Raw genomic sequence first — 55072 nt, forward strand, 5'->3', positions numbered from 1 at the left:
CGGGCTACCTGGACATGGTCGCCGCCGAGCTCAACGACCGGCCCCGCAAACGCCTCGGCTGGCGCACCCCCGCCGAAGCCCTCGACCAACTACTGTCGGAACAGTCAGATCCACACGGTGTTGCACCCACCGCTTGAATCCGCCCGGTCAATCATGGTCATTTGCGGTTCATCGAACCGGCCTTGCACCACGAATCATCCCACGTCAGAGGGCATTACGGCTATCGGCAGAGACTCGGAGAATGGGCAACCATGTTAACCGAAGGGTTGCTGGTTCGAGTCCAGCCGGGGGAGCAAACCCGCAGGTCACAGGCCTGCGGCTTCTTGGTGTCTGGGGCTTCTCACGCTTTGTCCCCATTTCATTCTGTGGCCGGAGTCACCTCAGGAGGCGCTGCGCGACGCCGATGAGCAGTGGCCTTTTCCCGTCGGCCAACCGGAGCCGGCCGAGCGCGTGCGATCCACACCTCTCCGCACGTCTGTCAGGTCGGTCTGGATGGCGACCAAGGTCCGCCCGCGGCGTGGGGGAGGGAGGCGGCAGTGACCCGACCTGCGCGCACGGTCCGGAACAGGTGGGTGCTGGAGCTCGTGGTTCTGGTGGCATCGTGCACTCCTGCCGACGAGCTCTCTCCTGTTCCGGGATCAGACGGTCCAGGACGTCGAGGCCGGCGAGCTGGCGGGCTCAACCGGACCCAACGTCCTGGACGCTCAGGTGGTGGCGGGGACCTTGTCGAGGAACCCGAGCACTGTCTGGATTCGGCCGGCTTGGTCGGTGACGGCGACGTCGAACCCCACGATCGGTGCCGGCGCGCCAGCGGGGCCAAGTTCCCACCCGAACCGCGCTTGGTCATGGTGGGCGTCGACCGGTCCGGTGAGGCGGAACACGAAACCGGGGAACTGGTCCTGCACCGCGCCGATGGTGGCGGCGATCGCCTCCCGACCCTCGGCGACTGCCATCGGGTCGACGTAGCGGGCGTCCTCGCTGTACAGGGCGTCCACCGCCGCGCGGCGGACGGCCGGGTCGGTCTCGTTCCAGGCGTCGATGTAGCGCTGCGCCACGTCTTCGAACGTGCTCATGTGTGTCTCCCTCGGGTTGGCGGGCCGGACGGTCCGGCACCGGCAGTGCTCACCCTGACCGGCCATGGGCCGTGCGTCGATTACCTGTCAGGTCAGGTAGCGAAGCGCATCGAGTGCCCCTGGCGGGCTCAGGTGCCCGACCAGGCACGCACGCCGGCGCCGTGCTCATCCAAGGGCCCGGCCAGCCGCCAATCGACCCGATCGGCGTACTGCTCCGCGACCTGGTCCGGGCTGCTCGCCGCGAGCCTGCCCAGCAGCTGGATCGAAACTCGCGCTGGCGTTACCTCCCGACACGCCGCACGACACGCCGGCTCGGCGCGTTCTCACCCGAGTAACGCCAGCGCCAGTTGCGAAATCGCCCGGCAACGAGGTTGCCTGCCCGCACCTCGAGAATGGGGCAGGCACGTGGGGTGATCACCCCAGTGATCGTCCCCGGCGACAATCCCGCGCCAGGATCCGCTTGCGGTGCACGATAACTGTGCTCAACGTCCTCTCCTCGGCGAGCGTGACCGAGCCGCCACGGATAGCTAGCGTCGAGCGGATGCCTGGCCCGCACGGTGTCCACTGATACAGCAAGGGTCGTCGACGTGTTACATCTGCGCGGTACGGCCCGCGGCCGGGGAGCCGGACGGTGACACACAGCCCTCCGCCGGGCCGTGGCGCGAGGGTGAGGGTGCCTTCGTGCGCTTCGGTGATCCGCTTGGCGATCGCCAGGCCGAGCCCGACGCCCGCCTGATCGCTGTGGGCGCGTTGGGTGCCACGTTGGAACGGCTCGACCAGCGTGGCGACCAGGCCCGGAGCCAGCGGTGGCCCCGTGTTCTCGACGCGGAGGATCACCGTGGCGGAGTAGCGCATGGAGTGCACCCATACGGTGCCGTGGCCACTGGTGTTGTGGACGATCGCGTTGTGCAGCAGGTTCGTCGTCAACTGTGTCAACAGCGCCCGTGAGCCCAGTGTGGTGGCTGGATCCCCGGACACGTCGACATGGGTGCCGTGCTTCTCTGCGAGGGGTAGCAGGGTCTCGGCAGCTTCCTCAGCGATCAGGGACAGGTCGACGACCTCGCGCGTGAAGGATCGTTGGTCGGCGCGGCTGAGCGCGAGGAGCGCTTCGGTGAGGTTGATCGCTCGGGTGTTGACGCTCTGCAGGCGGTCGACGAGGGCAGCGGTGTCGGTGTGCGAGTCCTTGCGTGCGACGTCCAGGAGAGTCTGGGTGATCGCGAGCGGGGTCCGCAGCTCGTGGGAGGCGTTGGCGGCGAAGCGCCGCTGCTCGGCGACGTGGGCCTCCAGTCGTTCGAGCATGGTGTCGAAGCTGTCTGCGAGCTCTCGGAACTCGTCCTTGGCGCCGTCCATCGCGATCCGGTGCGAGAGGGATCCTCGTGCGGCGATGCGGGTGGCGTCGGTGATCTGCGAGAGCGGCGCGAGCATCCGGCCGGCGAGGATCCAACCTCCGATGAGACCGAAGATCAGGCAGAAGCCCAAGGTCACGGCCGCTATCTCTCCGAAGGCACGTTGGGTGTAGCTGCGGCCGGGTGCGAACGCGCCTCCGATGCCCGACCGGGCGTCCCGGACGATCACTGCGTGCGGGAAGTAGTGCACCAGCAGCAGCCAGAGAGCAAGCAGTACCGCGCCCGCGAGGACAAGGAATCCGGCGTAGCTGAGCGTCAGCTTGAGCCGGACGCTCAAGCCGGCCGGCCTATCCACCGTCGGCTCCCGTCGTGATGCGGTACCCGACACCGGGGACGGTGCCGATCAGCCAAGGTTCGCCGAGGCGCTTGCGCAGGGCCGACACGGTGATGCGGACGGCGTTGGTGAAGGGGTCGGCGTTCTCGTCCCACGCCCGCTCCAGCAGTTCCTCGGCGCTGACCACGCCGCCGTCCGCGGCGACGAGGACCTCGAGCACGGCGAACTGTTTGCGGGTGAGCGCGACGTACCGGCCGTCGCGGTAGACCTCGCGACGGAACGGGTCGAGCCGTAGCCCCGCGATTTCGCGCACCGGGGGCCGGAGGTGGGCACGGCGCCGGTCGAGTGCCCTGAGCCGGAGCACGAGCTCGCGCAGCGCGAACGGTTTGGTGAGGTAGTCGTCGGCGCCGAGCTCGAATCCGCTGACCTTGTCGTCGAGCCGGTCGGCGGCCGTGAGCATCAGGATCGGCATCCTGCGGCCGGACGCGACGATGCCGCGTGCGATCTCGTCGCCCGACGGTCCCGGGATGTCGCGGTCGAGGACGGCGATGTCGTAGGTGTTGATGCTCAACAGCTCCTGCGCGGTGTCGCCGTCCAGGGCGAGGTCTGCCGCGATCGCCTCCAGCCGCAGTCCGTCACGGATCGCTTCCGCCATGAGGGGCTCATCCTCGACCACCAGCACTCGCATTCCCCGATGCTAGTGAGCCGGTACGTATCGTCGGCATATCGAAAACGCCATACACTCTCGCAACGCTGGCTTGCCTTGACTGGGTGGCATGTTCATCAGCCAGCCAGCCCAGCAGGAAGCGACCCGCATCCGATCGCTGGCCGCGGGACTCGCTCTCGCGGCGCTGCTCACCGGCCTCACGGCATGCACGCCACCGCCGCGGTTCGTAGACCTGTCACCGCGCCCGCCGACCACGAGCTCCGCCGACCCGCACCTCGCCGACCCACACCCTGCCCTCGCAACTTCTGACGGGCCCCCGATGGCACCACCTGCGCGTCCTGAGCGCCGGCACCAGGCGGGAGTCGGTACCGCGGGCGATGAGTTGCCCGACGGCGTGACCGTCTTCAACAACACCTATCCCGCGATCACCCGGCTGAACCCCGCCCTTCGGTTTGCGCTGCGCGCCGCCGCCAAGGACGCGGCAGCTGACGGGGTCCAGTTCCACGTCAGCAGCGGATGGCGTTCGAAGAAGTTTCAGGAGCGGCTGTTCGACCAAGCGGTCGCGAAGTACGGGTCGGTGGATGTCGCGGCCCGGTGGGTGGCCCGCCCCGGCACCTCGGTCCATGAGTCCGGCGACGCCGTCGACCTCGGACCTGGCGGCGCCGACGCCTGGCTGTCCCGGCATGGCGCCGCCCATGGGCTGTGCCAGATCTACCAGAACGAGCCATGGCACTACGAGCTGCGCCCGAAGGCTCCCAAGGACGGGTGCCCGGCGATGTATGCCAACCCCTCCGACGATCCGAGGCTGAAGTGATGCCAGGGCCTGTACAGGGCCGGCGCCTGCGACCTCCCGGTCACCTGTCCATGGACATGGGGATCGGTTGGATCGGCACCTACCGCGTGGTGGAGCTCGTCGTGCTCGCCGCCGTGCCGTTCGCGGTGCTCATGGCGTGCGCACTGACCGGACATCGGCGCCGGCACGGGATGGCTTCCTCGGTGGCACGGCGACGCTCACTGGCAGAGGTCGGCATGGTCTACGGGACTGTGCCTTTCGTCTGGCTCGCCATGCTGCCCGGGCCGCACACTGGCACGACGGCCGGAGTGAGCCTGGTCCCCTTTCGAGACCTCGCGACGATGCCGGTCTACCAGATCGTCGGCAACCTGCTGGGTCTTGCGGCCCTTGGGCTCTTCGCGCCCTGCGCTTCCCGGCACTGGCGTCCCTGCTCCGCGTCCTCGCGCTCGCTTGCGTCGCCTCCGTCCTCATCGAGACTGCGCAGTACGTTCTGCAGCTGGACCGCGTCTTCTCCATCGACGATGTGCTCCTGAACACGGTCGGTGCGGGGCTCGCCGCACTCGCGTCACGACCCTGGGGGCATGGCCAGCCGGCCGGAGGTGCGCAGCGCCTCGCGCATCCCGTGCTGCTGGTTGCCGAGCTGGTCGGCGATGTCCCGCGCGGAGAGCCCGGCCTCGTCCAGCAGGGTGGCGAAACTAGGTTGTGCCCTCGGCGGTGTCGCTCCACCCGGACAGGTCCTGACGCAGTCGGTCGAAGAGTTCGGCATCGACCTCGACGCCGAGGTTGCGTAGCCCCAGCACTGCGGCGCCGAGCACGCCACCGGTCACGGAGACCACCTCGGCGTCGCCCAATGTCGTTGCCAGCGCCCGGGACAGGTATGTCGTGTGGTCGCCACCCGGCGAGCCCGGCCGCACGAGCAACCCACCACCGAGCACGACGGGGCCGTCGAGGCCGGGCTGGTGAACTGCCGCCAGCGTGTTCGTGAGAGCGGCCGCGGCATCGGAGAGGATCTCGTGGGCCACGTCGTCATCGGCCAGCTGGAACGCCAGGGGGGCGAAGCGGGAGAGCTGGACCGGGCGCAGGGCATACAGCTCGTCCATCAGGTCGAGGAGCACCTGCGGGCGTCCGTCGGCACGCACCGGTGACCGGGTCAGGCCCAGGGAGTCGAGGACTGCGCCGGTCAGGGCGGTCTCGGGGCCTCGGCCGTCCAGCGCCGCGGCGACGGCCGTCGCCACGCGGTGACCGACCCAGTAGCCTGAGCCGGCATCGCCGAGCAGCCACCCGGTGCCGTCCGCGACGGCGTCGAGCCGGCCGGCCCTGACCCGGGCGGCGACCGAACCCGTGCCGGCGACCAGGGCATACCCCTCGCGACGGATGGTGCCGGAGCAGAAGGCGCCGAGCAGGTCCGACTCGACCCGCACCGGGCCGCGCACGCCGATCCCGGCCAGTCGCTCCGGGATCTGCTCGCCCGGCATCCGTGAGCTGGCGCCGGCCATGACGATCAGCGCGCTGGCGAGGGACACCGGCTGAGCGCAGGCTTCCAGCGCGCGGGAGGCGGCCTCGACCAGTGAGCTCATCGCGGCGTCGAGGCCGGCGGAGACCGGGTTGCCGCTGCCGGCCAGACCGTAGCCGTGCACGCGACCGGTCCGGTCGGCGACGAGCGCGCGCGTCGTCGTGCCGCCGGCGTCCATGGCGAGGATCGTGTCCATCGTTACCGATTCGTAGTCGTGGTGGTCTCCGTCGCACTGTACGGTAAGAATAAGTTTCAGCTCCCTGGAGGCAGAGGAGAAACGGATTCCCGTGAATGCGTCTCGCCCTGCCCCGGGCCCCGCACCGGCCAACGGAGCGGTCAACCGCATCCGCGCCCGGCTCCCGGAGATGTCCAGTGCCATGCGCAAGGTGGCCGCGCTGCTCATCGAGGACCCGAACGCCCCGTTGGAGGGGTCGATCGGCGACCTCGCGGAGCGCGCCGGGACCTCCGCCGCGACCGTCACCCGATTCTGCCGGCTGATCGGATACCCCGGCTATGCCGCGTTCCGGATGAGCATCGCGACCGACCTCGGCCGCACCGACGCGCGCGAGACCTGGACGACCGACATCGGCCGGGCGTTCGGGCCCGATGACTCACCCTCAGCGGTGCTGAGCACCCTCCTGAACGCGCACGGCAGGTCGCTCAAGGAGACGGCGGCCGTGATGGACCTGGAGCTGATGCAACAGATCTCGGAGCGGATCGCCGGCAGCCGGCACGTCGACATCTACGGCGTCGGCGGTAGCGCCGTCCTGGCCGAAGAGCTGCAGGCGCGCCTCTACCGCATCGGCATCAACGCCCACCACTGGGCCGAGGTGCACGCGGGACTGACGAGCGCGTCGATCCAGGACGACGACTGCGTCGCGCTGGGCATCTCCAACACAGGACGCACCCTGGAAACCCTCCAGATGCTCAGGGAGGCGCGCCAAGCCGGCGCCCTGACCATCGCGCTCAGCAACAACCCGAGATCGCCCCTGGTCGAGTCGGCGGACCTGGCCATCATCACCTCCGTCTACGAACACTTCCTGCAGCCAGACGACCTCTCCGCCAAACACGTACAGCTGCTGGTCCTGGACCTGCTCTACCTGTTGGTGGCGCAACAGAACTTCCAACGCTCGACCACCAACCTCGCGACCACGGCCGTCGCGGTTGCCGCGCACCGCCAGCCACACGCCTCCGGACGCGCCCACCAGGGCCGGTCCGCCGCGACGACCTCCGTGAAGGGAGGCTGAAGGCGATGTCCGGTGACCACGACCAGCCCGGGCGGTCCGAGCTCGTCGACCGCTACCTCGGGGAGGTGAGCTCTCGGCTCGAGGCGCTCGCCGCCGACGCGCGAGACGGCGCGCTGGACCCGGCGATCGCCCTGATGGTGCGAGCGATCGACGCCGGCGGGGTGGTCCAGGCCTTCGGCACCGGTCACTCGGAGGCCTTCGCCATGGAGATCGCGGGGCGGGCCGGAGGCCTCGTGCCGACCAACAAGATCGCGCTGCGAGACCTCGTCCTGCACGGCGGTCGAGGCGTGGAACTGCTCGGTGGATCCGGGCTCGAGCGGGACGACTCCCTGGTCGAGGAGCTCTTTGACCTCTCGCCGGTCGGCCGCGACGACGTGTTCATGATCGCGTCCAACTCCGGGGTCAACGGCTCGATCGTCGGGCTCGCGCTCCTGGCACAGGCCAGGGGGCACCAGGTGATCGCGGTGACCAGTCTCGAACACACCAGTCAGGTCGAGCCGAAGCACCCGAGCGGCCGGCGTCTGTGCGACGTGGCCGACGTCGTGCTCGACAACCGGGCTCCGTTCGGCGACGCCACCGTGCAGCTGTCGGGCGGAGTGGCCGTCGGCGCGGTCTCCTCCCTCACGGCCGCCTTCCTCGCGCAACTGTTGACGATAGGGGTCGTCCAACAACTCGCCGATCGCGGTGCGAAGCCGCCGGTCTACCTCTCGGCTAACATCCCCGAAGGCGACGAGCACAACAGGAAACTCGAAGATCTCTACCGCGACAAGATCAGACGGGAAGCATGAACACCCGCGTCGTGCAAGGCTGGCGCCCCCGTTCAGGGTCGCGGCCACAGTTCCCACCAATGAAGGGCAGTACACCATGACGATTCAGGACAAGCCGCTGGTGCGTCGCGACTTCCTTCGCGGAGCGCTGGCCACCGCCTTCGCGGTGCCGCTCGCCGGCACGATCGCCTCATGCGCCGGGTCGGGCACCGCCAAGAGCACGGCTCCCACCGGCAGCAGGTCGGCCGCCTCATCGGCGAAGAACCCGTTCGGTATGCCGGCCAGCTCCACCGTCGATGCGGTCATCTTCAACGGTGGTTACGGCATCGACTACGCCAAGTTCGCCGGCAAGATGGTGGAGAAGGAGCAGTCCGGGGCGACCGTGAAGGTCTCTCCCGCGACCAAGATCGCGCAGGAGCTGCAGCCGCGCTTCGTCGGCGGCAATCCGCCTGACGTGATCGACAACTCCGGCGCCGGCAGCATCGGGATCGCCACGGTCCTGTCGCAGCTGGAGGATCTGAAGGACGTCGTCGACGCGAAGAACTACGAGGGCAAGGTCATCAAGGACACGCTCTACCCGGGCGTGCTGAAACCGGGCACCTTCGGTGACAAGCTCGCGGCCATCAACTACGTGCTCACCGTCTTCGGCGTCTGGTACTCCGCATCGCTGTTCGAGCAGCACGGGTGGACCGTGCCCAAGACCTGGGACGAGATGATGGACCTCGGCGCGAAGGCGAAGAAGGAGGACAAGTACCTCTTCTGCTGGGGCAAGGAGGCGGCCACGTACTACCTCACCCTCGCGATCGGCTCGGCCATCAAGGAGGGCGGCGACGAGGTGCGTCTGGCCCTGGACAACCTGAAGGAGGGCTGCTGGTCGCTGCCGGCCGTGCAGGACGTGCTGAAGGCCATGGAGAAGATCATCAAGGCCGGCTATGTCAAGCCCGGTGGCTCAGGTACCCAGTTCACCGCCGCGCAGGCCCAGTGGAGCAACGCGGAGGAGGCCATCCTGTACCCCTCGGGCTCGTGGATCGAGAACGAGATGAAGAAGGAGACCAAGAAGGGCTTCAAGATGACGGGCGCACCGGCGCCGACCGTCACGACCAACTCGAAGATGCCGTACGAGGCGCTGCACAGCGCCGCTGCGGAGGCCTACATCGTGCCGACCAAGGCCAAGAACGCCGCCGGCGGCAAGGAGTTCCTGCGCGCGATGTTGTCCAAGGACGCAGCCACCAACTTCGCCAAGAACATCCTGTCGTCGACCATCGTCAAGGACACGGTGCCGGCCGACGGCTTCGGATCCACCGCGTTGGTCTCGCAGACCAAGATGCTCGAGGCAGCCGGTGACAAGGTGTTCACTTGGGGTTTCGTCGACTTCTACGGGATGAACACCGACCTGCTGGTCCTGTGGAACACCTTCCTGGACGGCAAGTCCGACGTCGCGACGTTGACCAAGGGCATGCAGCAGCTCACCGACAAGATCCGCAACGACGACTCGATCAAGAAGGTCGAGGTGTCGTGACGGCACTCGGCACCGGGGTTGCGCCGGGCAGCACCAAGCCTGCCCGGACACGTCGGCGCCCTGGGAAGAAGCTGACGTTCGACAAGGTCAGCTTCTTCCTGGTATTCCTCGGCGTGCCGGTCGTGTTCTACCTCGCCTTCGTCGTGTCCCCGTTCGTCCAGGCGGTCTACTATTCGCTGACCGACTGGTCGGGGTTCTCGCCGGAGATGAACTTCGTGGGAATCAGCAACTACCGCACGCTGCTCGGCGACGGCACGTTCATGAAGTCGGTGGGCAACAGCATCACCCTGGTCATCGTGCTGCCGGTGGTGACCATCGTGCTCAGCCTGGTGCTGGCGTCGTTCGTGACCGTGGGTGGCAGCAGCCACGGCAGGATCAAGGGGTTGCGCAACTCCAGCTTCTACCGCGTCATCTCCTTCTTTCCGTACGTCGTGCCCGCCATCATCATCGGCATCATGTGGCAGCAGATCTACGACCCGAGCGCCGGACTGCTCAACGGGGTCCTGACCAGACTCGGGTTCCAGCAGTTCTCCTCCTTCCCCTGGCTGGGGGACGAGCGCACCGCCATGGTCGCCACCATGTTCGTCATCGTCTGGGGCTTCGTGGGCTTCTACATGGTGCTGTTCGTTGCAGGCATCAAGGGGATTCCCGCGGAGCTCTACGAGGCGGCGCGGATCGACGGGGCGGGCAGGTTCCGGACGATGACCCGGATCACCATCCCGATGATCCGCGACAACATCCAGACGGCCTACATCTACATGGGCATCCTCTCGCTGGACGCCTTCGTCTACATGGTGGCCATGAACCCGGGTGGCGGACCCAACAACTCGACCCTGGTCATGGCGCAGCAACTGTTCAGCACCGCCTTCACCCAGGGCAAGTTCGGTCTGGCCTGCGCCATGGGTGTTGTCCTGGCCGCCATCACCCTGACCTTCGCCGGGCTGGTCTTCGTGGTGAACTGGCTGACCGGCGGGCACGAGGACATCACGGAATGACCATGACCGAGACGTCCCGCAACCCCACCGGGACGACCGACCACGGCGGCGGCAGGGCCGGTCGCGGCGACAAGGTGGTCGCCACCACCGCCCACACGGCACTGACGATCTGGAGCCTCATCGTCATTCTGCCGATGCTGTGGACGGTGCTGTCGTCCTTCAAGACCTCGGAGGAGATCCACTCTTCACCGTTCTCGTTGCCGAAGCACTGGAACTTCCAGAACTACGTGAACGCCTGGACCACCGCGGGGATCGGGGACTACTTCCTCAACTCCATCATCGTGGTGGCAGGCGCGCTGATCGTGACGATGACACTCGGTTCGATGTGCGCCTACGTGCTGGCCCGGTTCCCCTTCCCCGGGAGCCGGATCATCTACTACCTCATGCTGGCCGGTCTCACCTTCCCGATCTTCCTGGCCATCGTGCCGCTGTTCTTCCTGCTGCAGCAGATGGGTCTGCTCAACACGCTGCCGGGGCTGATCTTCACGTATGCTGCGTTCGCCCTGCCCTTCACGGTGTTCTTCCTCTTCTCGTTCTTCAAGGCGCTGCCCAGCACCATCGCCGAGGCCGCTGCCATCGACGGTGCGGGGGAGTGGCGGACGTTCTTCCAGGTGATGCTGCCGATGGCCCGGCCGGGTCTCGCGACGGTGCTCATCCTCAACTTCGTCGGACTGTGGAACCAGTTCTTGTTGCCCATCGCCTTGAACTCGGACGAGAGCAACTACGTCCTCACCCAGGGCATGGCGAAGTTTGCCTCGCAGGCCGGCTACTCGGTCGACTTCGGAGCGCTGTTCGCCGCCGTCGTCATCACGGTGGTGCCGGTCCTGATCGTCTACATGATCTTCCAACGGCAGTTGCAGGGGTCGGTCTCGCAGGGCACCAGCAAGTAGCTGCGGTCGGTGCGGCGGTGTGCCTCAGGCTTGTTGGGCCTCCCTGTAGGCGGCGGCGACCGTCTCGGAGATGGGTCCCCGGTCACTGACCTCGTGGCCGTTGTCCCTGGCCCAGGTGCGCAGCTGGGCGGTGGTGACCGAAGGGCGCTTGGCCGCCGCCTTGCGCGGGGCGCGCCTGGACCGCGAGGCCGTCTTGGCCGCCCGCCCCGTGCGGCGTCCGCGACGGTTGCCGCGGCTCGTGGTTGGAGTTGCCTCGGAGAGCGTGGTCTGCTCCCGCGGTGCCGAGGAAGCGGCAGTGAGCGTGACGTCATACAGTGCGCCGATGACCCGCAGAGCGTCGTCGAGCGGTTCGCTGGAGTCGATGGTGACCTTCAAGGCAATGCCCTCCAAATCAGGGTTTGATTTCTCGAACTGTCGATGAACGCTACACGGATGTGACCGTTTTGACACATTTCGAGTAACAACTCGGTCGGCTTCGACAGCCGACTTCTCCGTCGAGAAGCTGTTGGGCGGCGCAAAGTGTCGCGAGATCGACGCCCAAGGTGGAGTTTTCAGCGAGTGTCCAGGAGGAGCGGAAACTGTCCCGGACTAGAGCCCGGTCTGGGTGTTGTAGCGCATGTCAGGGCCCGTGACCTCGGCGCCGAGCCCGGTCCCCTCCGCGTCGACGCCCTTGGAGGCGCCGCGCCGGCGCAACCGCCTCTCCAGCCGCCCGGCCACCTTGGTGAGCGCGTAGTTGAGCAGGATGAAGATGACGGCCACCACGATCAGCACCGGCACGGTGTTGGCCTGTGCCGAACCGAGGGTCTGGCCCCAGTTGAGCAGCTCGTCGTAGAGGATCGCCGAGCCGAGCGCGGTGTCCTTGAGCACGATGACCAGCTGGCTGACCAGAATCGGCATCATCGCGGTGAGAGCCTGGGGGACCAGGATCGCGCGCAACACCTGTGGTGGACGCAGGCCTATGGACAGCCCTGCCTCACGTTGGCCGGCCGGCAGCGACGCGACACCGGCGCGCAGCACCTCGCCCATGACGGACGCGTTGTAGAAGGTGAGCCCCGTGACCACCGCGGCGAGCGCCCGCAGGTCGTCGGAGAACAACCCGTACTGGTTGTAGAGGCGGAACGTGAAGTACATCATCAGCAGCACCGGCACGGCGCGGAAGAACTCCACGAACACGGCACAGGGCCACCGGATCAGCCGGATCTGGGACATCCGGCCCAGACCCAGCAGGAGGCCGAGGACCGCCGCGAAGACGATCGAGATGACCGCGGCGATCAACGTCTGCCGCAGGCCGATGAGCAGGTACTCCTTCCAGGTGACCCAATCGAGGAACGGTGACCACTTGGCCGCCTCCAGCTGGTTCTTGTCGGCGAACTTGGTCAGCACCCACCACAGGACCAGCAGGGCGACGACGATGCTGGCCGCGCCGTAGAGGCGGTGACGCACCCGCGCCTTGGCGCCCGGCACGTCATACAGGACGGTCTGGTCACTGCTCATCGCTTCACCGCCAGGCGCTCGGAGACGGCACTGATCAGCAGGCCGACGGGGAGGGTCAGGATCACGAAGCCGATCGCGAAGATGATGAAGATCAGGAAGAGCACGTCAGCCCGTGCGTCGAGCATGTCCGCCATGACGAACGACGCCTCCGCCACCCCGATGACCGAGGCCACGGTGGTGTTCTTGATCAGTGCGATCAGCGTGTTGCCGAGCGGGGTGACCGCGCCCCGGAAGGCTTGCGGCAGCACCACGTAGCGGATGTTCTGCAAGAAGGTCAGGCCGATCGACCGGGCCGCCTCCGCCTGACCGGGCTGGACGGTGTTGATTCCGCTGCGCAGCGACTCGCAGACGAAGGAGGCGTGGTAGACGGCGAGCGCCACGATCGCGAGACGGAAGTTGTTGTCCTTGAAGAAGTGCTGGCTCTGCTCGTCGGCCAGCACCAGTCCGAGGGTCTGCCACAGCCCCAGGCTGGTGAAGACCATGATCACCGTCAGCGGTGTGTTGCGGAAGACGTTGACGTAGCTGGTGCCGAAGCCCCGCAGGATCGGCACAGGCGACACCCGCATCACCGCCACCACCGTCCCGATGACCAGGGCCCCGATGGCCGCGAAGAAGGTCAGCTGGATGGTCACCCAGAAGGCGCCGAGGATGTTGAACTGGCTGAAAAGCTCGCCCATCAGCTCTCCTTGTGGTGACGGGACGGGGAGCGGACGACATACTCGTCACAGGTATGTCGTCCGCTCACCCTGCGGTTCGGACGGATCAGCAGCTGCCGCCTGGCTTGGGCGGGTTGACCTTGGTGTCGACCTTGAATCCGGCCGGACCGAAGTTGGCGTCGACCGCCTTCTGCCACGCGCCGTCGTCGATCATCTTCTTGAGGGCGTCGTTGATCTTCGTGCAGCGGTCCTTGTCGCCCTTCTTGATGCCGACGCCGTAGATCTCCTCGCTGAAGGTCTTGCCGACAACCTTGAGCTTGCCCTTGTAGGCCGGCTGTGCCGCGTAGCCAGCGAGGATGGTGTTGTCGGTCGTCAGGGCGTCGACGGCACCGTTGGCCAGGGCCTCGGCGCACTTGGAGTAGGTGTCGTACTCCTGCAGGTTCACGCCGGGGACGTCCTCCTTCACGTTGCGTGCCGACGTGGAGCCCTTGACCGAGCAGAGCTTCTTGCCCTTGAGCGAATCCACACCCGTGATGGAGCTGTCGTCGGAGCGCACCAGCAGGTCCTGACCGGCGATGAAGTAGGGACCGGCGAAGTCGACCTTCTGCTTGCGCTCGTCGGTGATCGAGTAGGTCGCGAAGATCATGTCGACCTGACCCGCCTGGAGCATCTGCTCACGCTGCGGCGACGGCGTCTGCTTCCAGGTGATCTGGTCCTCGTCGTAGCCCATCTGCTTGGCGACGTACGTGGCGACGTCGACGTCGAAACCGGTGTACTTCGAGCCCTCCTTCAGGCCGAGGCCCGGCTGGTCGAACTTGATGCCGACGGTGATGCCGTCGCCCCCGTCGCCGCTGCCGCTGTCCGAGCCGCAGGCGGCAAGGGCGGTGCTGCCGAGGACGGCGATCGAGGCGGTGGCGACGAGGGCGGTGGTGCGGCGCGCGTTCATGATGACTCCTGGGTCGAGAGATGGGTGGGGTCAGGTGAGGGGTGTTGCGAGGGGGTCAGTGGGTCAGGATCTTGCCGAGGAAGTCCTTGGCTCGGTCGGACCGGGGGTGCAGGAAGAACTCCTCCGGGGTGTTCTCCTCGACGATCTGGCCATCGGCCATGAACACGACGCGGTCACCCGCCTTGCGGGCGAATCCCATCTCGTGGGTCACCACGACCATGGTCATGCCGGACCTGGCCAGCTTGGTCATGACGTCGAGGACCTCGTTGATCATCTCGGGGTCGAGCGCCGAGGTCGGCTCGTCGAACAACATGACCTTGGGGTCCATGGCCAGGGAGCGGGCGATGGCCACCCGCTGCTGCTGACCTCCGGACAGCTGGGCGGGGTACTTGTCCGCCTGCGCCTGCACGCCGACCCGCTCGAGCAGCTCGCGGGCGCGCTGCTCGGCCTCTGCCTTCTTGACGCCGCGCACCTTGATCGGCCCGAGCGTGACGTTCTCCAGGATCGTCTTGTGCGCGAACAGGTTGAACGACTGGAACACCATGCCGACATCGGCACGTAGCCTGGCCAGGTCCTTGCCCTCGTCGGGCAGCGGTTTGCCGTCGATGCTGATCGAGCCGCTCTCGAAGGTCTCCAGACGGTTGATGGTGCGGCACAGGGTGGACTTGCCCGACCCGGAGGGTCCGACGACGACGACCACCTCACCGTGGTGCACGGTCAGGTCGATGTCCTTGAGCACGTGCAGCTCGCCGAAGTGCTTGTTGACGTGATCCAGCACGACCAGCGGCTCGCCGGTGTGCGGCCTTCCGGAGGTCGAGGCGGCGCCGTCGGGATCGACGTGCGCGGCGGGTAGGGCGTCTGTCATCCGTGCACCCTAACCAGAGGCCGCACGCAGACGGAACCCACGCGCGCTCGGTAGCGGCAGAGGTAACCAAATCGATGCCAACCGGTGATCTTGGCGGCGAGGGATATTGGGATGCCGGCGGGTCGGGGCGCCCAGTACGCTCGGCGTCGCCATGCGCGATTTCCCTCCCCGCATCGACACCTTCTGGTCTGGCCGGGAGGCGTCGAGCGAGAACCCCGACACGGCCAGCCCGGCGCGATTCCTGCGCTGGATGCTGCGCCGGCAGCCCGACGTGCTCGCGGCCAGCCTCCTGCTCGGCGTGTTCTGGCAGCTCCCGCTGATGCTCGGGCCGTGGATCTTCGGTCGAGCCATCGACGACGGTGTGCTGACGGGGGAGCCGGCGCAGATTGCCGGATGGTCGGGTGTGTTGTTGGTCGTCACGCTGGTCGGCGCGGTCTGCGGCATCCTCGTCCACACCCTGGTCGTGCGGGGCTGGCTGATCGCGCTCTACGGGACCACCGAGATGGTCACCCGCAAGACCGCACAGCTCGGACACGTCCTACCCCGGCGGCTGCCGACCGGCGAGGTGCTATCCGTGGCCTCCAGCGACTCCGACGAGTTCGGCGCGATGGCCGAGATCCTGACCCGGGCGGGCGCGCAGCTGCTGGCCTTCCTGGGTGTCGCCGCGATCGTGCTGAGCACGTCGACGAAACTCGGCATCATGGTGCTGGTCGCGGCGCCCCTGCTGGCCGGGGCCGCTGGACCCCTGCTCATGCCGCTGCACCGCAGGCAGGCCCTGGAGCGCTCGCGCAACTCCGAGCTGACCTCCATGGCGACCGACATCGTCGCCGGGTTGCGGATCCTGCGGGGGATCGGCGGTGAGCGCACCTTCGGCCAGAACTATGCGCGACAGTCCCGCAGCGCCATGCAGGCCGGCGTCTCGGCCGGCATCTGGCAGGCGGTCGTGGAGGGGCTCGGCGTGCTCTTCTCGGGAGTCTTCATCGTGCTGCTGATGTGGGCGGGTGCGCACGAGGTGTTCGCCGGCCGGCTCAGCATCGGCCAGCTCGTCAGCTTCCTCGGTTACGCGCTGTTCATGGTGGGGCCGATCCGCACGTTCTTGGAGGCGGCGCAGAAGGTCACCCGTGCCCTGGTCTCCGCCCGCAAGGCCGTCGCCATCTTCGAACAGCGCCCGCCGTGGACCCGCCGGGCGGTGCCCGTCCCGCTGGACCCGTCGTGTGAGCTGGTCGACGAGGCGACCGGGTTCGTGGCCCACCCGCGCCGACTGACCATCGTGGTCGACGCCGTGCCGGAGCGTTCGGCCGCGCTGGCCGACCGGCTGGGCCGCTACCTGCCGCCCGGGACCGACCCTGTGGCCCACGAGTTGGAGGAGTCGCTCAAGGGCCGTGCTGCCCGACAGGAGCGTCGGGCGCGAGCCGCCCGACGAGAGCAGGCCGCCCTGTTGGACCTCGCCCGTGCCTCCGGGCCGTGGAACGTGACCCTGGGCGGCGTCGACCTGTCCGAAGCCGACCTGCGCACCGTCCGCGAGACGATCCACGTCTCGGACACCGGCAGCAGCCTGTTCGCCGGCACCCTGCAGGAGGCCGTCGACCCGCACCAGCGGTTGACCCAGCAGCAGGCTGAGCAGGTGCTGGCGGCCGCGAACGCCGAGGACGTCTACGACGCGTTGCCCGGAGGCTGGCAGGGCCGGCTCGACGAACGCGGTCGCGGCCTGTCGGGTGGCCAGCGCCAGCGCGTCGTCCTGGCGCGGGCGCTGGCCCTCGACCCGCCGCTGCTGGTGCTCGTCGAGCCGACCTCGGCGGTGGACGCGCACACCGAGGCGCGGGTCGCCGAGCGCGTCACCGCGTTGCGCCGGGGCCGCACCACCGTGGTGTGCACGGCCTCGCCACTGTGGCTGCACCACGCCGATGAGGTCGTGCTGATGAGCGAGCACGGCGTGCTGGCCCGGGGCAGCCACGAGGAGCTGCTCGCCACCTGCCCCGACTACGGGGCGGTCGTCAACCGTGCGATGGACGAGGAGGAGGTGCCGTCGTGATCGCCGACCCGCTGCGCACCTCCGCCGCCACCTGGCGCGAGCCCCAACAGGCCGTGCCCGCCGTCGACCCACGCCTCGAGCCACCGGCGAGCGCTCCCGTGCGGGAACGCCTGGCCGCCTGGCGGATGCGCCACCACCTGCGCAGGCAGGCGGCGGAGCAGGTGTATGCCGACTCGCGCCGCCCGGAGCACGGGTGGCCCGTCGCCGACGACCACGCCGTGTTGAGCTTCTTCCGTCGCCTCATCACCGAGCGCAAGGGACAGACGATCGCGCTCGTGGCATTCAACGCCTTGGCCGCCGCCGCCGCGCTGGTCGTGCCCCGGCTGCTCGGATCCCTGGTGGACCGCACCACCGCGCGGGACCTGTCCGGCGTCCACGGACTCGTCCTGGCGGTGGTCGTGGTCGTCGTGGCCCAGGCGTTGCTGACCTTCCTGGCACAGCGCACCTCGACCCTGTTCGGGCAGGACCTGCTGGCCTCGGCCCGCGAATACATCGTGGAGACGATCCTGCGACTACCCCTCGGCCGGGTGGAGTCGGCCAGCACCGGCGACCTGGTCACGCGAGTGACCCGCGACGTCGGCACGATGAGCCGCTCGGTGCAGTTCGGGCTGCCGATGGCGATCATCTCGCTGCTCACGGTGCTCCTGTCGGTCGTGGCGATGCTGCTCAACTCCTTGCTGCTTGCCGTGCCCTGCCTGCTGGTCATCTCGACGAGCTGGTTCGCGGTGCGCAGCTACCTGCGAGCCGCACCGAAGGGCTACATCAACGAGGGCTCGACCTACTCGCGGATCAACACGACCCTGACCGAGACCGTGGAGGGCGCCCGCACCGTCGAGGCGCTGGGTCTCGCGCCGCGACGGGTCCAGCGGGGCAGCGACGACATCGCCGTGTCCTCCCAGGCGGAGCGCTACACGATGAGCCTGCGCAACCTGCTCTTCGGCGTCATCGACGTCGCGTTCAACTCCCCGCGGGTGGTCACGCTCGCGGTCGGCGCCTGGGGGTATGCGCAGGGCCTGCTCTCGCTCGGCCAGATCACGGCGGCGGTGCTCTATGTCGAGTCCCTGAGCGGACCGCTCGACCGGCTGGTCGGCGAGCTCGACCGGCTGCAGGTCGGGGTCGCGTCCACCGCCCGGCTGTTGGGGATCGCCGAGGTGCCGGCCGACCGCGCTCCCGGCGACGCACTGCCGGAGGGCCGGCACCTGCTGGGCACCGACCTGCGGTTTGCCTACCGCCCGGATCACGACGTGCTGCACGGGGTCGACCTGGAGCTCGTGGACGGTGAACGGCTGGCCGTGGTCGGGCCGTCGGGGTCGGGGAAGTCGACCCTGGCCCGGTTGCTGTCCGGCATCAACGGCCCCCGCACGGGGTCGGTGACGGTCGGTGGTGTGGAGCTGGTGGATCTGCCGCTGCCGACCCTGCGCACCCAGGTGGCCCTGGTCACCCAGGAGCACCACGTCTTCATCGGCAGCGTGCGCGACAACGTCGTGCTGGCCCGGGAGGACTCCGGCGACGACCGGGTCTGGTCGGCCCTCGCCGCGGTGGGCGCCGACCAGTGGGTCCGGCGACTGCCCCGAGGTCTGGACACCCGCATCGGGTCGGGCCAGACGTCGCTGACCCCCGCCCAGGCCCAGCAGGTCGCCCTGGCCCGGCTCATCATCGCCGACCCGCACACGCTGGTGCTCGACGAGGCCACCTCCCTGATCGACCCGCGGACGGCGCGATCCCTCGAGGGCTCGATGAACGCACTGCTCCAGGGCCGCACCGTGGTGGCGATCGCGCACAGGTTGCACACCGCGCACGACGCCGAGCGGATCGCCGTCATGATCGACGGCCGGATCGCCGAGATCGGCAGCCACGACGAGCTGGTCGACCGCCCCGATGGCGAGTACGCGGCGTTGTGGCGAGCCTGGACCTCCTGACCTCGACGAGTGAGAACGCGGAGCCGCGGGTAGTGGTTGAAAGTGTGAAAACCTGCCGCGGCCAGCCGGCATCTTGGCGGCCGGGCGCAGCGGTCCGCCTCGACAAAGGAGTGGTCATGTCGACGACCGAGCAACACCAGCCAGCATTCCCGGCCCGCGTGCCGGGCGCCCACATCGCCGATCCCACGGCTCTGGGCATCGGAGGCTTCGCCCTGACGACCTTCGTCCTGAGCGTCGTGAACGCCGGGATCGTGCCGACCACCGTCGAACCTGCGGTGTTCGGTCTGGCGCTCGCCTACGGAGGTCTCGCGCAGCTGCTCGCAGGGATGTGGGAGTTCGCCAAGGGCAACACCTTCGGCGCGACCGCATTCAGCTCATACGGCGCGTTCTGGATCTCGTTCTGGTGGTTGACCGGCCACACCGACATGAGCGCTGCCGGCAAGGACGCGGCCAAGGGTGTCGGCCTCTACCTGCTGGCCTGGGGCATCTTCACGCTCTACATGACGGTGGCGGCACTGCGCGTCAACGTGGCCGTCCTGACGGTGTTCGTGCTGTTGACCATCACCTACTTCCTGCTCGCCTGCGGTGAGTTCCTCGGTTCGGGCGGGCTGGGCAAGGCCGGTGGTTACGCGGGGATCCTGACCGCGATCGCCGCCTGGTACACCTCGATGGCCGTGGTCACCGCCTTCACGTTCAAGAGGCAGGTGCTGCCCGTCGGGCCACTCAACCTCGGCTGCTGCCCCTTGCCCGGTGACGTCTTGACTGGTGGAGTGGGGTAGGACTTGACCCAGGAAGCGAGTGTTCTGCCCCACGCCCGTCCGTAGGAGGAGAGAAAATGAGCAATCCGGAACTGTCGAACCTGTTGCACGAGACCAGAAGGTTCGATCCCCCGGCCGAGTTGGCAGAGCACGCCAACCTCAAGGCCGACGCCTACGCGGAGGCCAAGGAGGACCGACTGGCCTTCTGGGCCAAGCAGGCCGAGCGCATCACGTGGGCCGAGCCGTTCACCGAGGTGCTCGACTGGAGCAACCCGCCGTTCTCCAAGTGGTACGTCGGCGGCAAGCTCAACGCGGCATACAACTGTCTTGACCGGCACGTCGAGGCCGGCCTGGGCGACCGGGTCGCCTACCACTTCGAGGCGGAGAACGGCGACCGGCGGGACATCACGTATGCCGAGCTGCTGGCCGAGGTGTGCCAGGCCGCCAACGGCCTGACCGAGCTGGGCGTCAAGACCGGTGACCGCGTCGCGATCTACATGCCGATGATCCCCGAGACCGTCGTCGCGATGCTGGCGTGTGCGCGGATCGGCGCCCCCCACACCGTGATCTTCGCCGGGTTCTCGGCCCAGTCGATCGAGGACCGGGTCAAGGACTGCGGCGTGGAGGTCGTCATCACCGCCGACGGCGCCAACCGTCGCGGCAAGCCGTCGGCGCTGAAGCCGACGGTGGACGAGGCGGTCGCCAAGTGCCCGACGGTGCGCAAGGTGGTCGTGGTCAAGCGCACCGGCCAGGACGTCGCCTGGAACGACGACCTGGACGTGTGGTGGAGCGACGTGGTCGACCACCAGAGCACGGAGCACACCTGCGAGTTCTTCGACGCCGAACACCCGCTGTACATCATGTACTCCAGCGGCACGACGGGTAAGCCCAAGGGTGTCCTGCACACGACCGGTGGTTACATGGTGGGCGTCTCCTACACCCACTGGGCGGTCTTCGACCTCAAGCCGGACACGGACGTCTTCTGGACCGCCGCAGACATCGGCTGGGTGACCGGCCACTCCTACATCGTCTACGGCCCGCTCGCCAACGCGACGACCTCCGTGTTCTACGAGGGCACCCCGGACACACCGCACCAGGGCCGCTGGTGGGAGATCGTCGCGAAGTACAAGGTCAACATCCTCTACTGCGCGCCGACCGCGATCCGCACCTTCATGAAGTGGGGCCGCGAGATCCCGGAGAAGTTCGACCTGTCGTCGCTGCGCCTGATCGGGTCGGTCGGCGAGCCGATCAACCCCGAGGCCTACATGTGGTACCGCGAGGTCATCGGCGGCAACCGGTGCCCCGTCGTGGACACCTGGTGGCAGACCGAGAACGGCATGATCCTGATCAGTCCGTTGCCGGGCGTGACCTCCGGCAAGCCGGGCTCGGCGATGACCCCCTTGCCCGGAGTGACCGCCGCCGTCTACGACGAGTCGGGCAAGCCCGTCGAGCCGGGTGGCGCCGGTTACCTGGTGGTCACCGAGCCGTGGCCCGCCATGCTGCGCACCCTGTGGGGTGACGACGACCGGTTCAAGGAGACCTACTGGGCGCGGTTCCCGGGGGTCTACTTCAGCGGCGACGGGGCCAAGCTCGACGAGGACGGCGACTTCTGGCTGCTCGGTCGGGTCGACGACGTCATGAACGTGTCCGGCCACCGCATGTCGACCACCGAGATCGAGTCGGCGCTGGTGTCGCACCCGATGGTCGCCGAGGCCGCTGTCGTCGGAGCCGCGGACGCCACCACCGGTCAGTCGATCGAGGCGTTCGTCATCCTGCGTGAGAGCGCCAAGGGGGGTGGCGACGACCTGGTCGCCGAGTTGCGCAACCACGTGGCCAAGGAGATCGGCGCCATCGCCAAACCACGTTCGATCATGGTGGTGCCCGACCTGCCCAAGACGCGCTCAGGCAAGATCATGCGCCGCCTGCTCAAGGACGTGGCCGAGAACCGCGAACCCGGCGACAGCACCACGCTGGCCGACTCCTCGGTGATGGACCTCATCCAGGAGAACCTGTCCAAGCAGTCGACCGACGAGGGCTGACCGGCCGGCGACCGGCTCGGCGAAGCAACGGCCGGGGACACGGCATACGAGCTCGTATGTCGTGTCCCCAGTCTTTCGTGCCTGCCTTTCGGCGCCGTTCGCCGTGGTGCCACACTCGCAGCGTGACCGCGAACCCGGACCTGTCACCTTCCGAGGAAGTGGCGTTGGTGGACCGCGACGGCACGGTCGTCGGGTCGGCGCCCCGCTCGGTGGTGCGCCGCGACAACCTCCTGCACGCGTCGACGGCAGTGCTGGTGCGGGACAGCGAGGGCCGCATCTACGTCCATCGCCGAGCGGACGACAAGGACTGGGCGCCGAGCCACCACGACTGTTGCGCCGGAGGAGTGTTGCGGGTGGGGGAGGAGCCGGAGCCGTCGGCCCGCCGTGAGCTGGTCGAGGAGCTCGGGATCACAGGTGGGTTCGCGTTGCTGCCACTGGGTCACAACCTCTACGAGGACGACCAGACACGCTGCCTGGAGAGCGTCTACGAAGTGGTCTGGGACGGGCCGGTCCGCCACGCCGATCACGAGGTGGTCTGGGGGCGCTGGATGACCCTGGCCGAGCTCGCCGGGTTGCTGGCGGACCCGACGTGGCCGTTCGTGCCCGACACCCGCCAGCTGCTGGGCCACCTGGCAGCCAGTGGCGCGAGGGACTACGCGGGCCTCGGATTCTGAGCGCGCGTGCGTGGAACCCAGGACCGGATCGGTGAGGGTTCGGGCAGCCGCGGTGCCATGCTGGGCTCATGGCCCGCACTGACGAAGGCGTGGAACCCGACCGGCCGGGAGCCCAGGAGTGGCTGCCGACCGTGCGGCGCATTGAGTCCCTGAGAGACGCCGCGCAGGACTGCCGCGGTTGCGAGCTGTGGGAACCGGCGACCCAGGTGGTGTTCTCCTCAGGTAGCAGTGACGCGCGCGTGGTCATGGTGGGTGAGCAGCCCGGTGACGTCGAGGACAAGGAGGGGGAGCCGTTCGTCGGGCCTGCGGGAAAGCTGCTGCGGCGGGCGATCGAGGACGCCGGCCTCGCCCTGGAGGACGTCTACCTGACCAACGCCGTGAAGCACTTCCGGTTCACCCCGCGCGGCAAACGGCGTATCCACGAGAAGCCGAACCTCGCTCAACTGGTGGCCTGTCGGCCCTGGCTGGAGGCGGAGGTGGAGACGGTGGACCCCGACCTTGTCGTCGTCCTGGGGGCCACGGCGGCCCGTTCGATCCTCGGACCCGGCGTCAAGGTCACCAAGCAGAGGGGCCAGCTGCTGCACCGAGAGGCGGCGGACGGCGGGCGGGTCTTCCTGCCGACAGTGCATCCGTCGTCGGTGCTGCGCGCTCGCGAGAAGCGGAATCAGGCGTATGACGCCTTCGTCGCCGACCTGCGCGTCGCCGGATCGGTCCTTTGAGAGCGTCAGGGGAGTCAGCCAAGCGTGGATGCGGCCTTGACCGTGAGGACAGGGCAGGGCGCGTCGAGCAGGACGTGCTGGGCGGTGCTCCCGGCGATGAGTTTGCCGACCGGGCTTCGTCGACGAATTCCGATGACTATGAGCTCGGCACCGAATTCAACTGCGGCACCGAGGATCTCGAGGGCCGCTGGCTGGCCGTTGGTTGGCTGCTGGATGTCGTGGTCGATACCCGCGTCCGTCAACTCCTGCTCGAGGGCGTCGAGGTCCTCAGCGGTCGCGAAGTTGGGGTGCGAGTAGTCGCCGTTGCGCCCGGTGTTGATCACGATGAGCCGTGCTCCCGTCTCCCGGGCGCGGGCCATGGCGTGGTCCACGGCAGCCGACCCCTCGGGCGTGGGCAGGTAACCGACGACGATGGTCGCCGTCACCGCCGCACCGCCGGTCTCGACGTCATCGCAGGCTCTGCTCGGACTCGGGCACGGTCATCGCGCCGGTCATGATGGCCACCGCGTCCTGCATCGAGTGGGTCTGTGGACTGATCACCCCGGCACAACCACCGAGCCGCTGGATGTGGACGCGGTCGGCTGTCTCGAAGACGTTGGGCATGTTGTGGCTGATGAGGATCACACCCAGGCCCCGATCGCGCAGGTCACGTACCAGCCTGAGCACCTGCGCGGTCTCGCGCACGCCGAGCGCCGCGGTCGGCTCGTCGAGGATCGCGATCTTGCTGCCGAAGGCACCCGTGCGGGCCACAGCGACGACCTGGCGCTGCCCTCCCGAGAGGGTCTCCACCGACTGGTTGATGTTCTGGAGGGTGCTGATGCCCAGCTCTTTGATGTGACGGCTGGCGTGCTCCCTCATCGCCTTGGTGTCCAGCATCCGCAGCACTGACCCTGCGAATCCCTTGCGTCGGATCTCCCGGGCGAGGTAAAGGTTGCTGGCGATGTCGAGGGCGGGCGCGACCGCAAGGGTCTGATAGACCGTCTCGATTCCTGCCTCCCGCGCCTCCTGGGTCGACCTGAGCTTCACCGGCTTCCCGTCGATGGCGATGCTTCCCTGGTCGGGAGCCATGGCACCGGAGAGGCACTTGATCAGCGTCGACTTGCCTGCTCCGTTGTCGCCGATGACGGCGAGGACCTCCCCGGGGAAGAGGCGCAGGTCGACGCCGCGTAGACCCACGACGCGCCCGAAGAGCTTGACCAGCCCCTTGGCCTCGAGCACCGGTTTCTCGTCGGTGCCATGCTCGGACGTCGGGCGTCTCGCCGGCCGCTCTGCCGCAGTCGTGCCGGATGTGGGCGTGCTCATGCTTTGACCCTCCTGATCCACTGGTCGACGGACACCGCGAGGATGACGAGGATGCCGGTGGCCAGGACCTGGTAGTTCGGATCCACGCCCGCCAGGGCGAGTCCGCTGTTGAAGACCTGCACGATCAGGGCGCCGATGAGCGTGCCGACCACGAGCCCGCGTCCGCCGAACAGGCTCGTGCCACCGATCACCACGGCTGTGATGCTGAGAAGGTTGTAGTTGAGGCCGGCGTTGGGGTCGGCACCGCCGACGCGACCGCACACGATCCAGGCCGCGGCGGCCACGGCCAGTCCTGCCACGACATACGCACTCAGCAGCACCCGACTCGTCTGGATGCCGGCGAGCTCCGCGGCGTCTCGGTCATCGCCCGTGGCGTAGAGGTGACGGCCCCAGGCGGTGTTGCGCAGTGCGAAGGCGACCACGGCATACAGGATGAGCATCAGGATCACGCCCCAGGTGATGCTGACGCTGCCGACCGAGATGGTGCGTCCCGTCCACAGCAGGAACGCGCCGGGGTCGAGCGCCACCGTCTGCCCTTGCGCGTAGAGCAGGGAGATCGCCGTGAAGATCGAGAAGGTGCCGAGGGTGACGATGAAGGGGGGCAGGTGGATGCGGGTCACCAGGAAGCCGTTGAACGCCCCGGTGGCCACCGCCACGACCACGCCGATGAGCAGGGCGATCACGCCCGGCACGCCGTGGTCGTGGTTGAGCTTGACCATGACCAGCGACGCCAGCACCATCGCCATGCCGATCGACAGGTCGATACCGGCCGTCAGGATGATCACCGTCTGACCGACGGCGAGGGCGCCGACAACGGCCATCTGTTGGACGAGTAGCGACAGCGCCTGGGGTCGCAGGAAACCCTGCGAGATGATCCCGAAGACGATGATCGCGAGGATCAACACGATCAGTGGGCTGAGAGCCGGGTTTCGGTGCAGGACGTGTTGGATCCGCTCGGCCGGGCCATGCTTGCGACTCAGCAGATCCTCGGCCGACGCCGGCGCGTCACTGGCGGTTTGGGTCACGGCCTTCTCCTCTCGGAGGGGTGCGGGGAGAGCATCAGTCGCCTGCCTGTCCCCAGCACGCCTTGAGCCCCTGGGTGGGGGTCTGGCTCTTGATTCCCGGGACGGGATGGCCCGTCACGAGGTTGGTGCCGGTGTCCAGGAAGTTCTTGCCCGAACTGGCCTTGGGTGGCGCGCCGCCCCTGGCCAGCTTGGCGATCGAGCTCACGCCGAGACCAGCCATCTTTCCGGGGTACTGGGTCGCGTCGGCGGCGAACATCCCGCTCTTGACGTTGCCCATGCCCTCGCAGGACCCGTCGATGGTGACGATGAACGCCTGGCCGGTCTTCTTGGCGGCTCGCATCGCGGCGTAAGCTCCCCGCCCTGCTGGCTCGTTGATCGTGTAGACCACGTTGATGTTCGGGTTCTTGGAAAGACACTGCTCCATCGCGGTGCGGCCGCCGTCCACCGCCCCCTGGGTGGCCTGGTGGCAGGCGATCACATACTGTCCGCCCTTACCGGCGGTGTAGTGGCCCTGTTTCGCTTCCTTGGCGTTCAGTCCCTTGCTCCCCGGGTCGATGCCCATTCCCTCCAGGAACCCGTGGTCGCGCTCGATATCCACCGACACCACCTGGTCGTCGTAGAGGTCGAGCATCGCGACGACGGCCTTGCCGCCCTTGAGCCGGGCCCCCGTGTACCGGCCGATGAGTCGTCCGGCCTCCTCGTTGTCGGTGGCGAAGGTGATGTCGGCGGTGTTCACGGGGTTGAGCGGGGTGTCCAGAGCGATGACGAACAGGCCGTTGTCCTTGGCCTGCCGCAGAGCTGCATTGACCGCGTCGCCGTTGCTCGTGATCAGGATTCCCTTGTCACCACGCGCAATTGCGGTATCGATGGCGTTGATTTGTGTCTGTGTGTCACCGTCGGCCGTACCTGCGGCGACGGAGAGGTGGACCTTCGCCTCGTGGGCCTGCTCGTCGGCCGACTGCTTCATCGACACGAAGTAGGGGTTGGTCTGGGTCTTGAGGATCAGGGACAGACCGACCTGGTTGGGGTCTGAAGCGGCGCAGGCCGCCAGCGCACACATCACCGTCGTCGAGAGCGACAGGAGGATGGCGCGCTTCCACCACGTTGGTCCGTGGTGCTGGGCTGTGCGCACGCGCGCCCCCAATGGGTTGGACTGGGACCTACGACTCCCGAGTGCTTTGTAGTCCTGTGCAGGGCCGCCGTCAAGGGATGCGTCCCAAGGCGTGGGCGGATAGCGTCGGCGAATGGCTGTGGTCCACCATGACGTGGTGCGGGTCTTCGTCGACGACCGGGGCCGGCACGGCAACGCGCTGGCGATCGTGGACGGGCTCCTGGTCAATGCCGCTGACCGCCAGGCGGTGGCCGCCGCACTCGGGTTCAGTGAAACCGTCTTCGTCGACGATGTCGAGCGTGGCCGGGTGCAGATCTTCACGCCGGCGGTCGAGCTGCCCTTCGCCGGCCACCCGACCGTAGGCGTCGCTTGGTGGCTCGCGCAGGAAGGGCACGACGTGGGCCGGCTCGAGGTTCCCGCGGGGGAGGTGCTGGTCGAACGTGACGGCGCAGTCACCCGCGTGCGGGCCAGACCGGAGTGGACGCCGGCGTTCATCTGGCACGAGATGGGGTCGGAGGTCGAGGTGGAGGCTGCGGACCCGTCCGAGTACACCACCGGTCAGCACTACCTGTGGGCGTGGACCGACCGGGAACGGGGAGCCCTCCGTTCACGGATGTTCGCTCCCGCCATGGGGATCGTCGAGGACGAGGCGACCGGGGCGGCCGCGATCGCATTGACCGCACGACAGGGACGTGCCCTCGACATCACCCAAGGACGCGGTTCGCGGATCGCCACGACGTCGCAGGCCGACGGTTGGGCAACGGTGGGTGGGCGCGTTCTGCTCGAGGGGCACCGAACCATCGAGAGGTGAGGTGGCGCCGCGCTGAGCGAGGAGTCGCCCCAGTGCTCCTGCACACCGGTGCCTCAAGAGCGCCGCCGAGCCGGCCGATGGGTCTGTGGGCACCGACGACGATCGATGTGCAGCATCCGCCAGTTCGTCGGCCGTCCCACCACCTGCCTCGCCAAACGATGGTCGGCACCGCCCCGGCAGTTCCGGCTCGCCCTTTCCGAAAGGCCCTTCGTGCCCACCACCCGCTCGCGTCGCCTGTCGCGGCTCGGTCTCGCAAGTCTGCTCGCAACGACCCTGGCGGCTGGGCCGGGAAGCGTCGCTGCCCACGCGAATGGACAACTGCCCGCCCCACAACCGGGAGCCCAGATCACGGGTCGTTCCTCGGACGGAACCTTCGCCGTGGCCGGACACGGCTTCGGCCACGGCGTCGGGATGTCGCAGTACGGCGCGAACGGCGCCGCGCGCTCCGGACTGTCCTACCGGCAGATCCTCGCGTTCTACTACCCGGGGACCCTGCTGACCTCGCTGTCCTCACCGACGATCCGGGTCGGGATCACCAGCGACACCGATGGCATCGTCGAGGTGGCTGCGGCGCCAGGCCTCACGGCCAGCAGCGACGGTGTCGTCCGGCGCCTCCCCACCACCCCGGACCGGTGGCGTGTGCGTGTGGTCGTCGGTGGCTGCGTCCTCGAGGCCCGGACCGCAGGAAACTGGAGCAAGTTCCCCCTTCGCCAGGGTGAGCAGAACACCCCGTGTCCGGTCATGTTCACCGCGACCGGTCACCTGGTGCGATTGGTGCTCCCCGGCGGGGTCACCCGCGCCTACCGTGGCTCGATCACCGCGCAGCAGGTCAGCTCGGGGAAGGTCGTCACCGTGAACCGGGTCAACCTCGAGAGCTACCTGCGCTCGGTCGTGCCGGCGGAGTCACCGGCCTACTTCCACCTCGAGGCGTTGCGTGCCCAGGCGGTGGCCGCGCGCACCTACGCGAAGCGGTTCATCCGGGCAGGAGGTTCCTACGACATCTGCGACTCGACCGCCTGCCAGGTGTACAAGGGCGTCGGTGTCGTGAACTCCCGCGGGTCCATCAACGCCGCCGAGCAGCCGGCCACGGATGCGGCGGTCACAGACACCGCTGGGCAGGTACTGACGTATGCCTTTGCCGCCGGGCGTGCCCCGCAACTCGCGACCACGATGTTCTCGGCGTCCAACGGCGGGCAGGCCGTCGCAGGCGGAGCTGGACACGGCTACCTGACCGCTCACCCCGATCCCTACGACCGGATCGACAATCCGTGGTCGTCGTGGACGCGAACGGTCCGGGCCACCTCCCTGGAGAAGGCCTACGGCATCAATCGCGTCGCGCGGATCCAGGTCCTGTCGCGGGACGGCCGTGGCGACTGGGGCGGCCGACCGACGTCGATCCGGGTGGAAGGGTTCACCAGCGACGGCCGATACCGGGCGACCGACACCACGGGCAGGTCGCTCGGCGCGGTGACCGGCCTGCCCAGCGACTACTTCACCTTCGAGGAAACCGCCACGGTGGACCCGGCCACTCTGTACCGTCGCTACGGCGGCACGACACTCCAGGCCGGAGCCCGAGGCATCGCGGTCAAGGCGGTCCAGGTCCTCCTGACGGAGGCCGGACACGACGCCGGCCCAGCCGACGGTGTCTGGGGAGGTCGCACGTCGGCGGCGCTGCGGGCCTTCCAGGTCCAGAAGAAGCTGCCGCTCGACACCGACGTGACCCGCAACGACTGGCGTGCGCTGTCGGGGCTGAGCTACACGCAGGCCAGGCCGGCGTCCAAAACCGCGCCGAAGACCCTGTACCAGCGGTATCGGACCACGGTCCTCAGGACCGGCTCGCGGGGAACAGCCGTCAGGGCGCTGCAGTCCGAGCTCAACCGTCGTGGTCTCAAGGTCGGTCGTGTCGACGGGGTGTTCGGGGTCAAGACGCGGGGCGGTGTGGTCCGCTTGCAGAGGGCTAGGCACCTGACGGCGACTGGTGTCGTGCGCGCAAGCACGTGGAAGGCGCTGTCGCGCTGACTGCCGTTGACCGCTCGCTGCGGCGTCGCTACCGGCGGTAGTCCTCGTGCCCGCTCCACGTGTCGGAGCCCTGCCGCCCGTCCCGGTGCTGGTCCTCGGGGAACTCGCCGCGGTAGCCGAGACGCGCGCGGGACCGTGGCCGTGAGAGGTAGTCCGATGGCGCTCCCGCGTAGCCGTGGTCGGTGGGACGAAGCTGCCCGGCGGCGAAGCCGAGGACCAGGGTGGCGAGTCCGCCGGCGAAGATCAACCCGAACATGAGGATGAGTGGGCCCCCGCTGGCCCTCAACGTCTCTGCCGCCACCTGTGACCACAGCGAGTCCCACTGCGGCAGCACCCAGGCCGGTATGACGATCCACGCCAGGACCGCGACGCCCCCGACCGCGATGCCCCAGCGGCCCACACGCCGCAGGAGCCGGTCACGCCGCGGCCCGAGCAGCAGTGCGCAGGCGGCGAGCAGGATCGCCGCGGCGGCTGCCACCCGCTGCGTGAGCAGCGCCGCGGAGCGCGCTCCGTCCAGCTTGGCGTTCACCGAGGACGGGACGAAGGCCGCGAAGGGCCCGAGGACCGCGTCGTTGTGCTCTGACCCCGGCGTGGCCCCGCCAGCGCGTGCTCGGGCGAGCTGGTCGACACCTCCGGCGTTCTCGAGCTGGCTCCGAGCCCGGTCGGCAGCCTGCGGATTCACCTGGTCGATCCCGTCGAGGAGGGCACCGGCTGCGGCGTCCCGCTGGCTCGGCGTGTTGGCCGCGGCGAGTCGCTCGAGCGCTCCCGAGGTGCGGGGGTCCGTGACCACCCGGCGCGACGCGGACTCGACGGTGGCGCGCTGGCTCTCCGGTGCAGCGGCGGCCAGCCGATCGGTGAGCTCGCGGGTGAGGGCGTCGCGTCCCTGCGGCGACTGCAGGATGGTGCCGGCCACGTGGGTGACCCGGTCGGGGTTCAACACCGTCGTGCTGCCCACCCACGCCGTCAGCGCCACGACGCCGGCGAGCAGCGCCAGCGACATCAGCAGCCCGGACACTCGCGAACGAAACATCGGTGGCTACTCCCTCGATCGTCGACGGGCTGGGCGCCCCTGCCTCCAGAGTGCAACATCGACGCGTCAGATCCGAAACCGACACGAACCCGTGCCTGCGTCGAGCCGCGCTGGCGAAAGTGGCCCAAAGGGGAGGTCTCTGCCTGAACCGACCATGTTTGCCAGCGCGGCCCGACAGCCGCTGCCGAGGAAGCGCGAACGAACGGACAGGCGAGTCCTGCGTGGGGCAGGTCGGGCTTGAACCGACGACCGGCGGATTATGAGGTCTACGTCACGCTTGATGACGCTTGACGGAGATTTGTGGATTCTGTGCAATCACAGGGGATTTCCTAGTGTGGGTGCATGTGGGTTGGTGGGGGCGTTGTGTACTCGCTGTGTACTGGACGTGGTACGGCAGCACCCCCGACTCATGGCTGAGGATCGGGGGTGCTGCGCTCGGCGCTGGCAGGTCTGGGGGCGAAAGGTAGGCCCTCGCTGCCATCGGTCCCTCGAGGTGCACTGGGGCCTCGTGGGGTGGCGTTGACGCCGGTCTAGGTGACTCGAGCGGCCACGACGGTCCGGGCGACCTGCCAGGCGTCGAGGGGCACGTCGAGCACGGTGAACTTCTGGCCCACGAGGGCGGGGTCGAACGGTGCGACGGTGACCTCGATGGTCCAGCCGTTCACGACGTTGGTGTCGGCCGGCATCGTCACGTCATACCGGCTGACGGTGTATGACGCGCCACCGGCCTCCACGACCCTGCTCTGGTCCTGCGGCCGGACGAGGATGGGTCCCTCGTAGTGGGTCGCGTAGACGGGCACCTCGTCGAACGGGGGCACGTCGGAGGTCTCCGTGCCGGTCTGCTCCAGGACCTTGCCGGTCTCGGTGAGCCGGGTGGCGAGTCGTGAGCGCAGCAGCGCCAGGTTGGGGCGCATCAGAGCGCCCGCTTGCGGTAGCGGTTGAGCACGAACGTCTCGGCCAGTGTCCAGCCGTTGAAGACGCCGGGGCGCACGGAGTAGGTGCCGATCGCCTCGGCCACGGTGCCGCTCGGGTTGGGCACGAGGCGGGCTGTGGCGGTGGTGATGACGGCGCACAGGTCCTCGGTGGCGGTGGTGCCGTTGAAGCCGTTCCCGCGGGTGTAGCTGCGGGCCAGGGCGGTCACGATGGGGACGTGCTCGCCGGCCAGGGCCACGACGGTGGTGTCTTCGGGCTGACCGAGGAAGGCGGCCACGTCCTGACCTGAGGGGAGCGGGTCGTATGTCTGGGCCATGCGAGTCCTCCTGCGGTGTTCCCCCGTGCCGCCTGCAGCTCAGCGACGGCACGGGGGAAGTCTGCGGGTCCGGTCAGGGAGCCACGGCGGTCAGGACGACGACGCCCTCGGGGTGCAGCAGTCCGAGGTCGTAGCGGGTGACCACGCGGATGGCCTGCTGGTCGAACTCGGCGTAGCGCTCGGACAGGACCGTGACCGAGGGGGCCAGGTCGCGCACGACGGCCACCTGAGACATGTCCGCGAGGACCGCGGTGCCGGTGGGCAGCTTGTTGGTGACCGTGACCGGGACACCGAACAACTGGTAGCGGGCCGCGCCGGTCACGTCGGGCTGGACCATGTACTCGCCGGTGCCGGACGCCTTGACCTTCCTCAGGGTGGTGAAGTCGGCCGAGGAGACGAACAGCCGGTTGGGCTCCACCTCGTTGGCGGCGGCGGTGCCGAGCGCGTCCAGGATGCTGTCCGGGCTGGTGGCGTCGAGGACGCCGGTGGAAACGCCGGTCTGCTTGGTGATCCCGGTGATGCTCTTGGTCGTGCCGGTGCCGGTCAGGAGCGCGCTGTCCAGGGCGGCGGCCACGTCATGCACGAGGCGGGCCTTGAGTACGGCGTCCAGGCCAACGGTGGACTGTCGCAGGGCCTCGTTGCTGAACTTGGTGATCGCCTTGATGCTCTTCCGGTCAGACGGCATGAGCATGATCTCGCCGAACGCCACGTCGCCCTCGGGGATCTCGGCGTTCTCGGCGACGAACCCGGCCGTGATGCCGGCGGTGATCTTGGGGATGCGCAGCGGCTCCGAGCTGTCGAAGATGCGCGGGCCGGCGGCGAGGACCACGGACGCGGCCTCGAGCGGCTGGACGAGCAGCGAGGAGACCTGCTCTTGGATGAGGGATGCGGTGCTGGTGGTGTCGGCAACCATTGCCGGGGCTCCAATCGTGAGTCATGAGTGCTTGATTCACGAGAGCCACCGGGACACCCGAAGGGGCAGGCGCCGGGCCTGCCCCTTGAGCATATACCCCTAGGGGGTGTCAGTCGAACGTGATCTCTTCAGAGAGCTTGCGCAGTCGATCCGACTCCTCGGCGCGCTCTCTCTTCGACTCGCGCGCACGCTCTTCGTGCTCCTCCTGCATGGCGCGGCCACGTTCCTCGGCCTGCTGGACCACTCTGGATAACTCACCTGTCTTGTCCCGGATCTCCTCAAGAGTGGTGTTGGAAATCTCGAGGGTGGATCCATAGACGCGCATCCTCTTGCCGACCTGTTCAAATGCCTTCTTCTCGTACGGCGTTACCGATCGGGACAGTTGGAGATGGACGGTGTACTTGCCTTCATCGCCGCTCCAGTTCCGGGATGGCGCCTTCTCTAGATCCGGCGGGATGGCCTTGACGATCCTCAGTTCCGCGGTGGGATCCTCCGGGGTTTCGATCCGTCCGGGGTGTCTCTCTGGCATGTCGTCTCCCTCTCTCAGCTCGCTCGTGACCGGAGGATGCCGGCCAGGTCGACCGTAGCCGAGCGTCCGCTCACGCCTTGTCCAACGTCGCCGGTGACGCGCCGGGCTGCCAGGTGGGGCTTGCGGGTGAGCAGGTCGTCCACGGCTGCCGTGACGGCCTCGGCGTCTAGCGGGTCGGCCTGCTCGGGCATGGGCAGGTCGGTGGGGTCTGCGAGGCGGCCGGTGGCGCTCACGCGGGAGGTCCAGAGCGCGGCGGCGAGATCGTCTGCGCGCTGGGCGCGCTCGCGGTATCCGGCGTTCTCCTTGCGCAGCTTCTCGACGTAGGACCGGGGGAAGGTCTCGGGCTCCTCCTCTTCGGGCTGCTCCTCGGGCTGCTGCGTGCCCTCTGGGGCCTCCGGGGGCTCCTCCCGCGTCTCCTCGGTCGTTTCGTCGGTCTCCGGGGCCTCCACGGGCTCGGTGACGGTCTCCTCGGTGGTGGTCGGGTCGGTCATGCGCTTGTCCTTTCTCGGTGCCGGTCGGCGGCTTGCCTCGCGGTCTGGTAGTTGCTGGTCGTGGTCACGGTGGGGATCGGGTGACAGACGCACCCGGTGTGCCGGGGCATCGCGTGGTCGGCTCGCCAGACGCGGCCGTCGCGCCACCACCACCGGCAGAGCTGGCAGGCCCCGGACTCCAGTCCGCGGGTCCAGCCCTCAATGCGGGGGTGGGCGGCCATGCCGTCGTTGAACGCGCCGGTGGCGGCCTGTATGGGTTCGTTGGACGCGAGGCGGTGCAGCCTCATGGTCGTGTCGTCGTCGGCGTCCACGATGGTCCGCAGGGCCTTGGACAGCCGGGGTCGGTCGTCGGTTGCGGCCGGGATCGCGACGGGCTCGGGGGTGCCGGTGGCGGCTTCCAGGTAGCCGCGGAGGGCGAGCAGGGCGAGGGCTCGGCCCTGCGCGTTGCCGGTGGCGATGAAGCCAGCCGTGAGGTCGAGGAAGTCGCCCTGGTCGAGCAGTCCTTCCCGCCAGGACGCGAGGACGGCCGCGGTGGTCTTCGCGGTGCCCTCGGACAGCTTGCGCAGGTGGTCCTCGTACGTCATGAGAGGAGCCTGCTCAGGTCGGTGCCGGCCACGTCCAGGGCCTCGCTGCGGCGGGCGGTGCGGATCTCGGTGATCTCCTGCTCGGAGTACCCGAGCCGGGCCAGGGCGGTGGAGGCGGGCAGCAGGCCGGCGCTGAACAGCTTCACCACGGCGTCGGCCTCCTGCGCCACGGAGCGGGTCGAGGGGTCGGCCCACGCGATGCGCGGATGCACGGCCTCGGGGGCGAGGCCGTCACGGACGGCCACCATCAGCTTGGCGACCTCCTCCCACGCCCTGCCGAACGATGCTTGCCGGGCCTCGGCGCGGGCGGTGAGTGCGGCCTCGCTGACCCGGATGGCGTCCGCGGACTGCGGGTTGTCCCCGCCGATGCCGAGCAGGTGCTCGGGCAGGCCGGACACGGCCGATATCTGGCGCATGACTACGCCGATCGCGTTCTCGTAGCCGGACAGGTCCGAGCCGGGCAGCTGTCCGAACTTGGCCTCGGGGTTCTCGGACACCATCGCCCGCGAGCCTTCGGGGATCGGGTTCACGCTCTCGGTCTCGCCGGTGGGGTTGCCGTCCGCGTCGAGCACGTCCTCCTCCTCGAGCTCCACGCCGGTGGCGAACCGGCGCGGGCGGGCGGTGTACTCGCTGGACACGAGCATGTCGGTCGTCAGCTTCACCACGGCGTCGGTCAGGTCGAGCACGTCGGCCATCTCGGAGCGGCCGTCCTCCAGCAGCCGGGTCCGGTTGGCGAACCTCACGACCGGGACGACACCGAGGGGGTTGTCCAGGGTCTCGATGACGCGGAAGCCGGCCGTGGTCGCGCCGGTGGAGTTGGCCCGTAGCCGGGTGATCTGGTCGGCCTCGAACAGGACGGCCTCGGTGGTCGTCTTCGTCTCCCAGCGCTTGAGCGCTGCCACGGTGCGGCGGGTGCCGGGGTCGGTGGCGACGGTGACCTGACGGGCGGACTCGACGCTCACGTTGGGGCGGCCCTCGGCGGCCCAGACGATCGCGTATGCCGAACCGAGGCACAGGGCCTCGCGGTGCAGGATGTGGGAGGTCTGGTCCAGGTCGTTGGCGAGCCAGTCGGTCCACAGGTCGATGCCGGTGAACCCGGTCACCCGCAGGCGTTCCGCGACGGACTCCACGAGCAGCCGGGGCACGTTGACCGACACGGCGGTGAGGCGGTCCCCGAGGGCCTTCCTCGCGTCGGGGGACAGGTAGGTGAGCGGCTGGGTGCCGTCGAAGTAGCGGTCGAGCCGTGCGAACCGGGCGGCCGGCTCATCGAGCTTCTGCAGCAGGGTGGTCAGTAGCGGGTTGTCGGGCATGGTGCCTCCTCAGGCAGCGAACGAACGGGTCTTCTTGCGGGACTTGCGGGTTGCGCGCCAGGTGGCGCGGGAGTGGGCCATCACGAGGCAGGCGGCAAGGTCGATCTTGCGGGCGATGCGGGAGCGGGAGGACTTGTCCAGGCGGATGCCGCGAGCGTCCTCGCGGACCACCGCGGCGGCCACGTGCGCGGCCAGGGTGGGCTCCCCGGAGTGCGTCATCCGCCCGTTGACGGCAGCGGAGTAGAGGTCTCCGGTGGCGGCGGTCAGGCGGCTGGGGGAGTGCGGGAACTCCACGATCGGCAGGCCCTCGGCCTCCAGGGCTTGCAGGGTGCGGGTCCAGCGGAACGGGTCGGCGATGATCTCCACGACGTGCCAGCGGCGGCAGGCGTCGCGGATGGTCTGCTCGACCTCGGCCACCGGCACCCGCTCGCCGTCAACGGGTGCCCAGACCTGCAGCGTGTCGAAGTGCGGCTCGGTGCCCACCGTGGCGAGCAGTAGCGCGGTCGTGTCGTCGCTGAAGCTGCCATCCAGGGCGAGCACCACGTCTGCACCGTCCGGGATCGGCTCGCCGGTGGACAGGCCCTCCCAGACGCCGGGCGGCAGGAACCCTCCGGTGGTGTCGGTGACGAACTGGCACAACCGGGCTCGCCGGAAGGTGGCCTCGCGGGTCTTCGGCGGCAGCAGGGCGGTCATCGCGTCCCGGTGCAGGAAGTCGTCCAGTGCAGGGTTGGCCAGGCTCCAGCAGTGCTCGCACTCCACCGGGTGATCGGTGAAGCCGTCCGCGCTGAACTCCCGCCAGACGAACGATGCGTCGTCGGGGTGGCTGGCGGCATACGCTCGCATGTCGGCCAGGACGCCGGTGTGAGGGTCCGGGCCGGGTGTGCCGATGCCGAGCAGGGTGGAGGTCTCCCGCTTGCCCTGCGCGAGCGCCACGACCTCGTACACGTCGGGGGAGATCACGCCGATCTCGTCCAGGATGGCGAGCGTCGGGTCCAGTCCCTCGAGCCGCTTGGGCTCGGCCGGCAGGGCTTGGAACGTCGCCCCGCGCTCGGGGATGTAGAGCTGGCCCTTGAAGACCTGACAGCGGCTCGATAGGTCTTCGGACAGCTCCACCATGCGGGCGGCCGTCTTGAAGACGATCCCGGCCTGCCTCTCGTCGGTCGCTGCCACGACGACGGACGCGCCTTCCTCACCGAGGAACAGGTCGAACAGACCGAGCGCGGCCACGAGCGTGGACTTGCCCTGACCTCTCGGCATCATCCAGCCGGCGCTACGCGGACGCGGCTGCGCATCGAAGACCGACGCCACGAGCTCGACCTGCCACGGACGGAGGCGCATCGCCTTGCGGGCTCCGGTGCCCTTCGGCGTCACCACGAACCGGGTACAGAACTTCTCGAACCGCTCCGAGGGCACCGTCGTCCGCGGCCTGAACGGCAGCGGAGAGGGATCAACGGCCGCCTTGGGACCCGCTCTCATGGCATGCTCCGGGGATGCTCGCATTGCTCTCCGCCGTCGCACTTCTGGCCGGGTCGACGATCCAAGCTCTGGTTGCTCTCCGGGGACTCCTGCGCAAACACGCTGCAGAAGACAGCACCGTTCGGGCCGGACATGACGAGCTCTTGCGTCAGGGGATCGAGGACGTGCGCGCTCTTCCCGATGACAAGCGGGACCTCGCGACGGCCGCCAGGGCTTTCGAACCCGCCAACCGCTACGTCGCGGACGACGAGCCGGGGTGGAGGGCCAGGCGACGGCAAACGTGGGCGCACTTCATCGGCTGGGCGCTCGTGTGGGTCGCCGCATTGCTCGCCGTGATCGCGGCGTGTCGCGGACTGTAACGGTGTCTGTGCCTTCTCCAGTGGTCTTGCTGGCCCCCGAGGGGGAGCACCGGCCCTGGTGTCAAGGCGGCGCGCCGATGGTCCGCGTGCGGGTCCGCGGGCTTGGTTGCAGGGCGCGCACACGACCTCGGCGTCGATGCCGAGCCGTATGGTCTTCCCTGCTGCCTTGCGGGTCCACGCCGATGGCAGGTGGTCCAGCGTCAGGTTCTCCGTGGTGCCGCAGTCGGTGCACCACGGCTGCAGCTTCCGGGCTCGCCGGGACAGCCGCGTCCAGGCGTTGCCGTAGCCGCGCTGCGCTGCGGTGAGCTGGTTCTCCGGTGGCTTGCACTCCGGGCAGCGGGTCGAGCTGGTCGGCTCGCCACACTCGATGCACGGCCTACGCATCGTCGGCTCCGAGGACTCGCGGGTCGAGCAGGCTCTCGACGGCCGGCATGTGCGGGCAGTCGGGGAACTGGTCCTCGTCGCAGTCGCAGGTCCAGCCCTCACCCGGCTGCCAGCGCACGAGCTGGTCGTCCACGGTGGCGAGGACGACGCCGGGCGACTTGGCCCGGACACTGAGGACGCGGCGGAACTTGATGTTCATGAGGCTTCCCTTCGCGGGAGCGGCTGTGAGGGCGGCTGGGTGACAGAGTCAGAACAGAGGGGCGTGAGCGTGGAACCGCTCACTGAGTGAGCGGTTCGGGCTGCGAAGCGCTCATCTGGTGTTGATGAATGGGGGTCGAATCCCTCACTGAGTGAGCGCTTCGCGTAACGCGCTCGGGCGTGTCTCTTGGCGAGCGGACAGGGCTTGGGCCTCTTGAGCAGGTCGCCTCGGCGGATGCTGTGTGCCGGCACGATGAGGCATCCCCAGTAGGAACCTTCCTCGAGCCAGCCGTACTCGACGGCATCTGAGATTGCGCGGCCAACGTTGCTGTAGGGCTGGACCTCGCCCGTGTCGGGGTCGACGGTGGCGAGGATGAGCGCGAGCTGCCCTCGCTTGAATGTGGCGTGTCCGTTCTCGCCGTGGACGCCGTAGCCTGCGGCGGCAACTCGGAGCCAGTAGGGGAGTCGGCGGTCACCCGAGCGGGCCTGCCAGTCGTCCTGATAGTGACGTGCCCACGGCCTGCTCATCGGTCACCACCGATCATGCGCACCTGGTGGCCCTCGGCCTCAGCCAGCGCGAGCACGTCCGCCAGCCGCTCTCTGCGGAGTGCCCATCCGCGGGTCCGGTTGTTGTGCATCGCGGGCACCTTGTGGCGGATGAGGAAGTCCCGCAGTGGTCCACGTAGCGTCACGTAGCGCACGCTGCCCTCGTCGGCAATGGTGATCTTCACGCGGCATCGCCCCGCTCCCTCTGAGCGGCACACGCGGCTCGGAACCGAGCGACGGCATCCCGTTGTGCCTGCTGCGCTCTGGCGACCTGCGCGGGCCACGGGTCGAGGATCGCCATACCGTGCACGACCTCAGCAGCTCGGCGCTGCAGGTCGCCCATCTCCTGCTCGGCCAGCTCGAAGCCACGGTCGACGCCAGCAGTGAAGCCACTGAGGTATCCGTCGAGAAAGTCGCGGCTCAGCCGGTCCAGGGCGCTCACCGAGCGGCGTCCTCGATCGCCCGCACCATCGCCTGCTTGCGCTCGATCCACGCGGCCCGGACTGCGGCCGGAGGGGCGGGCGCGGGTCGGTTCCGCAGAAGGTCGGTGAGGTCGGTAGGTTCGATGCCGAGACGAGCTGCCATGTGAGTCTCGACGGTGCCCTCGTCGCGTTGCCGCGCGGCGGGGGCACGCTCATGTCGTATGCCGGTCATCAGGCTGACGCCTTGTCGTCGGCCGCGGCGTACGCCTCTTCGATCCAGGCGTCTACGTCGTCGGCGTCGGCCACGACTCGGCCGGCGAGCCGGAAGGTCTTGGGGCCTCCCTTGCCAGTGGCGCGGTAGTAGCGGAGGGTGTTCAGCGCGACGCCGGTGCGTTCGCTGACCTGCTCGAGAGTGATGATGCGACGGGCCATCGCTCCTCCTCAACATCAATGCGGTGACGGTCACCTACAAACCATTGTGCCCATAGGTGGCCCTGATTCGCAACCAACGTGTGGACGCACACCTACATATCGTTGTATCGTGCTCCTCATGGACGTTCAACAGGACTCAAGGGAAGCGGTCTTCGCGGGCTCGGTGAATCGGCTGCGCGAGCGCAAGGGCTGGACACAGACCGACCTTGCGCGGGAGATGAAGGAGCGCGGGTTCCCGTTCCACCAACAGACGATTCAGCGCATCGAGGATGGCAAGCGTCCCGTCCGGCTCGATGAGGCGTACGCGCTCGCCGAACTACTCGACTCCGAGATCGACTCTATGTCGAGGTCAATGGAGGGGTGGCGCAGGACAGAGGCGCGAGGACTGCTGTGGGGCGTGCTCAGCCTCACCAGCGGTGCTTGGAGGGCCACCGGCGAGATGTTCGATAACTCGCACCAGATGGCGTCTCACGTCAGTTCTCTGCTGGACAACGGAGAACGGTCGGACCGAGCCCTTGCCGGCCTTGCATTGCTGACCGAGCTGGTGCGCGTCGACGACGCGCTACCGGACACGACCAGAACTCTCGTGGGTCCCTTCGCAGACGCCGTCTTCATCGGGGACAGGGTCCTCCCGGAGGTTACGCTCACACCCGACGAGCGGTTCGTCCGGGCAGTCGTCGGGAAGCATCGAGTCCCCGCCCGCTTCAAGGCGATGTCCGTAGCCGACCTGGTCGAGATCTACTCGCCCGGCTTCTGGGAATCGAGGGCGGACTGATGGCAACCATCGAGAAGCGTCTCGTCGGCGGGTCGGACCGCTGGCTCGTGCGCTACCGGGACCCGAACGGCAAGCAGAAGGCGAAGACGTTCAGGTCGGAGGACGACGCGGTCGTCTACATGGCTGAGATCATCACGGACATTCGGCGCGGCGACTACCGGGACCCCCGCGCCGGCAACACGACGGTGGGGGAGTGGGCACGAAAGTGGCTCGATGCACAGGGCCACCTGAAGGCGTCGACGCGCGCCAGGTATGAGGGCCTGCTCAGGGTGCAGATCCTTCCACGGTGGGGCGGCGTGCGGCTGTCCAACGTGGACTTCCTCGAGGTCCAGGGCTGGGTGTCCGACCTCGGGAAGACGTTGTCAGCCTCCAGCGTCAGGCAGGCGTACCGGGTGTTCTCGCTGCTCATGGAGACGGCGGTTCGGAGCGACAAGATCGGCAAGAACCCGGCGGCCGGGGTGAAGCTGCCGAAGGCGGCCTCGTCGGAGAAGCGGTTCCTCACCCTCGAGCAGGTCGAGGCGCTGGCCGATGCGGCGGGGGAGTGGCGCACCGTCATCTTGACGCTGTCGTTCTGCGGGTTGCGGTGGGGTGAGTTGGCGGCGCTGAGGGTGAAGCGGGTCGACACGATGCGGCGGCGGATCACGGTTGCGGAGTCGGTGACCGAGGTCGCCGGGGTGCTGGAGTGGGGCACGCCGAAGAGCCACCAGCGCCGATCGGTCCCTATCCCGAGGTCGCTCGTCGATGAGCTGGAGGAGTGGAAGGCCGGCAAGGACCCGGAGGACCTCGTCTTCACCACGAGGCTGGGCGCGGTGCTGCGGAACATGAACTTCAGGCGCGACGTGTTCGACGCGGCGGCGACCGCGGCCGGACTGGAGGGCCTGACGCCTCACGAGCTGCGGCACACGGCGGCCAGCCTCGCGGTGTCCCAGGGTGCCAATGTGAAGGCCGTCCAGAGGATGCTGGGACACCAGAGCGCGGCCATGACGTTGGACGTGTACTCGGGCCTCTTCGAGGACGACCTCGACGGGGTCGCGGACCGCATGGACGAGGCCCGTGTGTACAAAGTGGGTACTGACGCCGATGTGGTGAAGATCCGGCACACGGGAGCGTGAGCCGGATTCCCTCACAGTGCAAGGGAATCCGGCTGGTGGGGCAGGTCGGGCTTGAACCGACGACCGGCGGATTATGAGTCCGCTGCTCTAACCGACTGAGCTACTGCCCCGTGAGGCGTCGACAGAGGGGACCTGCGAGCCACCGGGCAACGATAGAACATCTCGGCCCTCGCACTCTCGCGCGGCTCCTCAGCGGCGGGGGATGTTGCGCAGGTTGCTGCGCGCCATGCTCACGACTTCGCCGGCGCCCTTGTTGAGCACCACCTTGGACATCGCCGTCGCGAAGCCGAACACCTGCGTGCCGGAGATCTTCGGCGGGATCGACAGCGCCTGCGGATCGGTGATCACCTCGACCAGCGAGGGACCCTGGTGGGCGAACGCGTCCCGGAAGGCGTCCTCGAGGTCGCGTGGCTTGACGACCCGGACGGCGTGGAAGCCCAAGGCCTCGGCCACGGCCGCGTAGTTGGTGTCGGGCACGTCGACCCCGAAGTCGGGCAGACCGTCCACCAACATCTCGAGCTTCACCATGCCGAGCGTGGAATTGTTGAACACCACCACGTTGAGCGGCAACCGGTGCGTGGCCACGGTGACCAGCTCGCCCATGAGCATGGACAGCCCTCCGTCGCCGGAGACGGAGATCACCTGGCGGTCGGGATAGGTCAGTTGCGCGCCCACGGCCTGCGGCAGCGCGTTGGCCATCGATCCGTGCAGGAACGACCCGATCAGCCGGCGGGTGCCCAGCGGGTTGATGTAGCGCGCCGTCCAGACGTTGCACATGCCGGTGTCGGCGGTGAACACCGCGTCGTCGGCGGCGACCTCGTCGAGGATCGACGCGGCATACTCGGGGTGGATCGGCACGATCCGGTCGGCCTTGCGGGTGTAGGCGCCCACGGACTTGTTCATCAGCCGGTCGTGCTTCTTCAGCATCTGGCGCAGGAACCGGCCGTTCTTCTTGCGCTTCACCAACGGCATCAGGGCCGCGAGGGTGGGAAGGACGTCACCGTGGACGGCCACATCGACATCGGTCCGGCGTCCGAGGTGCTCTGCGGCTCGATCGACCTGGGCAGTGCGGGTCTCGGGCAGGAACTGGTCATAGGGAAAGTCGGTGCCGAGCAGGATCAGCAGCTCGGCGTCCGCGATGCCCTCGGCCGCCGCGCCGTAACCGAGCAGCCCGGTCATCCCGATGTCGTAGGGGTTGTCGTACTGGATGAAGTCCTTGCCGCGCAACGAGTGTCCGACCGGGGCCTGCAGGTGCTCGGCCAGCGCGACCACCTCGTCGTGCGCGCCCTCCGCGCCGGCGCCCACGAAGATGGCCACCTTGTCCACGTCGTTGATCGCGTCGGCGAGCCGCTGGACGCTCTCCGGGGCGGGCGTCACCGTCGCCGGCACGAAGTCGGTCTGCAGCGGCGTCGGGGCGGTTGCCTCGAGGCTCGCGATGTCGCCCGGCAGCGTGACCACCGCGACGCCACGCCTCCCGACCGCGTGCTGGATCGCACTGTGCATCACTCGCGGCGCCTGGTCCGTGGTGCTGACCAGCTCGGAGTAGACCGAGCACTCGGTGAAGATCCGGTCGGGGTGGGTCTCCTGGAAGAAGGCCGTGCCGATCTGGGCGCTCGGGATGTGCGAGGCGATGGCCAGGACGGGCGCGCCCGACCGGTTCGCGTCATACAGGCCGTTGATCAGGTGCAGGTTGCCCGGCCCGCACGATCCGGCGCACACTGCGAGCCGCCCGGTCAGCTGCGCCTCGGCGGAGGCGGCGAAGGCGGCTGCCTCCTCGTGGCGCACGTGGATCCAGTCGATGCCTCCCCGGGTGGCGCCGCCGGTCCTGCGCACCGCGTCCACCAGCGGGTTCAGGCTGTCTCCCACGATGCCGTAGATCCGCTTCACCCCGGCCTGCTGGAGCTGCTCGATGAGCTGGGTCGCGAGTTCCTTGGCCATGCCCACGGATCCTATGCGCCCCGTGCACTGCGATGCTGGAGACATGTCACTGGCGGTGTGCCTGCTCTTCGACCGGCGAGGTGAGTCCGCCCTGCGCCGACTCTGGGCAGCGCTGGAGGCACAGGGGATCCGCAGCCTCGCGAGCCACACCCACGGGCGGCACCATCCGCACATCTCGTATGCCGTGTTGCTCGACTGGGACCTCGAAGCCGTCCGAGACCGCCTGGGTCGCCTCCCGGACGGTGGACCGTTCGAGCTGCGCTTCCACGGCGTCGTGGCGTTTCCCCGGGGCCGGGCCTGCCTCGTGCCGGCGGTCACCTCGGAGGTCATGCAGCGCCAGGAAGCCGTCTCGGAGGCGGTCGTGGGCACCGGCGCGACCCTGCACCGGCACTACCGACGCGGCGACTGGGTGCCGCACTGCTCCCTGTCGCCCCGCGCGACGGGGGCGCTGCTGCCGGTGGCGGTGCGGATGGCGACCGACGCGCTGCCGCTCACGGTGCGCGTCGAGCGGGCGGCACTCATCGACAGCGGCACCGGCCAGAGCTGGGAGCTGCCCGGCATACCGTGACCAGCTCGCGCGCACTCACCACTGCCGAGCCGACCAGGACCGCCACCCGGTGGGACGGAGCGCGACGACCGGGCCCGGTGGCGGCGACCCGGCATACTGCGGGTACTTCGCGGCCAGGGACCGGAGGCCAGAGCGGGCGAGGGGGTCGGCTGGGTCGAGGATCGCTGCCGTGCAGTCGGCGCGGATCCACCACAGGGCACTCCAGTCGTCCTCGTAGTGGTCGACCAGAACGCTCACCCGGCCGGTCGCCGCGATGTTGTCCAGCCGGCGCAACCGCCGGGTGGTCTTGGGTTTGTCGTCGACGCAGGTGAAGATCGTCTCTTCGGCGACGGCGAAGACGATGGGCACCAGGTGAGGGTGCCCATCGGAGCGCGTCGTGGCCATCCGTGCGACCCGCGCGCTCGAGAACCGTCGCCAGCGTTCGGTCGCCTCCACCTGAGCACCGTAGCTGCCCGCCTGAGGCACCGGGGCCCACTGAGGTGGTCTGAGTCCCCGCGCCTCACGAGGACTTAGGGACTTTGTCCGATCCGGGCACGGTGCCTTACGGAGCAACGTGCTGGTTGTCGGTACGAAGTCCGCGGCCCTCCCGGTCGCAACGGCCGGCATCGGAAGGAGCACGACATGCACCCGTTCATCTCCATGGAGCTGGCCGAGGCCCGCCACCAGGACGACCTGCGTCGTGCCGAGCGGTCCCGTCTGGCCAAGCAGGCCCGGCAGGAACGACGGGCCTCGGAGCGTCAGCAGCAGCCCACGTTGAGGTCTCGCCTCACCCTGGCACGGCGGTCGGCGCCCGCCCCGGCCCCCACGCCGGAGTCGGAGCTGTTCACGCCGCCGGTCCGGCTGCGGATCAGGACCGAGACCGCCTCGCCCGGGCGGCGCACCTCCGAGCCGGTCGAACACCGTCGCTCGGCCTGAGCAAAGCCATCGTGCACCGGGACCAGGCTCCGCACACCCGAGCCTGGTCCCGCGCTGGTGATGGGCTCGCGGGACCTCAGTCCGGTGCGCTCACCTCAGTGGTCGCGCTCCGGGCGAGCAACCGCCGGCGTGCGGAGTCGTCCATCGAGCCGTTGCGTACCGCGAGGGCCTCCGCGATGGCCTCGCGGTGCTCGCGAGTCTTGTTGCCGCCGTACTTGAACTTCGCCCTCACCTGCGTGCCGGACAGCCGGATGCCTCGGATACCGGGTAGGAGGCGTCGGTCGCTGTCGGTCGCCGTCGACACCGGGAGACGGGCCGAACCCGGTGGCTCGAAGTGGGCGAGCTGCCGATTGAGCAGGCCGGCCTTCTCCTCAGGTTCGTCGATCACCTCGACGTCGCAGCTGACCTGCACCGCCGCGTAGTAGCTGGTCGGGACCCCCAGCTCCGCGGCGACGTCCTGGCCGGCGTTGACCGCCGCTGGGACGTAGACGTAGTCGGCGACCACCGTGAACAGCGCCCGCGGACGCTCGGCGAGGGCACGCCATACCGGGTTGGGGCGCGCGAGGTGCAGCTCGATGGTGTGCTCGCCGTCGAAGATGAAGTGGGTCGGGACGACCACGGGCAGCTCGCGGTCGGGACCGCCGGGCGCGATCAGCTGACCGAAGTCGAAATGCTGGAGCACCGCCCGCCACTCCTCGTCGCTGCTTGCGGCGTCCCAGGGGTGCACGAGCATGCGGTCAGTCTCCCACCGAGGTCGCCGGGGGAGCGCGGAAGGCCGACGCGAGCGGGGTGCTGGTGCGGATGTGGCGGATGAGGCACAATGGGCGGCACTGCCGGGTGCGCCCGGTGGCTCCGGCACCCGCCGGACCGTGGACGAGGTCGTTGGGGAAGACGTCCCTCGCACACAGGAGGTCCGGATGTCTGTCGCGATGCCGCGAGTCATGACCCGCGGGGTGGTGTTCATTCACTCCACCCCTACTGCGCTGTGCCCGCACATCGCCTGGGCCCTCGAAGGCGTGCTGGACACGCGGATCCACCTCGACTGGACCCCGCAGCCGCTGGCGCCCGGGTTGATGCGAACCGAGTTCTCGTGGACCGGTGAGGCGGGCACGGGCGCCCGCCTCGCCAGCGCCGTGCGCGGTTGGGAGAACCTGCGCTACGAGGTGAGCGAGGAGGCGAGCCCCGGCAACGACGGGTCCCGCTGGTCACACACCCCGAGCCTCGGCATCCACCACACGTGGACCTCGGCGAGCGGCGACGCCGTCGTCAACGAGGACCGGTTGCGCCACGCGGTCGCGGCAAGCCAGGGCGACGTGACGGTGCTGCACGCCGAGATCGATCGACTGCTCGGCCGGGCGTGGGACGAGGAGCTGGAGCCGTTCCGGTATGCCGGTGAAGGGGCACCGGTCCGCTGGTTGCACAAGGTCGGCTGAGCAGCGACGGCGCGAGGACACGGGCGCATCGGGGCCCGCAGGCGGGTGTCAGCCGTCCCGGCTGGCGCGCACCCCCAAGGACACGCCCGCGGCGACCGAGGCCACGAGGAGCACCACGCTGCCCACCGCCAGCAGCGCCCACACGACGATGGCCGCGGCCGGTGAAGGTCCTGCCGTGTCCGACACGGCGACGACCAGGGCCAGCGCGATGAGCTCGATGATGGCTCCGGCCAGGAACAGGCCCGGGATCGTGAGGCGGTGGATGCCCGCCGCAGGTGGCGCCTTGCGCAGCTGTTTGGTGCCGGGCACGTAGCGGCAGTACGGGCACTTGATGATCTTGGACGGATCGGGGTTGCCGCACTGCGGGCAAGGGATCGGCCCGTCCTGGGCTCGCCCCACCTCGACGCTCTGTTGCTCCATGCCTTCGAATCTAACCCCGGCCACCGCGGTCGCCCCACCGGGCCCGCCGCGCTGGGCGGTCACAGGGGGATGTTGTTGTGCTGGCCGCGTCGCCGTGGTGCCTGGGCGAGGGCGGTCGCGAGCGCGGACCGCGTGCGCTCCGGGGCGATGATCTCGTCCACCACGCCGATCTCGACCGCGCGTGGCAGGCCACCGCTGAGCTCCTCGTGCTCCTGCGCCAGCTCGTTCTCGACCCGGGTGCGGTCGTCCTCCTCGACCTCCGCCAGCCGGCGGCGGTGCAGGATCCGCACCGCCGCGACTGCGCCCATCACGGCCACCTGCGCACCCGGCCAGGCGAAGACCCTGGTCGCACCGAGGGAGCGCGAGTTCATCGCGATGTAGGCGCCGCCGTAGGCCTTGCGAGTCACCAGCGTCACCCGGGGGACAGTCGCCTCGGCGAACGCGTGCAAGAGCTTGGCGCCCCGGCGCACCACGCCGTCCCACTCCTGGCCGACGCCGGGCAGGTAGCCGGGCACGTCCACGACGACGAGCAGCGGCACGCCGAAGGCGTCGCACATCCGCACGAAACGGGCGGCCTTCTCGGCCGAGGACGAGTCGAGGCAGCCGCCGAGCCGTATCGGGTTGTTCGCGACCACACCCACGGTGCGCCCACCGAACCGGCCCAGGGTCGTGGTGATGCTCGGCGCCCACTTGGGGTGCAGCTCCAGGGTCTCGCCCTCGTCGAGGATCGCGCCGACCACGGGGTGCACGTCATACGCCCTCTTCGGCGACTCAGGGAACAAGGCGATTAGGTCGCGATCTCGCACCGCCGACACGTCGAGCTCACCCTGGGCGCCGAACAGCGCGCAGACGAGCTGGGCGCGCTGGTAGGCCTCCTCGGTGGTCTCGGTGATCACGTGCACCACGCCCGAGCGGCGGCCGTGCGGCTCGGGGCCGCCGAGGCGCAACGCGTCGACGTTCTCCCCGGTGACGGAACGGACCACGTCCGGGCCGGTGACGAAGATCCGTCCGTCCGGACCGAGGATGACGATGTCGGTGAGAGCCGGGCCGTATGCCGCGCCGCCCGCCGCCGCGCCGAGCACCACGGAGACCTGCGGGATGACGCCGGAGGCACGGGTCATCACCGCGAAGACCTCGCCGACGGCGTGCAACGAGACGACGCCCTCGGCGAGCCGTGCGCCGCCGGAGTGCCACAGCCCGACCACCGGGACCCGGTCGGCCAGCGCCTTCTCGTAGGCCGTGAGGATCACCGAGCACCCCTCGACCCCCATGGCGCCGCCCTGCACGGTCGCGTCGCTCGCGAAGGCCACCACAGGGACGCCGCGCACGGTGCCCTGTGCCGCCAGCACACCGCTCGAGTCCTGCGGGGTGAGCAGCCGGAGGCTGCCGTCGTCGAGGAAGGTCGCGAGCCGCAGCAGCGGCCTGCGCGGGTCGTCCTCGCGACCGACCTTGGGCCCGGCCGCTGCCGACGCCGCCTGCGAGGCGCTGCTCGGCATCCGGGCCGGCATCAGACGCTGCAGATCGTGAGCGCGACGTTGTGGCCGCCGAAGCCGAAGGAGTTGTTCAAGGCGGCGATGTCGCCGGCCGGCAGCTTGCGGGGCCCACCGGTGACCACGTCGAGCGGGATCTCGGGGTCCTGGTGGTCGAGGTTGATGGTGGCGGGTACGAGGCGGTGGTGGACAGCGAGCACCGTGAGCACGGTCTCCAACGCCCCGGCCGCGCCGAGCAGGTGCCCGGTCATGGACTTCGTCGCGGTCACCGCCACGTCGTCCGTGGCATCGCCGAACGCCAGCTTGAGGGCGTTGTACTCGGCGATGTCACCCACCGGGGTGGAGGTGGCGTGCACGTTGATGTGGGAGACGTCCGACGGTTTCAGGCCGGCACGCTCGAGTGACTCCAGCATGGCGCGGGCGGCGCCGGCGCCCTGGGGCTCGGGAGCGGCGATGTGGTGGGCGTCGGACGACATGCCGACGGCCGCGAGCTCGGCGTAGATCTTCGCCCCTCGTGCCTGCGCGTGCTCGAGCGACTCGAGCACGATGACGCCGGCGCCCTCACCGAGCACGAAGCCGTCGCGGTCGACGTCGTAGGGCCGGGAGGCGGCGGCAGGGTCGTCGTTGCGCTTGGACAGGGCCTGCATGGCCGCGAAGCCGGCGATGGGCAGGGGGTGGACGGCGGCCTCGGTGCCTCCGGCGACGACGACGTCGGCACGACCGGAACGGATCATCTCGGCCGCGTAGCCCATGGCCTCCGCGCCCGAGGAACAGGCGCTGACGGGGGTGTGCGCGCCGGCGCGGGCGCCGAGCTCGAGTGACACGGCGGCCGAAGGTCCGTTGGGCATGAGCATCGGGACGGTGAGCGGGAAGACCCGGCGAGGACCCTTTTCCTGCAGCGTGTTCCAGGCATCGAGCAGGGTCCAGACCCCGCCGATGCCGGATCCCATGGCGACGGCGAGCCGCTCGGGCTCGACCTCCGGGGCGCCCGCGTCCGCCCACGCCTCGCGGGAGGCGATCACGGCATACTGCGCCGAGGGGTCCAGCCGGCGGGTCTCGACCTTCTTGAGGACCTCGCTCGGATGCTGCTTGACCATGGCGGCGAAGGTGACGGGAAGCTCGTACTTCTCTACCCAGTCGAAGGGCATGGTCCGGGCACCGGACTGCCCGGCGAGGATGGCCTCCCAGGTCTCGGAGGTGTTGCCGCCCACCGGGTTGGTGGTGCCAAGCCCGGTGACGACAATGCGCGGTTCGCGGTGCGTAGCCATCGGAGGATCTGCTCCTTGGGATCAGGGTGCTGGGACGAAGAAGGGGGTGTCGGGGTCGGGGGCAGTCGTCCGGCCCGCCACGCTTGGCTCGGGCCGGACGACCGGCGGGTCAGCCCTGGGCGCTGTGGATGAAGCTGACGGCATCCTTCACCGTGGAGAGGTTCTTGACCTCGTCGTCGGGGATGCGGACGCCGAACTTCTCCTCGGCGTTGACGACGATCGTCATCATCGACAGCGAGTCGATGTCGAGGTCCTCGGTGAACGACTTGTCCGGCTGCACCGAGTCGGTCTCGAGTCCGGTCTCCTCGTTGACGATCTCGGCAAGGCCGGCCAGGATCTCCTGCTCGCTCTGAGCCATGGTCAAACTCCTCGTATCTGTTGGGTGTCGTGCGGATTCACTTGGGCTGACCCGGATTACCCGCCGGGCCCACGGGAGGGTGTGTCAGGGCAGGACGATGACCTGGGCGGCGAACACCAGACCGGCGCCGAAACCGATCTGCAGGGCCAGTCCGCCGTGCGGCGCCTGCCCCTCGCGCAGCATCCGCTCGGTGGCCAGTGGGATCGACGCGGCCGAGGTGTTGGCGGTCTCGGCGATGTCACGGGCAACCGGGATGTCCGAGGGCAGCTTGAGCTGCTTGATCATCGCGTCGATGATGCGCATGTTGGCCTGGTGCGGGATGAAGGCGTCCAGGTCGTCCGCCTTGATGCCGGCCGCGTCGAGCGCCTGCTGGGCCACTGGGGCCATGCCCCACACGGCCCAGCGGAAGACGGGCTGCCCCTGCATCAGGATGGCCGGGAACTTGATGCTCTCCTCGTCGACCGCGGTCCAGGAGTCCTTGACCTCGATCCACGAGTCGCGCTGGGCGATCTTGTCGTAGTTGGACCCGTCCGACCCCCAGATGGTCGGGCCGATGCCCGGCGTGTCCGAGGGGCCGACAACCGCGGCGCCAGCGCCGTCGCCGAAGATGAACGCCGTGCCGCGGTCGTGGAAGTCGGTGAAGTCCGACAGCTTCTCGACCCCGATGACCAACACGAACTCGGCACTGCCGCCCCGGACCATGTTCTCGGCGAGCGCGATGCCGTGGCAGTAGCCGGCGCACGCGGCCCCGATGTCGAAGGCGGCGCTGCGGATGCCGAGCCGGTCGGCGAGGATCGGCGCCGCGGCGGGCGTCTGGTAGGGGTGCGTGACGGTAGCCATGACCACCGCACCGATCGAGTCGGCAGTGATGCCGGCGGCTTCGATCGCCTCGCGGGCCGCGTGCTCCGCCATGTCGACCACGGTCTCGTCGGGGGCCGCGTAGCGGCGCGAGACGATGCCCGAACGTTCCTGGATCCACTGGTCCGAGGAGTCGATCGCCTCCACCAGCTCGGCGTTCATGACCACTCGTTCGGGGCGGTAACCACCGACGCCCCAGAGGCGCGCGTACTGCGCTCCCGTGGCGGTGGTGAGCGTCGGGCGGTCGGTGAGGGTCGACATACGGATCAGGCTCCTTGCGGGTGCAGGCGGAGAAGGGGTTGGCCGGGCGAGACGGGGTCGCCGTCCTCGACCAGCCACTCGATGACCTGGCCGCCGTAGGGTGCGCTCACCGGGTGGCTGTCGCGCAGCGTGCTGACGGTCGCGACGACGGCACCGGGGGAGATGTCGGTGCCGGCGACGGTGTGCTCGAGGCTGACGGTGCCCTTGATCGGGGAGATCACCAGCCGCCACGTCGGGTTGTCGGCGAGCGGGTTCTGCTCACCGTGCTCGCGCACCATCCGGTGCACCTCGGGAAGGTCGTCCGGGGTCTTCATGGCCAGGATCTCGATCCCGGGCAGTGCGCGCTTGGCCAGCCCGGCCAGCGTCCCCGCGGGAGGGATCTCGATCAGACCGGTCACGCCGAAGTCCCTGAAGGTCTCCATGCAGAGGTCCCAGCGCACCGGGTTGCTCACCTGGGCGACGAGCCGGCGCAGGAACTCGCGGCCGTCGTGGACGACCTGGCCGTCCCGGTTCGAGACGAGGCGGGAACGCGGATCGTGGGTGGAGATGGCGCGGGCATAACCGTCGAGCACCTCGACGGCAGGGGCCATGTGCCGGGTGTGGAACGCGCCGGCCACCTGGAGCGGGATGACCCGGGCCTTGGCCGGCGGATCCGCCTTGAGAGCGGCGAGCTCGTCCATGGTGCCGGCGGCGACGATTTGTCCGGAGCCGTTGATGTTGGCGGGCGTGAGGCCGTGCCGCTCGAGAGTCGCGACGACCTCGTCGGGGTCCCCGCCGAGGACGGCGCTCATGCCGGTCGGGGTGACGGCACTGGCCTCGGCCATGGCGCGACCGCGCTCGCGGACGAAGACCATCGCCTGCTCGGCGGTGATGACGCCGGCCGCCGCCGCAGCGGTGATCTCGCCGACCGAGTGCCCCGCGCCACCGGCCACGCTGCGGAAGCCGTCGGCCGGGTGCTCGAACATCGCGAGCAGCGAGATCAGGCCCGCCCCGACGATGAGCGGTTGGGCCACCGCGGTGTCCTTGATCGTCGCGGCATCGGACTGCGTGCCGTGCGCCACGAGGTCGAGGCCGGCCACCGCGGAGAGCCACTGCATGCGGTCGCGGAAGCCGGGCAGCTCCAGCCAGGGGGCGAGGAAGCCGGGGGACTGGGAGCCCTGTCCGGGGCAGACGATGACGAGCACGCTTCCCAGCCTCGCGGGTCCATCGTGACCAAGTCGTGACCGAATGGCACCAACAATTCACCATCGATTTGGAGGTTTCCTACAAAGTGGTGCTCGGCGAGGCCGGTGGTATGCCGGGTGCCCACCCCGGGAGCGCGGCTGCCTGCTGGTTTCCGTTGGGGCCTGGTGGTGCCGGGAACGGGTTCAGGGCCGGTCGGCCCCGGGGGTGCGCCAGGCACGCGGCGGCTGCTCGGCGAGACGGCCCACGGCCAGCGCGATCCAGACGGTCTGGGCGTCCCGGGCGGAGGTCAGGTCATAGCCCGTGACCGTCTCGATCCGACCGAGCCGGTAGCGCACCGTGTTGGGGTGGACGAACAACGCCCGAGCGGCCGCCTCGAGCCCTCGGCCCCCGTCGAGGTAGGCAGTCGCGGTCTCGAAGAGGGCGCCGCCCGCCGACGCGAGCGGGCGGTAGACGCGGTCGACGAGGGTCCGCCGTGCGGTGCCGTCGCCGGACAGCACCCGTTCGGGCAGCAGGTCGTCGGCGAAGGCCGGCCGCGGGGCCTCCGGCCAGCCCCGCGCGGATGCCAGCCCCGACAGGGCGGCCCGGGCGGAGCGGCCGGCCGCGAAGAGGTGGGGCACAGTGGGGCCGATGACGATCGGTCCCTCGTCGAAGTGCCCGGTGAGCGCCTTCACGCTCTGCTCGGGCTCGGTCAGGTTGCCCAGGATCGCGACCAGGCGCTGGCCCTGGACCGCGGCGAGGGCCTCCACGTGCAGTCGTGAGGCAGCGCGCCGCAAAGCGTCCACGACTCCGGCCGCGCTCCCCGAGGGTGCCGAACCTGCAACCACCGCAACGTCGTTCACCGCTCCCCAACCAAGTGCGGTGGCGCGCGACTGGAGTGAGTCGTCGGCTTCGCCGCGGAGCACGGCGTCGACGACGAGGGACTCGAGGCGTGCGTCCCAGGCACCCCTCGCCTCGGCGGCGTCGGCGTAGACCTGGGCGGCGGCGAAGGCAACCTCTCGGGAGTAGCGCAGCACCGCCTCGCGCAGGTCCTGCTCGTCGCCGGGCGCGGCCAGCCCGATGACCTCGTCCTCGACGACGTCGACGACCGAGCGGATCAGGTCGAGGGTCTGGCCGAGGCTGATCGACCGCGTCAGCTCCCGGGGCGCCGTGCCGAAGACGTCGCCGGTGACGTGCGGGTGCTCGTCGGGGTCCTTGTACCAGGAGACGAAGGCTCCGATGCCGGCCTGGGCGACCAGACCCACCCACGACCGGTCCTCCGCGGAGAGCGCGCGATACCAGTCGTGCCCGGTCTCCATCCGCCGGATCGCCTCGGTCGACAGGGCCCCGGCGCCGCGCTCCACCCGGCGCCGGGTCTCCGCGGACGTGCGCGATCGGGCCATGGCCATGCCCGCAGCCTATTTGTATGCCGCCCACAAGCGCGAGGCGCGCTCGTCACCCACCCTCGCGCTTGTTGCTGGGGAAGGGCGCGAAATGTGACGCCCTCCGTCCAGCAACAAGCGCGCAGGGTGCGCGCAGGTCTAGGACTCGCCGCCCTCGTTGCCGGAGGTGCCGGCGGTGACGTCGAGCAGGCGGTACTTCTCGGCCGCCTGCCCGGGCACGGCGGCATCCACCTCGCCGCGCCTGGCCAGCATCTGCAGCGTCCGCACCACGACCGACGGGCCGTCGATGTGGAAGTAGCGCCGCGCCGCCGGTCGGGTGTCGGAGAAGCCGAACCCGTCGGCGCCCAGCGAGGCGAAGTCGCCGGGCACCCACTGCGCGATCTGGTCCTGCACCGCCCGCATCCAGTCGGACACCGCGACGACGGGGCCGGGGGCGTCCTGCAGCTGCTGGGTCACGAAGGGCACCCGCTGCTCCTCGTCGGGGTGCAGGAACTGCCGCTCGTCGCACTCCAGGCCGTCACGCCGCAGCTCGCCCCAGGAGGTGACCGACCAGACATCGGCGACCACGCCCCAGTCCTTGGCGAGCAGCTCCTGCGCCTCGAGGATCCAGGGCACACCGACCCCGGAGGCCAGCAGCTGGGCTCGGGGGGCGTCCTGGGCGAGGCCCTCACCGGAGCCGGGCTTCAGGCGGTACATGCCCTTGAGGATGCCTTCGCCGTCAACGTCCTCCGGCTCCGGCGGCTGCACGTTCGGCTCGTTGTAGACGGTGATGTAGTAGAAGATGTCCTCGGGCTTCTCGCCGTACATCCGCCGCAGGCCGTCCTCGACGATGTGCGCGATCTCGTAGGCGTAGGCCGGATCGTAGGCCACCACCGCGGGGTTGCTGGCCGCGAGCAGGAGGCTGTGCCCGTCGGCGTGCTGCAGTCCCTCACCGGTCAGCGTGGTGCGCCCCGCCGTGGCACCCAGCATGAACCCTCGAGCCATCTGGTCGGCCGCGGCCCACATGGCGTCGCCGGAGCGTTGGAAGCCGAACATCGAGTAGAAGATGTAGACGGGCACCATCGGTATGCCGTGCGTGGAGTAGGCCGTGCCGGCTGCGGTGAAGGCCGCGACCGAGCCCTCCTCGTTGATGCCGAGGTGCAGGATCTGCCCCTTCTCGGACTCCTTGTAGGCGAGCATCAGGTCGGCGTCGACCGAGGTGTAGTTCTGGCCGTGCGGGTTGTAGATCTTGGCCGTCGGGAAGAACGAGTCCATGCCGAACGTCCGGGCCTCGTCCGGGATGATCGGCACGACGTGGCGGCCGAACTCCTTGTCGCGCATCATCTCCCGCAGGATCCGCACGAACGCCATCGTCGTGGCGATCTCCTGCTTGCCCGAGCCCTTCTTGGCCAGCGCGTAGGCCTTGTGGTCCGGCAGCTGCAGCTGCTCGGCCTTGGTCCTCCGGTCGGGCACGAAGCCGCCGAGATTCCGGCGCCGGTCCATCATGTACTCGATGGCCGGGTCGTCCATGCCGGGGTGGTAGTAGGGCGGCAGGTAGGGGTCCTTCTCCAGCTGCTCGTCGGAGATCGGGATGCGCAGGGAGTCGCGGAAGCCCTTGAGGTCGTCCAGCGTCATCTTCTTCATCTGGTGCGTGGCGTTGCGGCCGGCGAAGTGGCTGCCGAGGCTGTAACCCTTG

The 55072-nt window shown here is 69.1% G+C and carries 58 protein-coding genes, 1 tRNA gene and 2 pseudogenes (1 of these 61 cut by a window edge); 22 read left to right on the forward strand and 39 right to left on the reverse strand.

Annotated elements, in window-relative coordinates:
• A pseudogene (locus FCN22_RS22935) lies at positions 1–137 on the forward strand (IS30 family transposase); the annotation flags it as partial.
• A 567-nt stretch (positions 138–704) separates the two neighbouring features.
• On the opposite strand, the gene FCN22_RS07235 reads toward FCN22_RS22935, so the two are convergent.
• The 3 genes from FCN22_RS07235 to FCN22_RS07245 all read right to left on the reverse strand — a co-directional run bounded on the left by FCN22_RS07235 (position 705) and on the right by FCN22_RS07245 (position 3441).
• Entirely contained in the window at positions 705–1073 is a 369-nt protein-coding gene (locus FCN22_RS07235; RefSeq protein ID WP_137120886.1) for a nuclear transport factor 2 family protein, read from the reverse strand.
• A gap of 414 nt (positions 1074–1487) precedes the next feature.
• A complete protein-coding gene (locus FCN22_RS07240) occupies positions 1488–2756 on the reverse strand; it encodes a sensor histidine kinase (RefSeq protein ID WP_338016636.1) in 1269 nt (422 codons plus the stop codon).
• Between the two features lie 10 nt (positions 2757–2766).
• Positions 2767–3441 (reverse strand): response regulator transcription factor, encoded by a 675-nt coding sequence (locus tag FCN22_RS07245; protein ID WP_137120888.1) that lies wholly within the window; start codon positions 3439–3441, stop codon positions 2767–2769.
• A gap of 88 nt (positions 3442–3529) precedes the next feature.
• Between FCN22_RS07245 and FCN22_RS07250 the strand changes: the two genes are divergently transcribed.
• Positions 3530–4234: a M15 family metallopeptidase gene (locus FCN22_RS07250; RefSeq protein ID WP_137120889.1), complete on the forward strand. Its 705-nt coding sequence runs from the start codon at positions 3530–3532 to the stop codon at positions 4232–4234.
• Positions 4235–4370: 136 nt separating this feature from the next.
• Positions 4371–4718: pseudogene (locus FCN22_RS07255) on the forward strand (hypothetical protein); the annotation flags it as partial.
• 190 nt (positions 4719–4908) lie between these two features.
• On the opposite strand, the gene FCN22_RS07265 reads toward FCN22_RS07255, so the two are convergent.
• On the reverse strand, positions 4909–5922 hold the full coding sequence (locus FCN22_RS07265) for an N-acetylglucosamine kinase (protein ID WP_162308152.1): 1014 nt from the start codon (positions 5920–5922) through the stop codon (positions 4909–4911).
• 91 nt (positions 5923–6013) lie between these two features.
• Here FCN22_RS07265 and FCN22_RS07270 point away from each other — a divergent pair, with 91 nt between their 5' ends.
• From FCN22_RS07270 to FCN22_RS07290, 5 genes are all read left to right on the forward strand, one after another.
• The gene (locus tag FCN22_RS07270) at positions 6014–6973 is read left to right on the forward strand and encodes a MurR/RpiR family transcriptional regulator (protein ID WP_238384581.1); all 960 of its coding nucleotides are present in this window, start codon (positions 6014–6016) and stop codon (positions 6971–6973) included.
• 5 nt (positions 6974–6978) lie between these two features.
• Complete coding sequence (locus FCN22_RS07275; RefSeq protein WP_137120892.1) at positions 6979–7761, forward strand: sugar isomerase domain-containing protein; 783 nt, start codon at positions 6979–6981, stop codon at positions 7759–7761.
• Between the two features lie 76 nt (positions 7762–7837).
• A complete protein-coding gene (gene ngcE / locus FCN22_RS07280; RefSeq protein ID WP_137120893.1) occupies positions 7838–9259 on the forward strand; it encodes an N-acetylglucosamine/diacetylchitobiose ABC transporter substrate-binding protein in 1422 nt (473 codons plus the stop codon).
• Entirely contained in the window at positions 9256–10254 is a 999-nt protein-coding gene (locus FCN22_RS07285; protein ID WP_137120894.1) for a carbohydrate ABC transporter permease, read from the forward strand. The genes ngcE and FCN22_RS07285 overlap by 4 nt, the downstream gene beginning before the upstream one ends.
• Before the next feature lie 2 nt (positions 10255–10256).
• Positions 10257–11144 (forward strand): carbohydrate ABC transporter permease, encoded by an 888-nt coding sequence (locus FCN22_RS07290; protein ID WP_137120895.1) that lies wholly within the window; start codon positions 10257–10259, stop codon positions 11142–11144.
• A 24-nt stretch (positions 11145–11168) separates the two neighbouring features.
• On the opposite strand, the gene FCN22_RS07295 is transcribed toward FCN22_RS07290, so the two are convergent.
• The 5 genes from FCN22_RS07295 to FCN22_RS07315 all read right to left on the reverse strand — a co-directional run bounded on the left by FCN22_RS07295 (position 11169) and on the right by FCN22_RS07315 (position 15105).
• Complete coding sequence (locus FCN22_RS07295) at positions 11169–11519, reverse strand: Lsr2 family DNA-binding protein (protein WP_162308154.1); 351 nt, start codon at positions 11517–11519, stop codon at positions 11169–11171.
• A gap of 213 nt (positions 11520–11732) precedes the next feature.
• Positions 11733–12638, reverse strand: a complete 906-nt coding sequence (locus FCN22_RS07300; RefSeq protein ID WP_137120897.1) for an amino acid ABC transporter permease — start codon at positions 12636–12638, stop codon at positions 11733–11735.
• Complete coding sequence (locus FCN22_RS07305) at positions 12635–13315, reverse strand: amino acid ABC transporter permease (RefSeq protein WP_137120898.1); 681 nt, start codon at positions 13313–13315, stop codon at positions 12635–12637. Before FCN22_RS07305 ends, FCN22_RS07300 begins: the two co-directional genes overlap by 4 nt.
• An 85-nt stretch (positions 13316–13400) precedes the next feature.
• Entirely contained in the window at positions 13401–14240 is an 840-nt protein-coding gene (locus FCN22_RS07310; protein WP_137120899.1) for a glutamate ABC transporter substrate-binding protein, read from the reverse strand.
• A gap of 55 nt (positions 14241–14295) precedes the next feature.
• Positions 14296–15105, reverse strand: coding sequence for an amino acid ABC transporter ATP-binding protein (locus FCN22_RS07315; protein ID WP_137120900.1), 810 nt, complete (start codon positions 15103–15105; stop codon positions 14296–14298).
• 151 nt (positions 15106–15256) lie between these two features.
• Between FCN22_RS07315 and FCN22_RS07320 the strand changes: the two genes are divergently transcribed.
• The 6 genes from FCN22_RS07320 to FCN22_RS07345 all read left to right on the forward strand — a co-directional run bounded on the left by FCN22_RS07320 (position 15257) and on the right by FCN22_RS07345 (position 23246).
• Positions 15257–17137 (forward strand): ABC transporter transmembrane domain-containing protein, encoded by a 1881-nt coding sequence (locus tag FCN22_RS07320; protein WP_137120901.1) that lies wholly within the window; start codon positions 15257–15259, stop codon positions 17135–17137.
• Entirely contained in the window at positions 17134–19056 is a 1923-nt protein-coding gene (locus FCN22_RS07325; protein ID WP_338016637.1) for an ABC transporter ATP-binding protein, read from the forward strand. Before FCN22_RS07320 ends, FCN22_RS07325 begins: the two co-directional genes overlap by 4 nt.
• Before the next feature lie 116 nt (positions 19057–19172).
• Entirely contained in the window at positions 19173–19835 is a 663-nt protein-coding gene (locus FCN22_RS07330; RefSeq protein WP_137120902.1) for an acetate uptake transporter, read from the forward strand.
• A 56-nt stretch (positions 19836–19891) separates the two neighbouring features.
• Positions 19892–21853: an acetate--CoA ligase gene (gene acs, locus FCN22_RS07335; RefSeq protein WP_137120903.1), complete on the forward strand. Its 1962-nt coding sequence runs from the start codon at positions 19892–19894 to the stop codon at positions 21851–21853.
• Positions 21854–21975: 122 nt separating this feature from the next.
• A complete protein-coding gene (locus FCN22_RS07340) occupies positions 21976–22527 on the forward strand; it encodes an NUDIX hydrolase (RefSeq protein ID WP_238384582.1) in 552 nt (183 codons plus the stop codon).
• Between the two features lie 68 nt (positions 22528–22595).
• Complete coding sequence (locus FCN22_RS07345; protein WP_137120905.1) at positions 22596–23246, forward strand: UdgX family uracil-DNA binding protein; 651 nt, start codon at positions 22596–22598, stop codon at positions 23244–23246.
• A gap of 14 nt (positions 23247–23260) precedes the next feature.
• On the opposite strand, the gene FCN22_RS07350 is transcribed toward FCN22_RS07345, so the two are convergent.
• The 4 genes from FCN22_RS07350 to FCN22_RS07365 are packed head-to-tail and all read right to left on the reverse strand — an operon-like array spanning position 23261 to position 26705.
• The gene (locus FCN22_RS07350; protein ID WP_137120906.1) at positions 23261–23671 is read right to left on the reverse strand and encodes a universal stress protein; all 411 of its coding nucleotides are present in this window, start codon (positions 23669–23671) and stop codon (positions 23261–23263) included.
• A 22-nt stretch (positions 23672–23693) separates the two neighbouring features.
• Positions 23694–24548: an ATP-binding cassette domain-containing protein gene (locus FCN22_RS07355; RefSeq protein WP_137120907.1), complete on the reverse strand. Its 855-nt coding sequence runs from the start codon at positions 24546–24548 to the stop codon at positions 23694–23696.
• Entirely contained in the window at positions 24545–25573 is a 1029-nt protein-coding gene (locus tag FCN22_RS07360; protein WP_137120908.1) for an ABC transporter permease, read from the reverse strand. The genes FCN22_RS07355 and FCN22_RS07360 overlap by 4 nt, the downstream gene beginning before the upstream one ends.
• 34 nt (positions 25574–25607) lie before the next feature.
• Entirely contained in the window at positions 25608–26705 is a 1098-nt protein-coding gene (locus FCN22_RS07365; RefSeq protein WP_202911459.1) for a substrate-binding domain-containing protein, read from the reverse strand.
• A gap of 112 nt (positions 26706–26817) precedes the next feature.
• Here FCN22_RS07365 and FCN22_RS07370 point away from each other — a divergent pair, with 112 nt between their 5' ends.
• Together FCN22_RS07370 and FCN22_RS07375 are read left to right on the forward strand one after the other, a co-directional pair.
• Complete coding sequence (locus FCN22_RS07370) at positions 26818–27495, forward strand: PhzF family phenazine biosynthesis protein (protein ID WP_137120909.1); 678 nt, start codon at positions 26818–26820, stop codon at positions 27493–27495.
• Between the two features lie 378 nt (positions 27496–27873).
• The gene (locus FCN22_RS07375; protein ID WP_137120910.1) at positions 27874–29514 is read left to right on the forward strand and encodes a peptidoglycan-binding domain-containing protein; all 1641 of its coding nucleotides are present in this window, start codon (positions 27874–27876) and stop codon (positions 29512–29514) included.
• A 28-nt stretch (positions 29515–29542) separates the two neighbouring features.
• On the opposite strand, the gene FCN22_RS07380 is transcribed toward FCN22_RS07375, so the two are convergent.
• From FCN22_RS07380 to FCN22_RS07420, 9 genes are all read right to left on the reverse strand, one after another.
• Positions 29543–30544, reverse strand: coding sequence for a hypothetical protein (locus tag FCN22_RS07380; RefSeq protein ID WP_137120911.1), 1002 nt, complete (start codon positions 30542–30544; stop codon positions 29543–29545).
• A 530-nt stretch (positions 30545–31074) separates the two neighbouring features.
• Positions 31075–31458 (reverse strand): DUF6093 family protein, encoded by a 384-nt coding sequence (locus FCN22_RS07385; protein ID WP_137120912.1) that lies wholly within the window; start codon positions 31456–31458, stop codon positions 31075–31077.
• Positions 31458–31793, reverse strand: a complete 336-nt coding sequence (locus tag FCN22_RS07390; RefSeq protein WP_137120913.1) for a hypothetical protein — start codon at positions 31791–31793, stop codon at positions 31458–31460. Before FCN22_RS07390 ends, FCN22_RS07385 begins: the two co-directional genes overlap by 1 nt.
• Positions 31794–31866: 73 nt before the next feature.
• A complete protein-coding gene (locus FCN22_RS07395) occupies positions 31867–32706 on the reverse strand; it encodes a phage major capsid protein (protein WP_137120914.1) in 840 nt (279 codons plus the stop codon).
• A gap of 109 nt (positions 32707–32815) precedes the next feature.
• Positions 32816–33235, reverse strand: a complete 420-nt coding sequence (locus FCN22_RS07400; protein WP_137120915.1) for a hypothetical protein — start codon at positions 33233–33235, stop codon at positions 32816–32818.
• A 14-nt stretch (positions 33236–33249) separates the two neighbouring features.
• Positions 33250–33726, reverse strand: a complete 477-nt coding sequence (locus FCN22_RS07405; protein WP_137120916.1) for a hypothetical protein — start codon at positions 33724–33726, stop codon at positions 33250–33252.
• On the reverse strand, positions 33723–34310 hold the full coding sequence (locus tag FCN22_RS07410) for a hypothetical protein (protein WP_137120917.1): 588 nt from the start codon (positions 34308–34310) through the stop codon (positions 33723–33725). The genes FCN22_RS07405 and FCN22_RS07410 overlap by 4 nt, the downstream gene beginning before the upstream one ends.
• Positions 34307–35620: a phage portal protein gene (locus FCN22_RS07415; RefSeq protein WP_137120918.1), complete on the reverse strand. Its 1314-nt coding sequence runs from the start codon at positions 35618–35620 to the stop codon at positions 34307–34309. The genes FCN22_RS07410 and FCN22_RS07415 overlap by 4 nt, the downstream gene beginning before the upstream one ends.
• Positions 35621–35629: 9 nt before the next feature.
• Positions 35630–37096, reverse strand: coding sequence for a terminase large subunit domain-containing protein (locus FCN22_RS07420; RefSeq protein WP_137120919.1), 1467 nt, complete (start codon positions 37094–37096; stop codon positions 35630–35632).
• Positions 37097–37110: 14 nt separating this feature from the next.
• On the opposite strand from FCN22_RS07420, the gene FCN22_RS07425 reads away from it, so the two are divergent.
• Complete coding sequence (locus FCN22_RS07425; protein ID WP_137120920.1) at positions 37111–37455, forward strand: hypothetical protein; 345 nt, start codon at positions 37111–37113, stop codon at positions 37453–37455.
• Positions 37456–37831: 376 nt separating this feature from the next.
• Here FCN22_RS07425 and FCN22_RS07430 read toward each other — a convergent pair whose 3' ends face one another.
• From FCN22_RS07430 to FCN22_RS07450, 5 genes are all read right to left on the reverse strand, one after another.
• Entirely contained in the window at positions 37832–38038 is a 207-nt protein-coding gene (locus FCN22_RS07430; protein WP_137120921.1) for a hypothetical protein, read from the reverse strand.
• A 523-nt stretch (positions 38039–38561) separates the two neighbouring features.
• Complete coding sequence (locus FCN22_RS07435; RefSeq protein ID WP_137120922.1) at positions 38562–38768, reverse strand: hypothetical protein; 207 nt, start codon at positions 38766–38768, stop codon at positions 38562–38564.
• Positions 38765–39025, reverse strand: coding sequence for a hypothetical protein (locus FCN22_RS07440; RefSeq protein ID WP_137120923.1), 261 nt, complete (start codon positions 39023–39025; stop codon positions 38765–38767). The genes FCN22_RS07435 and FCN22_RS07440 overlap by 4 nt, the downstream gene beginning before the upstream one ends.
• Positions 39022–39237, reverse strand: coding sequence for a hypothetical protein (locus FCN22_RS07445; RefSeq protein WP_137120924.1), 216 nt, complete (start codon positions 39235–39237; stop codon positions 39022–39024). The genes FCN22_RS07440 and FCN22_RS07445 overlap by 4 nt, the downstream gene beginning before the upstream one ends.
• Complete coding sequence (locus FCN22_RS07450) at positions 39237–39437, reverse strand: DNA-binding protein (protein ID WP_137120925.1); 201 nt, start codon at positions 39435–39437, stop codon at positions 39237–39239. Before FCN22_RS07450 ends, FCN22_RS07445 begins: the two co-directional genes overlap by 1 nt.
• 118 nt (positions 39438–39555) lie before the next feature.
• On the opposite strand from FCN22_RS07450, the gene FCN22_RS07455 reads away from it, so the two are divergent.
• Positions 39556–40212, forward strand: coding sequence for a helix-turn-helix transcriptional regulator (locus tag FCN22_RS07455; RefSeq protein ID WP_238384592.1), 657 nt, complete (start codon positions 39556–39558; stop codon positions 40210–40212).
• On the forward strand, positions 40212–41324 hold the full coding sequence (locus FCN22_RS07460) for a tyrosine-type recombinase/integrase (protein ID WP_137120927.1): 1113 nt from the start codon (positions 40212–40214) through the stop codon (positions 41322–41324). The genes FCN22_RS07455 and FCN22_RS07460 overlap by 1 nt, the downstream gene beginning before the upstream one ends.
• Positions 41325–41357: 33 nt before the next feature.
• Here the strand turns inward: FCN22_RS07460 and FCN22_RS07465 are convergent.
• Both FCN22_RS07465 and FCN22_RS07470 read right to left on the reverse strand, forming a co-directional pair.
• Positions 41358–41434, reverse strand: a tRNA-Ile gene (locus tag FCN22_RS07465).
• Positions 41435–41513: 79 nt separating this feature from the next.
• Positions 41514–43262, reverse strand: coding sequence for a pyruvate dehydrogenase (locus tag FCN22_RS07470; protein WP_137120928.1), 1749 nt, complete (start codon positions 43260–43262; stop codon positions 41514–41516).
• A gap of 43 nt (positions 43263–43305) precedes the next feature.
• Between FCN22_RS07470 and FCN22_RS07475 the strand changes: the two genes are divergently transcribed.
• A complete protein-coding gene (locus FCN22_RS07475; RefSeq protein WP_137120929.1) occupies positions 43306–43830 on the forward strand; it encodes a 2'-5' RNA ligase family protein in 525 nt (174 codons plus the stop codon).
• A 15-nt stretch (positions 43831–43845) separates the two neighbouring features.
• Here FCN22_RS07475 and FCN22_RS07480 read toward each other — a convergent pair whose 3' ends face one another.
• Positions 43846–44265: a TIGR03668 family PPOX class F420-dependent oxidoreductase gene (locus FCN22_RS07480; protein ID WP_238384583.1), complete on the reverse strand. Its 420-nt coding sequence runs from the start codon at positions 44263–44265 to the stop codon at positions 43846–43848.
• 186 nt (positions 44266–44451) lie between these two features.
• Here FCN22_RS07480 and FCN22_RS07485 point away from each other — a divergent pair, with 186 nt between their 5' ends.
• Positions 44452–44745, forward strand: a complete 294-nt coding sequence (locus tag FCN22_RS07485; RefSeq protein ID WP_137120930.1) for a hypothetical protein — start codon at positions 44452–44454, stop codon at positions 44743–44745.
• Between the two features lie 76 nt (positions 44746–44821).
• On the opposite strand, the gene FCN22_RS07490 is transcribed toward FCN22_RS07485, so the two are convergent.
• On the reverse strand, positions 44822–45478 hold the full coding sequence (locus tag FCN22_RS07490; RefSeq protein ID WP_137120931.1) for an FMN-binding negative transcriptional regulator: 657 nt from the start codon (positions 45476–45478) through the stop codon (positions 44822–44824).
• Between the two features lie 184 nt (positions 45479–45662).
• On the opposite strand from FCN22_RS07490, the gene FCN22_RS07495 reads away from it, so the two are divergent.
• Entirely contained in the window at positions 45663–46178 is a 516-nt protein-coding gene (locus FCN22_RS07495) for a DUF3145 domain-containing protein (RefSeq protein ID WP_137120932.1), read from the forward strand.
• 48 nt (positions 46179–46226) lie between these two features.
• Here the strand turns inward: FCN22_RS07495 and FCN22_RS07500 are convergent, their stop codons facing one another.
• From FCN22_RS07500 to aceE, 8 genes are all read right to left on the reverse strand, one after another.
• Positions 46227–46598 (reverse strand): hypothetical protein, encoded by a 372-nt coding sequence (locus FCN22_RS07500; protein WP_137120933.1) that lies wholly within the window; start codon positions 46596–46598, stop codon positions 46227–46229.
• A 59-nt stretch (positions 46599–46657) separates the two neighbouring features.
• On the reverse strand, positions 46658–48094 hold the full coding sequence (locus FCN22_RS07505; protein ID WP_137120934.1) for an acyl-CoA carboxylase subunit beta: 1437 nt from the start codon (positions 48092–48094) through the stop codon (positions 46658–46660).
• A gap of 11 nt (positions 48095–48105) precedes the next feature.
• Entirely contained in the window at positions 48106–49356 is a 1251-nt protein-coding gene (gene fabF, locus FCN22_RS07510; protein WP_137120935.1) for a beta-ketoacyl-ACP synthase II, read from the reverse strand.
• A 109-nt stretch (positions 49357–49465) separates the two neighbouring features.
• Complete coding sequence (locus FCN22_RS07515; RefSeq protein WP_137120936.1) at positions 49466–49714, reverse strand: acyl carrier protein; 249 nt, start codon at positions 49712–49714, stop codon at positions 49466–49468.
• 84 nt (positions 49715–49798) lie between these two features.
• On the reverse strand, positions 49799–50833 hold the full coding sequence (locus FCN22_RS07520; RefSeq protein WP_137120937.1) for a beta-ketoacyl-ACP synthase III: 1035 nt from the start codon (positions 50831–50833) through the stop codon (positions 49799–49801).
• Between the two features lie 5 nt (positions 50834–50838).
• Positions 50839–52017, reverse strand: a complete 1179-nt coding sequence (locus FCN22_RS07525) for an acyltransferase domain-containing protein (protein ID WP_137120938.1) — start codon at positions 52015–52017, stop codon at positions 50839–50841.
• Positions 52018–52200: 183 nt separating this feature from the next.
• Positions 52201–53403, reverse strand: a complete 1203-nt coding sequence (locus FCN22_RS07530; protein ID WP_238384584.1) for a PucR family transcriptional regulator — start codon at positions 53401–53403, stop codon at positions 52201–52203.
• A gap of 132 nt (positions 53404–53535) precedes the next feature.
• Positions 53536–55072, reverse strand: the 3' portion of a protein-coding gene (gene aceE, locus FCN22_RS07535; protein WP_137120939.1) for a pyruvate dehydrogenase (acetyl-transferring), homodimeric type. Its footprint extends 1280 nt past the window's final position; 1537 of the gene's 2817 nt are visible here — the last part of the coding sequence; the start codon falls outside the window, past its right edge — the gene reads right to left on this strand; its stop codon occupies positions 53536–53538.

Origin of the sequence: Segeticoccus rhizosphaerae, from assembly GCF_005222685.1 — a bacterium.
Classification (GTDB): domain Bacteria; phylum Actinomycetota; class Actinomycetes; order Actinomycetales; family Dermatophilaceae; genus Segeticoccus; species Segeticoccus rhizosphaerae.

Bases quoted from the DNA above. Each gene is read 5' to 3' on its own strand.
- FCN22_RS07290 (WP_137120895.1), top strand. From the start codon at position 10,257: ATGACCGAGACGTCCCGCAACCCCACCGGGACGACCGACCACGGCGGC.
- FCN22_RS07305 (WP_137120898.1), bottom strand. From the start codon at position 13,315: ATGGGCGAGCTTTTCAGCCAGTTCAACATCCTCGGCGCCTTCTGGGTG.
- FCN22_RS07410 (WP_137120917.1), bottom strand. From the start codon at position 34,310: ATGACGTACGAGGACCACCTGCGCAAGCTGTCCGAGGGCACCGCGAAG.
- FCN22_RS07485 (WP_137120930.1), top strand. From the start codon at position 44,452: ATGCACCCGTTCATCTCCATGGAGCTGGCCGAGGCCCGCCACCAGGAC.
- FCN22_RS07385 (WP_137120912.1), bottom strand. From the start codon at position 31,458: ATGCGCCCCAACCTGGCGCTGCTGCGCTCACGACTCGCCACCCGGCTC.
- FCN22_RS07315 (WP_137120900.1), bottom strand. From the start codon at position 15,105: ATGACAGACGCCCTACCCGCCGCGCACGTCGATCCCGACGGCGCCGCC.
- FCN22_RS07250 (WP_137120889.1), top strand. From the start codon at position 3,530: ATGTTCATCAGCCAGCCAGCCCAGCAGGAAGCGACCCGCATCCGATCG.
- FCN22_RS07425 (WP_137120920.1), top strand. From the start codon at position 37,111: ATGCTCGCATTGCTCTCCGCCGTCGCACTTCTGGCCGGGTCGACGATC.
- FCN22_RS07380 (WP_137120911.1), bottom strand. From the start codon at position 30,544: ATGTTTCGTTCGCGAGTGTCCGGGCTGCTGATGTCGCTGGCGCTGCTC.
- FCN22_RS07405 (WP_137120916.1), bottom strand. From the start codon at position 33,726: ATGACCGACCCGACCACCACCGAGGAGACCGTCACCGAGCCCGTGGAG.
- FCN22_RS07355 (WP_137120907.1), bottom strand. From the start codon at position 24,548: ATGAGCACGCCCACATCCGGCACGACTGCGGCAGAGCGGCCGGCGAGA.
- FCN22_RS07245 (WP_137120888.1), bottom strand. From the start codon at position 3,441: ATGCGAGTGCTGGTGGTCGAGGATGAGCCCCTCATGGCGGAAGCGATC.
- FCN22_RS07500 (WP_137120933.1), bottom strand. From the start codon at position 46,598: ATGGAGCAACAGAGCGTCGAGGTGGGGCGAGCCCAGGACGGGCCGATC.
- FCN22_RS07445 (WP_137120924.1), bottom strand. From the start codon at position 39,237: ATGACCGGCATACGACATGAGCGTGCCCCCGCCGCGCGGCAACGCGAC.
- FCN22_RS07370 (WP_137120909.1), top strand. From the start codon at position 26,818: ATGGCTGTGGTCCACCATGACGTGGTGCGGGTCTTCGTCGACGACCGG.
- FCN22_RS07415 (WP_137120918.1), bottom strand. From the start codon at position 35,620: ATGCCCGACAACCCGCTACTGACCACCCTGCTGCAGAAGCTCGATGAG.
- FCN22_RS07420 (WP_137120919.1), bottom strand. From the start codon at position 37,096: ATGAGAGCGGGTCCCAAGGCGGCCGTTGATCCCTCTCCGCTGCCGTTC.
- FCN22_RS07275 (WP_137120892.1), top strand. From the start codon at position 6,979: ATGTCCGGTGACCACGACCAGCCCGGGCGGTCCGAGCTCGTCGACCGC.
- FCN22_RS07310 (WP_137120899.1), bottom strand. From the start codon at position 14,240: ATGAACGCGCGCCGCACCACCGCCCTCGTCGCCACCGCCTCGATCGCC.
- FCN22_RS07265 (WP_162308152.1), bottom strand. From the start codon at position 5,922: ATGGACACGATCCTCGCCATGGACGCCGGCGGCACGACGACGCGCGCG.
- ngcE (WP_137120893.1), top strand. From the start codon at position 7,838: ATGACGATTCAGGACAAGCCGCTGGTGCGTCGCGACTTCCTTCGCGGA.
- FCN22_RS07300 (WP_137120897.1), bottom strand. From the start codon at position 12,638: ATGAGCAGTGACCAGACCGTCCTGTATGACGTGCCGGGCGCCAAGGCG.
- FCN22_RS07235 (WP_137120886.1), bottom strand. From the start codon at position 1,073: ATGAGCACGTTCGAAGACGTGGCGCAGCGCTACATCGACGCCTGGAAC.
- fabF (WP_137120935.1), bottom strand. From the start codon at position 49,356: ATGGCTACGCACCGCGAACCGCGCATTGTCGTCACCGGGCTTGGCACC.
- FCN22_RS07505 (WP_137120934.1), bottom strand. From the start codon at position 48,094: ATGCCGAGCAGCGCCTCGCAGGCGGCGTCGGCAGCGGCCGGGCCCAAG.
- FCN22_RS07390 (WP_137120913.1), bottom strand. From the start codon at position 31,793: ATGGCCCAGACATACGACCCGCTCCCCTCAGGTCAGGACGTGGCCGCC.
- acs (WP_137120903.1), top strand. From the start codon at position 19,892: ATGAGCAATCCGGAACTGTCGAACCTGTTGCACGAGACCAGAAGGTTC.
- FCN22_RS07515 (WP_137120936.1), bottom strand. From the start codon at position 49,714: ATGGCTCAGAGCGAGCAGGAGATCCTGGCCGGCCTTGCCGAGATCGTC.
- FCN22_RS07475 (WP_137120929.1), top strand. From the start codon at position 43,306: ATGTCACTGGCGGTGTGCCTGCTCTTCGACCGGCGAGGTGAGTCCGCC.
- FCN22_RS07345 (WP_137120905.1), top strand. From the start codon at position 22,596: ATGGCCCGCACTGACGAAGGCGTGGAACCCGACCGGCCGGGAGCCCAG.
- FCN22_RS07450 (WP_137120925.1), bottom strand. From the start codon at position 39,437: ATGGCCCGTCGCATCATCACTCTCGAGCAGGTCAGCGAACGCACCGGC.
- FCN22_RS07430 (WP_137120921.1), bottom strand. From the start codon at position 38,038: ATGAACATCAAGTTCCGCCGCGTCCTCAGTGTCCGGGCCAAGTCGCCC.
- FCN22_RS07455 (WP_238384592.1), top strand. From the start codon at position 39,556: ATGGACGTTCAACAGGACTCAAGGGAAGCGGTCTTCGCGGGCTCGGTG.
- FCN22_RS07395 (WP_137120914.1), bottom strand. From the start codon at position 32,706: ATGGTTGCCGACACCACCAGCACCGCATCCCTCATCCAAGAGCAGGTC.
- FCN22_RS07495 (WP_137120932.1), top strand. From the start codon at position 45,663: ATGTCTGTCGCGATGCCGCGAGTCATGACCCGCGGGGTGGTGTTCATT.
- FCN22_RS07520 (WP_137120937.1), bottom strand. From the start codon at position 50,833: ATGTCGACCCTCACCGACCGCCCGACGCTCACCACCGCCACGGGAGCG.
- FCN22_RS07470 (WP_137120928.1), bottom strand. From the start codon at position 43,262: ATGGCCAAGGAACTCGCGACCCAGCTCATCGAGCAGCTCCAGCAGGCC.
- FCN22_RS07460 (WP_137120927.1), top strand. From the start codon at position 40,212: ATGGCAACCATCGAGAAGCGTCTCGTCGGCGGGTCGGACCGCTGGCTC.
- FCN22_RS07400 (WP_137120915.1), bottom strand. From the start codon at position 33,235: ATGCCAGAGAGACACCCCGGACGGATCGAAACCCCGGAGGATCCCACC.
- FCN22_RS07330 (WP_137120902.1), top strand. From the start codon at position 19,173: ATGTCGACGACCGAGCAACACCAGCCAGCATTCCCGGCCCGCGTGCCG.
- FCN22_RS07530 (WP_238384584.1), bottom strand. From the start codon at position 53,403: ATGGCCATGGCCCGATCGCGCACGTCCGCGGAGACCCGGCGCCGGGTG.
- FCN22_RS07320 (WP_137120901.1), top strand. From the start codon at position 15,257: ATGCGCGATTTCCCTCCCCGCATCGACACCTTCTGGTCTGGCCGGGAG.
- FCN22_RS07490 (WP_137120931.1), bottom strand. From the start codon at position 45,478: ATGCTCGTGCACCCCTGGGACGCCGCAAGCAGCGACGAGGAGTGGCGG.